The 54,898-nt window shown below is 68.8% G+C and carries 59 protein-coding genes (2 of these 59 running past the window's edge); 26 read left to right on the forward strand and 33 right to left on the reverse strand.

All coding sequences use genetic code 11. The features are described 5' to 3' along the window. The 4 genes in view from ACIRG5_RS02240 to ACIRG5_RS02255 are tightly spaced (each overlapping or abutting the next) and all read right to left on the reverse strand, a layout consistent with a single transcriptional unit that may run on beyond the window. Positions 1–1,158 carry the 5' portion of a beta-N-acetylhexosaminidase gene (locus ACIRG5_RS02240; RefSeq protein WP_402898839.1) on the reverse strand. Its footprint begins 246 nt before the window's first position, so 1,158 of the gene's 1,404 nt are visible here — the first part of the coding sequence; it begins with the start codon at positions 1,156–1,158; its stop codon lies off the left edge, out of view. Further along, positions 1,155–1,976 (reverse strand): carbohydrate ABC transporter permease, encoded by an 822-nt coding sequence (locus ACIRG5_RS02245; protein ID WP_402898842.1) that lies wholly within the window; start codon positions 1,974–1,976, stop codon positions 1,155–1,157. Before ACIRG5_RS02245 ends, ACIRG5_RS02240 begins: the two co-directional genes overlap by 4 nt. Then, complete coding sequence (locus ACIRG5_RS02250; RefSeq protein WP_402898844.1) at positions 1,973–2,917, reverse strand: carbohydrate ABC transporter permease; 945 nt, start codon at positions 2,915–2,917, stop codon at positions 1,973–1,975. The genes ACIRG5_RS02245 and ACIRG5_RS02250 overlap by 4 nt, the downstream gene beginning before the upstream one ends. Further along, entirely contained in the window at positions 2,914–4,152 is a 1,239-nt protein-coding gene (locus ACIRG5_RS02255) for an extracellular solute-binding protein (RefSeq protein WP_402898847.1), read from the reverse strand. Before ACIRG5_RS02255 ends, ACIRG5_RS02250 begins: the two co-directional genes overlap by 4 nt. A gap of 179 nt (positions 4,153–4,331) precedes the next feature. Here ACIRG5_RS02255 and ACIRG5_RS02260 point away from each other — a divergent pair, with 179 nt between their 5' ends. Both ACIRG5_RS02260 and ACIRG5_RS02265 read left to right on the forward strand, forming a co-directional pair. Further along, positions 4,332–5,096, forward strand: a complete 765-nt coding sequence (locus tag ACIRG5_RS02260) for a GntR family transcriptional regulator (protein ID WP_402898850.1) — start codon at positions 4,332–4,334, stop codon at positions 5,094–5,096. A gap of 32 nt (positions 5,097–5,128) precedes the next feature. Continuing rightward, positions 5,129–6,253, forward strand: a complete 1,125-nt coding sequence (locus ACIRG5_RS02265) for a hypothetical protein (protein ID WP_402898852.1) — start codon at positions 5,129–5,131, stop codon at positions 6,251–6,253. Here the strand turns inward: ACIRG5_RS02265 and ACIRG5_RS02270 are convergent. The 4 genes from ACIRG5_RS02270 to ACIRG5_RS02285 all read right to left on the reverse strand — a co-directional run bounded on the left by ACIRG5_RS02270 (position 6,246) and on the right by ACIRG5_RS02285 (position 12,397). Further along, positions 6,246–7,943, reverse strand: a complete 1,698-nt coding sequence (locus ACIRG5_RS02270) for a cation:proton antiporter (RefSeq protein WP_402898855.1) — start codon at positions 7,941–7,943, stop codon at positions 6,246–6,248. The two genes, ACIRG5_RS02265 and ACIRG5_RS02270, sit on opposite strands and share 8 nt — an antisense overlap. A 51-nt stretch (positions 7,944–7,994) precedes the next feature. Next, positions 7,995–9,608, reverse strand: a complete 1,614-nt coding sequence (locus ACIRG5_RS02275) for a purine-cytosine permease family protein (protein ID WP_402898858.1) — start codon at positions 9,606–9,608, stop codon at positions 7,995–7,997. A gap of 110 nt (positions 9,609–9,718) precedes the next feature. Continuing rightward, complete coding sequence (locus ACIRG5_RS02280; protein WP_402898861.1) at positions 9,719–11,689, reverse strand: WD40 repeat domain-containing serine/threonine protein kinase; 1,971 nt, start codon at positions 11,687–11,689, stop codon at positions 9,719–9,721. A 123-nt stretch (positions 11,690–11,812) separates the two neighbouring features. Beyond that, on the reverse strand, positions 11,813–12,397 hold the full coding sequence (locus ACIRG5_RS02285; protein WP_402898864.1) for a class I SAM-dependent methyltransferase: 585 nt from the start codon (positions 12,395–12,397) through the stop codon (positions 11,813–11,815). A 70-nt stretch (positions 12,398–12,467) separates the two neighbouring features. Between ACIRG5_RS02285 and ACIRG5_RS02290 the strand changes: the two genes are divergently transcribed. Both ACIRG5_RS02290 and ACIRG5_RS02295 read left to right on the forward strand, forming a co-directional pair. Then, positions 12,468–13,388, forward strand: a complete 921-nt coding sequence (locus ACIRG5_RS02290; RefSeq protein ID WP_402898867.1) for an AraC family transcriptional regulator — start codon at positions 12,468–12,470, stop codon at positions 13,386–13,388. 74 nt (positions 13,389–13,462) lie between these two features. Beyond that, a complete protein-coding gene (locus tag ACIRG5_RS02295; RefSeq protein WP_402898870.1) occupies positions 13,463–13,945 on the forward strand; it encodes a GtrA family protein in 483 nt (160 codons plus the stop codon). 1 nt (position 13,946) lies between these two features. On the opposite strand, the gene ACIRG5_RS02300 is transcribed toward ACIRG5_RS02295, so the two are convergent. Both ACIRG5_RS02300 and ACIRG5_RS02305 read right to left on the reverse strand, forming a co-directional pair. Beyond that, positions 13,947–14,192 (reverse strand): DUF2630 family protein, encoded by a 246-nt coding sequence (locus tag ACIRG5_RS02300; RefSeq protein ID WP_401028760.1) that lies wholly within the window; start codon positions 14,190–14,192, stop codon positions 13,947–13,949. Between the two features lie 41 nt (positions 14,193–14,233). Further along, positions 14,234–14,578 carry a VOC family protein gene (locus ACIRG5_RS02305; RefSeq protein WP_402898873.1) on the reverse strand — a complete coding sequence of 115 codons (345 nt, stop codon included), beginning with the start codon at positions 14,576–14,578 and terminating at the stop codon, positions 14,234–14,236. On the opposite strand from ACIRG5_RS02305, the gene ACIRG5_RS02310 reads away from it, so the two are divergent. Genes ACIRG5_RS02310 through ACIRG5_RS02320 form a run of 3 tightly spaced genes read left to right on the forward strand, consistent with a single transcriptional unit; the run spans position 14,487 to position 15,673 of the window. After that, a complete protein-coding gene (locus tag ACIRG5_RS02310; protein ID WP_402898876.1) occupies positions 14,487–14,849 on the forward strand; it encodes a DUF305 domain-containing protein in 363 nt (120 codons plus the stop codon). The genes ACIRG5_RS02305 and ACIRG5_RS02310 overlap by 92 nt on opposite strands. A 34-nt stretch (positions 14,850–14,883) precedes the next feature. Then, positions 14,884–15,279, forward strand: a complete 396-nt coding sequence (locus ACIRG5_RS02315) for a PRC-barrel domain containing protein (protein WP_402898878.1) — start codon at positions 14,884–14,886, stop codon at positions 15,277–15,279. A gap of 22 nt (positions 15,280–15,301) precedes the next feature. Continuing rightward, entirely contained in the window at positions 15,302–15,673 is a 372-nt protein-coding gene (locus ACIRG5_RS02320) for a VOC family protein (RefSeq protein WP_402898881.1), read from the forward strand. Here the strand turns inward: ACIRG5_RS02320 and ACIRG5_RS02325 are convergent. Further along, positions 15,670–16,032: an STAS domain-containing protein gene (locus ACIRG5_RS02325; protein WP_402898884.1), complete on the reverse strand. Its 363-nt coding sequence runs from the start codon at positions 16,030–16,032 to the stop codon at positions 15,670–15,672. The two genes, ACIRG5_RS02320 and ACIRG5_RS02325, sit on opposite strands and share 4 nt — an antisense overlap. Positions 16,033–16,144: 112 nt before the next feature. On the opposite strand from ACIRG5_RS02325, the gene ACIRG5_RS02330 reads away from it, so the two are divergent. Continuing rightward, a complete protein-coding gene (locus tag ACIRG5_RS02330; protein ID WP_402898887.1) occupies positions 16,145–17,065 on the forward strand; it encodes an anti-sigma factor RsbA family regulatory protein in 921 nt (306 codons plus the stop codon). On the opposite strand, the gene ACIRG5_RS02335 is transcribed toward ACIRG5_RS02330, so the two are convergent. Genes ACIRG5_RS02335 through ACIRG5_RS02350 form a run of 4 tightly spaced genes read right to left on the reverse strand, consistent with a single transcriptional unit; the run spans position 16,999 to position 18,584 of the window. Next, the gene (locus tag ACIRG5_RS02335; RefSeq protein ID WP_402898889.1) at positions 16,999–17,499 is read right to left on the reverse strand and encodes an MSMEG_6728 family protein; all 501 of its coding nucleotides are present in this window, start codon (positions 17,497–17,499) and stop codon (positions 16,999–17,001) included. The genes ACIRG5_RS02330 and ACIRG5_RS02335 overlap by 67 nt on opposite strands. 4 nt (positions 17,500–17,503) lie before the next feature. Further along, positions 17,504–17,941, reverse strand: coding sequence for a general stress protein (locus ACIRG5_RS02340; protein ID WP_402898892.1), 438 nt, complete (start codon positions 17,939–17,941; stop codon positions 17,504–17,506). 55 nt (positions 17,942–17,996) lie between these two features. Beyond that, a complete protein-coding gene (locus ACIRG5_RS02345) occupies positions 17,997–18,185 on the reverse strand; it encodes a DUF3072 domain-containing protein (protein WP_090064545.1) in 189 nt (62 codons plus the stop codon). Positions 18,186–18,242: 57 nt separating this feature from the next. Continuing rightward, positions 18,243–18,584, reverse strand: a complete 342-nt coding sequence (locus ACIRG5_RS02350) for a hypothetical protein (RefSeq protein ID WP_402898896.1) — start codon at positions 18,582–18,584, stop codon at positions 18,243–18,245. A 114-nt stretch (positions 18,585–18,698) separates the two neighbouring features. On the opposite strand from ACIRG5_RS02350, the gene ACIRG5_RS02355 reads away from it, so the two are divergent. Continuing rightward, complete coding sequence (locus ACIRG5_RS02355; protein WP_402898898.1) at positions 18,699–19,055, forward strand: DUF6401 family natural product biosynthesis protein; 357 nt, start codon at positions 18,699–18,701, stop codon at positions 19,053–19,055. 47 nt (positions 19,056–19,102) lie between these two features. Here ACIRG5_RS02355 and ACIRG5_RS02360 read toward each other — a convergent pair whose 3' ends face one another. The 4 genes from ACIRG5_RS02360 to tnpA form a co-directional block, all read right to left on the reverse strand. Continuing rightward, the gene (locus ACIRG5_RS02360) at positions 19,103–19,912 is read right to left on the reverse strand and encodes a hypothetical protein (protein ID WP_402898901.1); all 810 of its coding nucleotides are present in this window, start codon (positions 19,910–19,912) and stop codon (positions 19,103–19,105) included. Positions 19,913–19,992: 80 nt separating this feature from the next. Next, on the reverse strand, positions 19,993–20,169 hold the full coding sequence (locus ACIRG5_RS02365; RefSeq protein WP_177320336.1) for a hypothetical protein: 177 nt from the start codon (positions 20,167–20,169) through the stop codon (positions 19,993–19,995). Between the two features lie 124 nt (positions 20,170–20,293). Next, positions 20,294–22,072 (reverse strand): hypothetical protein, encoded by a 1,779-nt coding sequence (locus tag ACIRG5_RS02370; protein WP_402898904.1) that lies wholly within the window; start codon positions 22,070–22,072, stop codon positions 20,294–20,296. An 81-nt stretch (positions 22,073–22,153) separates the two neighbouring features. Further along, positions 22,154–22,531, reverse strand: a complete 378-nt coding sequence (gene tnpA / locus ACIRG5_RS02375) for an IS200/IS605 family transposase (RefSeq protein WP_402900852.1) — start codon at positions 22,529–22,531, stop codon at positions 22,154–22,156. Positions 22,532–22,605: 74 nt separating this feature from the next. On the opposite strand from tnpA, the gene ACIRG5_RS02380 reads away from it, so the two are divergent. The 7 genes from ACIRG5_RS02380 to ACIRG5_RS02410 all read left to right on the forward strand — a co-directional run bounded on the left by ACIRG5_RS02380 (position 22,606) and on the right by ACIRG5_RS02410 (position 30,424). Next, a complete protein-coding gene (locus ACIRG5_RS02380) occupies positions 22,606–23,793 on the forward strand; it encodes an RNA-guided endonuclease InsQ/TnpB family protein (protein WP_402898906.1) in 1,188 nt (395 codons plus the stop codon). A 210-nt stretch (positions 23,794–24,003) separates the two neighbouring features. Further along, a complete protein-coding gene (locus tag ACIRG5_RS02385) occupies positions 24,004–25,011 on the forward strand; it encodes a LacI family DNA-binding transcriptional regulator (RefSeq protein WP_402900855.1) in 1,008 nt (335 codons plus the stop codon). A gap of 14 nt (positions 25,012–25,025) precedes the next feature. Further along, positions 25,026–26,621: an FAD-dependent oxidoreductase gene (locus tag ACIRG5_RS02390; protein WP_402898909.1), complete on the forward strand. Its 1,596-nt coding sequence runs from the start codon at positions 25,026–25,028 to the stop codon at positions 26,619–26,621. A 15-nt stretch (positions 26,622–26,636) separates the two neighbouring features. Further along, on the forward strand, positions 26,637–27,830 hold the full coding sequence (locus ACIRG5_RS02395; RefSeq protein WP_402898912.1) for an ABC transporter substrate-binding protein: 1,194 nt from the start codon (positions 26,637–26,639) through the stop codon (positions 27,828–27,830). After that, positions 27,827–28,714, forward strand: coding sequence for a carbohydrate ABC transporter permease (locus ACIRG5_RS02400; RefSeq protein ID WP_402898915.1), 888 nt, complete (start codon positions 27,827–27,829; stop codon positions 28,712–28,714). Before ACIRG5_RS02395 ends, ACIRG5_RS02400 begins: the two co-directional genes overlap by 4 nt. After that, positions 28,704–29,537: a carbohydrate ABC transporter permease gene (locus ACIRG5_RS02405; protein WP_402898918.1), complete on the forward strand. Its 834-nt coding sequence runs from the start codon at positions 28,704–28,706 to the stop codon at positions 29,535–29,537. The genes ACIRG5_RS02400 and ACIRG5_RS02405 overlap by 11 nt, the downstream gene beginning before the upstream one ends. Continuing rightward, positions 29,534–30,424 carry an alpha/beta hydrolase gene (locus ACIRG5_RS02410; RefSeq protein WP_402898921.1) on the forward strand — a complete coding sequence of 297 codons (891 nt, stop codon included), beginning with the start codon at positions 29,534–29,536 and terminating at the stop codon, positions 30,422–30,424. Before ACIRG5_RS02405 ends, ACIRG5_RS02410 begins: the two co-directional genes overlap by 4 nt. A gap of 53 nt (positions 30,425–30,477) precedes the next feature. Here ACIRG5_RS02410 and ACIRG5_RS02415 read toward each other — a convergent pair whose 3' ends face one another. The 3 genes from ACIRG5_RS02415 to ACIRG5_RS02425 form a co-directional block, all read right to left on the reverse strand. After that, a complete protein-coding gene (locus ACIRG5_RS02415) occupies positions 30,478–31,542 on the reverse strand; it encodes a family 2 encapsulin nanocompartment cargo protein terpene cyclase (protein ID WP_402898924.1) in 1,065 nt (354 codons plus the stop codon). Further along, positions 31,542–32,396, reverse strand: a complete 855-nt coding sequence (locus ACIRG5_RS02420) for a geranyl diphosphate 2-C-methyltransferase (protein WP_402898927.1) — start codon at positions 32,394–32,396, stop codon at positions 31,542–31,544. The genes ACIRG5_RS02415 and ACIRG5_RS02420 overlap by 1 nt, the downstream gene beginning before the upstream one ends. Before the next feature lie 1,070 nt (positions 32,397–33,466). Next, positions 33,467–34,240 (reverse strand): ion transporter, encoded by a 774-nt coding sequence (locus tag ACIRG5_RS02425; protein WP_402900857.1) that lies wholly within the window; start codon positions 34,238–34,240, stop codon positions 33,467–33,469. Positions 34,241–34,371: 131 nt separating this feature from the next. Between ACIRG5_RS02425 and tnpB the strand changes: the two genes are divergently transcribed. After that, the gene (gene tnpB / locus ACIRG5_RS02430) at positions 34,372–35,733 is read left to right on the forward strand and encodes an IS607 family element RNA-guided endonuclease TnpB (RefSeq protein WP_402898930.1); all 1,362 of its coding nucleotides are present in this window, start codon (positions 34,372–34,374) and stop codon (positions 35,731–35,733) included. Between the two features lie 76 nt (positions 35,734–35,809). On the opposite strand, the gene zapE is transcribed toward tnpB, so the two are convergent. Then, entirely contained in the window at positions 35,810–36,754 is a 945-nt protein-coding gene (zapE, locus tag ACIRG5_RS02435) for a cell division protein ZapE (RefSeq protein WP_402898933.1), read from the reverse strand. Positions 36,755–36,780: 26 nt separating this feature from the next. On the opposite strand from zapE, the gene ACIRG5_RS02440 reads away from it, so the two are divergent. The 3 genes from ACIRG5_RS02440 to ACIRG5_RS02450 all read left to right on the forward strand — a co-directional run bounded on the left by ACIRG5_RS02440 (position 36,781) and on the right by ACIRG5_RS02450 (position 38,886). Further along, on the forward strand, positions 36,781–37,722 hold the full coding sequence (locus ACIRG5_RS02440; RefSeq protein ID WP_402898936.1) for a pirin family protein: 942 nt from the start codon (positions 36,781–36,783) through the stop codon (positions 37,720–37,722). Then, positions 37,719–38,177 (forward strand): hypothetical protein, encoded by a 459-nt coding sequence (locus ACIRG5_RS02445; RefSeq protein ID WP_402898938.1) that lies wholly within the window; start codon positions 37,719–37,721, stop codon positions 38,175–38,177. The genes ACIRG5_RS02440 and ACIRG5_RS02445 overlap by 4 nt, the downstream gene beginning before the upstream one ends. Positions 38,178–38,475: 298 nt before the next feature. Further along, complete coding sequence (locus ACIRG5_RS02450) at positions 38,476–38,886, forward strand: SsgA family sporulation/cell division regulator (RefSeq protein WP_402898941.1); 411 nt, start codon at positions 38,476–38,478, stop codon at positions 38,884–38,886. Here the strand turns inward: ACIRG5_RS02450 and ACIRG5_RS02455 are convergent. After that, positions 38,879–39,142 (reverse strand): hypothetical protein, encoded by a 264-nt coding sequence (locus ACIRG5_RS02455; RefSeq protein ID WP_402900914.1) that lies wholly within the window; start codon positions 39,140–39,142, stop codon positions 38,879–38,881. The two genes, ACIRG5_RS02450 and ACIRG5_RS02455, sit on opposite strands and share 8 nt — an antisense overlap. An 80-nt stretch (positions 39,143–39,222) precedes the next feature. Between ACIRG5_RS02455 and ACIRG5_RS02460 the strand changes: the two genes are divergently transcribed. Continuing rightward, positions 39,223–40,038, forward strand: a complete 816-nt coding sequence (locus ACIRG5_RS02460) for a helix-turn-helix domain-containing protein (RefSeq protein ID WP_402898944.1) — start codon at positions 39,223–39,225, stop codon at positions 40,036–40,038. On the opposite strand, the gene ACIRG5_RS02465 is transcribed toward ACIRG5_RS02460, so the two are convergent. From ACIRG5_RS02465 to ACIRG5_RS02485, 5 genes are read right to left on the reverse strand one after another with little or no spacing between them, the layout of a single operon-like run. After that, positions 40,032–40,964 carry a glycoside hydrolase family 6 protein gene (locus ACIRG5_RS02465; protein WP_402898947.1) on the reverse strand — a complete coding sequence of 311 codons (933 nt, stop codon included), beginning with the start codon at positions 40,962–40,964 and terminating at the stop codon, positions 40,032–40,034. The genes ACIRG5_RS02460 and ACIRG5_RS02465 overlap by 7 nt on opposite strands. A 58-nt stretch (positions 40,965–41,022) precedes the next feature. After that, positions 41,023–41,319, reverse strand: coding sequence for a hypothetical protein (locus ACIRG5_RS02470; protein ID WP_402898950.1), 297 nt, complete (start codon positions 41,317–41,319; stop codon positions 41,023–41,025). Between the two features lies 1 nt (position 41,320). Beyond that, complete coding sequence (locus ACIRG5_RS02475; protein WP_402898953.1) at positions 41,321–42,931, reverse strand: glycerol-3-phosphate dehydrogenase/oxidase; 1,611 nt, start codon at positions 42,929–42,931, stop codon at positions 41,321–41,323. A gap of 25 nt (positions 42,932–42,956) precedes the next feature. Beyond that, positions 42,957–44,474, reverse strand: a complete 1,518-nt coding sequence (gene glpK / locus ACIRG5_RS02480) for a glycerol kinase GlpK (protein ID WP_319974578.1) — start codon at positions 44,472–44,474, stop codon at positions 42,957–42,959. A gap of 28 nt (positions 44,475–44,502) precedes the next feature. Continuing rightward, positions 44,503–45,258, reverse strand: a complete 756-nt coding sequence (locus ACIRG5_RS02485) for an MIP/aquaporin family protein (RefSeq protein WP_402898956.1) — start codon at positions 45,256–45,258, stop codon at positions 44,503–44,505. A 242-nt stretch (positions 45,259–45,500) separates the two neighbouring features. Here ACIRG5_RS02485 and ACIRG5_RS02490 point away from each other — a divergent pair, with 242 nt between their 5' ends. Then, entirely contained in the window at positions 45,501–46,265 is a 765-nt protein-coding gene (locus tag ACIRG5_RS02490; RefSeq protein WP_402898959.1) for an IclR family transcriptional regulator, read from the forward strand. 25 nt (positions 46,266–46,290) lie between these two features. After that, positions 46,291–47,784, forward strand: a complete 1,494-nt coding sequence (glpK, locus tag ACIRG5_RS02495) for a glycerol kinase GlpK (RefSeq protein ID WP_402900860.1) — start codon at positions 46,291–46,293, stop codon at positions 47,782–47,784. On the opposite strand, the gene ACIRG5_RS02500 is transcribed toward glpK (ACIRG5_RS02495), so the two are convergent. Continuing rightward, entirely contained in the window at positions 47,781–49,157 is a 1,377-nt protein-coding gene (locus tag ACIRG5_RS02500; protein WP_402898962.1) for an aminopeptidase P family protein, read from the reverse strand. The two genes, glpK (ACIRG5_RS02495) and ACIRG5_RS02500, sit on opposite strands and share 4 nt — an antisense overlap. Positions 49,158–49,331: 174 nt before the next feature. On the opposite strand from ACIRG5_RS02500, the gene ACIRG5_RS02505 reads away from it, so the two are divergent. From ACIRG5_RS02505 to ACIRG5_RS02515, 3 genes are read left to right on the forward strand one after another with little or no spacing between them, the layout of a single operon-like run. Next, entirely contained in the window at positions 49,332–49,859 is a 528-nt protein-coding gene (locus tag ACIRG5_RS02505; RefSeq protein WP_402898965.1) for a hypothetical protein, read from the forward strand. After that, a complete protein-coding gene (locus ACIRG5_RS02510) occupies positions 49,844–50,755 on the forward strand; it encodes a hypothetical protein (RefSeq protein WP_402898969.1) in 912 nt (303 codons plus the stop codon). The genes ACIRG5_RS02505 and ACIRG5_RS02510 overlap by 16 nt, the downstream gene beginning before the upstream one ends. 21 nt (positions 50,756–50,776) lie before the next feature. Continuing rightward, positions 50,777–51,721 (forward strand): LysR family transcriptional regulator, encoded by a 945-nt coding sequence (locus tag ACIRG5_RS02515; protein ID WP_402898972.1) that lies wholly within the window; start codon positions 50,777–50,779, stop codon positions 51,719–51,721. Here the strand turns inward: ACIRG5_RS02515 and ACIRG5_RS02520 are convergent. From ACIRG5_RS02520 to ACIRG5_RS02530, 3 genes are all read right to left on the reverse strand, one after another. Continuing rightward, positions 51,705–53,042 carry a collagenase gene (locus tag ACIRG5_RS02520; protein WP_402898975.1) on the reverse strand — a complete coding sequence of 446 codons (1,338 nt, stop codon included), beginning with the start codon at positions 53,040–53,042 and terminating at the stop codon, positions 51,705–51,707. The genes ACIRG5_RS02515 and ACIRG5_RS02520 overlap by 17 nt on opposite strands. Before the next feature lie 104 nt (positions 53,043–53,146). After that, on the reverse strand, positions 53,147–54,724 hold the full coding sequence (locus ACIRG5_RS02525; RefSeq protein ID WP_402898978.1) for an MFS transporter: 1,578 nt from the start codon (positions 54,722–54,724) through the stop codon (positions 53,147–53,149). Between the two features lie 91 nt (positions 54,725–54,815). Beyond that, positions 54,816–54,898: the final stretch of a molybdopterin-dependent oxidoreductase gene (locus ACIRG5_RS02530; RefSeq protein WP_402898980.1), read on the reverse strand. The gene runs 280 nt beyond the window's last position; only the last 83 of its 363 coding nucleotides appear in the window; the start codon falls outside the window, past its right edge; the stop codon is at positions 54,816–54,818.

Below are 54,898 nucleotides of genomic sequence, written 5' to 3' on the forward strand. Positions count from 1 at the left end.
GTCGCGAGCGGTCACGACGTACCCGGGCTGGCCGGGTGGTTCGTGCGGGGCGTCCGACTGCGGGTAGTCGAGGTAGGTGGAGGTGTGCGGGGCCATCACGACGGGTTGGCCGCGCTCCAGCGCTTTGGCTGCCTGGGTTTCGTCCTTCCACGGCATGACGACGGATCGCGGGTCGCCCGTCGGTTCCCAGGCGGCCGGGACGCGGCCGCGGCCGAGCAGGTACTCGCTCGCCTGGCGGAGGAACCGGCCGTGCACGTCCTCCGGCAGCAGGCACTCGTCGCCGCCGAGGTGGACGTGCTCGCCGGGGAAGACCTCCAGCACCTCGGCCAGGACCTCGCGGACGAAGCCCATGGCGTGCAGGCCGAATGCCGCGTCGCTGATGCCCCAGCGGGTCCAGACGGGCAGCGGTTCCAGGGCGATGCCGAGGTCGGGATAGGCAGCCAATGCCGCACGGGCGTGGCCGGGCATCTCGATCTCCGGCATGACCCGGACGCCGCGCTCGGCGGCGAACGCCACCAGGCTCTCCAACTCGGCACGGGTGTAGGTGCCGCCGTGCGGGACGCCGTCGCCGTTCGTCTCGGTGCGCCAGCCGCCGATCGAGGTCAGCAACGGGTGGGCGGGCACCGGCATGCGCCAGCCCTGGTCGTCGGTGAGGTGCAGGTGCAGGACGTTGAGCTTGTGCAGGGCCATCAGGTCGATGAACCTGCGCAGCACGTGCACCGGCTGGAAGTGCCTGGCGACGTCGAGCATGAACCCGCGCCACGGCAGCCTGGGCACGTCGCGGATGTCGACTCCCGGAAGCACCCAGTCCACTTCGGACGCTCGGGACGGCTTCAGCGCCTCGACCGGCAGGAGTTGGCGGATCGTCTGGACTCCGTGCGTCAGGCCTTCTCTGGTGCCCGCGCGCAGCAGGACGCCGTGTTCGTTGACGGTCAGCGCGTAGCCCTCGGCGCCGAGTCCGACGAGCTTGGCGTCCAGCGCGATGACGATCTGGCCGTGGTCCGCGATCGGCAACGGGAGTCCGGTTGCGGGCCTGAGGAGCGAGCGCAGGAGCCTGGCCACGGGCTCGGCGCCGGGCGTGACGCGCACGCTCGTGCCGCAGTCGAGGGTGAACCCCTTGCCGCGCCGCACGATCCTGGTCGGGAGTGGAACGATCACCCCTTCACCGCCCCTCCGACGATGCCGGTGGTCACCCGGCCCTGCAACACGACGAAGATCAGCAGCACCGGCAGCATGAACAGCGTCGAGGCGGCCATCGTGGCTCCCCAGTCGGTGCCGAAGGTGTTGTTGAACGAGGACAGCCAGACCGGCAGCGTGCGGTCGTCCTGGTCCTTGATGATCAGCACGTTGGCGAAGGCGAACTCGTTCCACGCGGTGATGAACCCGAACAGCGACGTCGCCAGCAGACCCGGTGCGAGCAAGGGGAACACGACCTTGCGGAACGCCTGCCCGCGCGTGCACCCGTCGACCTGTGCCGCTTCTTCGAGGTCGACCGGGATGGCAGCGAGGAACCCGCGCAACGTCACGATGGTGAACGGCAGCGTCATCATGAAGTAGACCAGCGTGAGGATCCACAGCGTGTCGAGCATGCCGGTGTCCCTGGCGATCACGTAGATCGGGATGAGCAGCGCCTCCCACGGCGTCATCTGCGCGACGAACACCATCAGCACGAACGCCCTGCGGCCCTTCCACCGCAGCCGCGCGATCGCGAACGCCGCGAGCAGGGCCACCAGCAACGCCAGGACCACCGCGCCGCCCGCCACGAGAAGACTGTTGCGCCAGAACGAGAAGAACCCCTTCGCGGCGATCGCCGTGCCGAAGTGGTCGAACGTGATCGGGAGCGGCAGGAACGTCGGTGTCGCGCTCTGGATGTCCTTGGTGGGCTTGAAGGCGGTGAGCACCATCCAGTACACGGGGAAGACCGAGATCACGAAGACCGTCAACGCCGCCGTGGTCCGGGAGATCCGTCCGATCATGCGTCCCGCTCCTGCCGGTAGAGCTGGCGGAAGTACGCCAGCAGTGCGAGCACGAGCAACGCCACCATGAGCATCGAGACCGCCGCGCCCAGGTCGTAGCGCTGCAACGACTGCGCGACCTGGAACGCGTAGACCGGCAACGTCGTCGTGGCCCGGCCAGGACCGCCCTGGCTGATCACCCAGATCTGCACGAACGCCTTGACGACCCAGATCACCTCCAGGCACGTGATCAGGCCGAACATGGCGCGCAGCAGGGGGAACGTGATGGTCGAGAACACCCGCCACGCGCCGGCGCCGTCGATGCGCGCGGCCTCGTACAGCTCCTGCGGGACGGTGATCATCGCCGCGTACAGCGACAGCGCGGCGAACGGGATCGACTGCCACACGATCAGCGTGATGAGGATGCCGAACGTCGCCTCGCCGTCCGCGAACCAGGTGTAGTCGCGGTACTCCTCGAAGCCCAGCGCGACCAGCGCCCAGTTCACGACGCCGAGCCTGGACTGGAAGAGCCATTGGAACACCGTGGTCGCCGCGATGATCGGCGTCGCCCAGGTGAGCACGAGCCCGCCCATCACCAGCAGGCGCAGCCACCTCCCGAGCCTGACGAGCAGCAAGGCGACCAAAGTGGACAGAACCATGATGAGCACGACGTTGATCGCCGTGAACCAGAGCGTGCGCTTGACCACGCCCCAGAACTCTGGATCGGACAGCACCTTCACGTAGTTCGCGAGTCCGACGAACTTCGCGTCGCCGCGCACGAGCTGCGGCAGCCCGAACTCCTGCAGCGAGATGATCACGTTGCGAACCAACGGGTACACCAGCAGGTACGCGGTCGTGAGGAGAGTCGGCGCGATCAGCAGGTACGGCAGCACCGGGCGTTTGCGGCGCTTCGGGGCGGCCGGTGCGGTCTCCCGCACCGGCCTTTCGGCCAGGAGCGTCATTTGCCCGAGTTGAGCGCTTGGGTGATCACTTCGTCGGCGGTCTTGGCGGCTGTCGCGGGATCGGCGCCGGTCAGGACCGCGGTCTGGAACTCCTTGATCGGGTTGCGGGCCTCGACCGCCGCCCAGTTCGGCGAGTTCGGGGTGGCGTGCCCGTTGGCAGCGCCCTGCGCCATCGCCGCCGTGCCGGGGTCACCGCCCACGTCCTTGGCGAGCGACTTGCGGTTCGGCACGTAGTTCATCGCCTTCGCGAGCTCGACCTGCCACTTCTCGCCGGCGAGCGCCTTGACGACCTCGTACGCGCCGTCCTGCCTGCCCGACGCCATCGGGATGATGAGGTCGGAGCCGCCGGTGAACACCGCGCCGGGCTTGTCCGCGGTCTTGCCGGGGATCGGGAAGAAGCCGATCTTGCCTTCCAGCTCCGGGTTGGCCTTCGTGACGAGCTTCGCCGCGCCGGGCACCGCGATGAACTGCGCGACCTTGCCGCCCGCGACCACGTCCGTCTGCTGCGGCTTGGCCTCGTCGGAGTCCTTCGGCCCGTCGCCGAGCGCCTGGAGCTTCTTGTAGAAGTCCATGCCCGCCAACGCCTGCGGCGTGTTCAGCGAGCCGCTCCACCTGTCGCCGCTCTGCTTGGCGAGGTCGCCGCCCTCGTCCCAGACGAAGCCGGACAGCGTGTACCAGTTCTGGCCGGGCAGGTAGATCCCCTGCTGGTCGCCCTGGTCGAGCTTGGCCGTGGCGGTGAGCCACTCCTCGCGGGTCTTGGGCGGCGTGACCTGGGCGGCCTCGAACAGGTCCTTGCGGTAGATGACGACCCGGTTGGCCGCGTAGAACGGGACGCCGAACTGCTTGCCGTCCACCGCACCCGGTTCGCTCAGGCCGGGAATCCAGTCGTCGCCCTGAAGCTCGCTCTTCTTGGCGGACAGGTCCGTGACGCCCTTGCTGGCCACGTACTGGGCGACCTGGGTGTTGCCGACCTCGATCACGTCGGGCGGATCAGTGCTGGCCAGGGCACTGGTCACCTTCTGCGTGATGCCGTTCCACTCCTGAATCTGGATCAACAGGTCGAGATCGGCGTGATCACGTTCGAACTCGCTCTCGAACTTCGAAACGAACTCCTCGGTGGCCGTGTCCTTCATCAGCCACACGGTGATCTCCTGCTTCCCACCGCCGCCGCCCGCGGACGTACCGCAGGCCGACAACGTGAACGCCAGGACTAACAAGGCAGCGGAGCGCGACACGACTCACCTCTCGCTGGGATGTGACCAATTGGTCAGGTCCGATGGGAGTGGGTAGAAAGTGGCATAGACCACTTCTCAGGTCAATCCCCTGGTTGGACCCGTGGGAGCGCTCTCGATCTTCACCAGGCTGGTTACTTACCAGTGGTATGCCATACTGGCCGCCGACCGAGCGGAGGGGCATGGCCGAAGCGATCCTCAAGCGCGAGCAGGTCCGCGACTACCTGCTCGAGCTCATCGAGACCCACCCCGCGGGCGCCCCGATCCCCGCCGAACGCGTGCTGTGCCAGCAACTCTCGGTCTCGCGCCCCACCGTCCGCTCAGCCGTGGAGGAACTGGTCAACACCGGCCTGCTCGTGCGCCAGCACGGGCGGGGCACCTTCGTCGCGCGCGCCAAGATCACCCAGGAGATGGTCTCCGACACCGGATCCATGTCCCTGCCCCAGGCAGGCGGCGCGTGGTCGTCCCGGGTGCTCGAACACGCCCGCGTCCCGGCCGGTGCCCGAGTGGGCCGCCGCCTGCACCTCTCCCCCGCAGCCGAGATCCACTACATCGCCCGCCTGCGCCTGGTCGACGGCGAGCCGATGGCGTTGGAGTACCTGCACGTGCCTGCCCTGGTCGCACCCTCGTTGACGTTGCACGACATGGAGTCCGGCGACTTCTACGAACGGCTGCGCGAGCACGGCGTCCACGTTTCCGAGGCTGTGCAGTCGATCGAGCCCACGGTGGTCAACGAGTCCGAGGCTGCGCTGCTCGGAGTTCCCGAGCTGGCACCGGCTTTGTTGTTCGAGCGGCTGACCACCGATGCCGAAGGGCGGCAGGTGGAGTACGTGCACTCGATCTACCGGGGGGACCGGTATCGGATCGTGTCGCGGTTGACGCTCGGGGCTTCGCCGCGCAACACCGTGGACGTGGAGGCGAAGGTCGGCAACGACCTGTTCCAGTAACACCGGCCGGGCACGCTACGACGTGAGATCACGTGCAGGGTGCGAGAGTCGTCCGGGTAGTAGCGGCCACGTTGGCGGCCGTCGCGTTCGTAGCCGGGTTCGGCAACCTGGTCCCGTTGATCGACAACGAGCACACCAAGGCCGGGATCTACCTCGCCCTCAACAGCCACAAGTACGACGCACCCCTGCCCGCGCTGCGACTCATGGTGACCGCGACCAGTCTGAATCCGGCAGAGCGCCGGATTCAGGTCTCGCTGAAGCTGGTGTCGGTTCTTCGGACAGAGCGACCGGTGTTCGTCGACAAGAACGGCGAACCCGTCTCGCAGTTCGGCAAGCTGAGGCCGGAGTTCGCCGATGCCAAGCTGAACGTGGTGCTGCGCAACTCGTACATCGGTGAGACGACAGTGCAGTATCCGCTGTCGGATGTGGAGGACCCGACTTTCTCGCTGGACGCAGGCACAGTCACCGCCTCCATTCCTGCTGATGTGGACCCGACGCAGTTCCCCAACGACTCCTACACCCTGGAACTGAGCGCCGACGCCTCCACTCCTTCTGGGATCTCCGCGATACCTCCGCTGGCCGACGGCCAGCAGAACACCTCGCCCTCATCCAGACTTCCGGTCACCGTCGGCATCGCGCTCGATGAGCGGCTGGGGAGGTGGAACCTCGACACCGACAAGGCGGTGGCTGGGGAGATCGACACCAGTTCCGGCGGACGCGGCTACCTGGCACGCATCGAAGCCGAGTTCAGCAGAGGCTGGAGGTATTGGGCGTTCATCTACGCGGTGAGCCTGATGCCGGCGGTGATCGGGCTGAGCTTCTTCGTCCGGACCAGGCGCCGTGGTGTGAATGCCGGTGACAGCTCGGCGGCCATGGAACTGGCAGCCGCACTGCTCGCTCTCATCGCATTGCGCCAGGTCTTCGTACCCACCGACATCACCGGTCTCACCAGGCTCGACTTCGTTCTCGGAGTCCAGCTGCTCGCCGTGTGCTGGCTGATGGCGGTCACCTACGTAGCCGATCCCCCATCGCCGGCCGTTCCACCGCCGAATCCCGCCGAACCCGTTGCCGCACAGTCGAAACCCGAGCGACGCCGTCCCCGCAAGCGCCGCTTGGCCCCGCGGATACCCGACGGGGCCGTCCGCCGCGTCACATGAACCGGGCGCTCTGACTGTCCACGAAGGTCTGCGCGCGTTCCAGGGTGTGCGAGGCATAGGTTCCCCCGGCACGCGCGTCCAGCAGGGCGTTCTGCTGCGCGTCCGTCATCATCCGCTGCAGCTCGAAACGCTGGTGCAGCGACTTGTCCGGGTCCTGCTCCAGGAACTTCTTCTCGATGCCCTCGCTCATCGCGATCGTGCGTTCCAGCGTCTGCTCCAGCAGGCGCTCGTCGAACGGCTCACCGTTCTCCCTGCACAACGTCGAACTCTCCAGCAACGTCCGGCTCGCCGTCACCAGTTCGCCCGCCAGCCGGGCGTACTCGCGGCGTTCGTGGTCCTCGTCGTTGCCCCGGATGCCCAGCCACCTGATCACCAGCGGCAACGAGCCGCCCTGCACGACCAGGGTGAGGATCGCGACCGTGAAGGCGATCAGGATCAGCTCGTTGCGGAACGGCAGGTCCTCCGGCAGCGTCTGGGCGGCCGCCACCGTCACCACGCCGCGCATGCCCGACCAGGCGAGGACCGCGCCGCCGCGCCAGCTCAGGCCTTCGCTGGCGTAGAAGGCGACGTCGGCCTGTTTGCGTTGCAGCATGCGGACTCCGCGTTCGTACCGCTTCTCGTTGCCGGGCTCGGGGCCTCGAGCGAGGAAGCGGTCCAGAAAGGAGTCGAGCTTGCCGGTGAACGCGTCCGCGCGGCGTTGCTGGCGGCGGAGCATGGCGATGAGCGGGATCACGAACGTCCCTCGCAGCAAAACCAGCGCAACGGTGGCCAGCGCGCCGATCACCAGCGTCCGCGCCAGATCGTCGTCCGCCACGGTGGCGACGACCGACGTGAGTTCGAAGCCCACCAGCAGGAAGACGCCGTTCTCCAGGATGAGCTGGATCGTGCGCCAGTTGGTGCGTTCGGAGATGCGGTCGTGCGCGGTGAACCGCTTGGCGCTCTGGTGGCCGGTGATCAGACCGGCCACGACGACGGCGATCACGCCGGACGAGTGCACCTCCTCGGCCGGGATGAACGCCAGGAACGGGACGACGTACGAGATCGCGGTCGTGAGCACCGGCTGGCCCTGGATCTTCGACCGCGCCCACACCGACACGATGCCGACCGCGGCGCCGATCACCACGCCCACCGACACGGCGTACGCGAAGTCGCCCACCGCGCTGCCGAACGACACGCTGGCAGTGATCGCGACGATGGCCGTGCGCAGCAGCACGAGCGCGGTCGCGTCGTTGACCAGGCCTTCGCCCTCGAGGATCGTGACGAGCCTGGGCGGCAGGCCGAGCTTCTTGCCGATCGACGTGGCGGCGACCGCGTCCGGCGGGCTGATCACCGCGCCCAGGGCGAGCGCCGCCGCGAAGCCGATCTCGGGCAGCAGCCACCAGATCAGCAGCCCGGTGCCGAAGGCGGACACGGCCACGAGCAGCACCGACAACGCGCCGATGGTCGCGAAGTTGCGTCTGAAGTCGACCACCGGAACGTTCACCGCAGCCGAGTACAGGATCGGCGGCAGCACGATCACGAGAATCCACTCGGGCTCCACGACCAGGTGCGGTGCGCCGGGCAGTTGGCTGCAGCCCATGCCGACGAGCACGAGCAGCACAGGTGCGGCCACGCCCAGTTTGGGCGCGGCGTACGACACCACCACGATGATCAGCACGGCCGCGACGGCGAGCAAGGCCCATTCCTGCATGACGTGCAGTTTGTCTGATCGGAACGGACCTCGCCCGGGCAGGCACGCCGGTCAGGAAGCAGGAAGCACGTGGCGGCCGTCACGGTCGGTGCTCAGGCACAGCGAGCAGATCTCGCCGCCGAGAGCGCTGGCCGTCATGTCCGGTCGCTCGTACGACTCCGTGCACACCACGCACTCGTACCGCGTCCCGCTCGGGTTGCCGTCCTCGTCGAGCACCGGCTCCGCGATGCCGTCGTCCTTGCGGCGCAAGTAGAACCGGCCGCGCGTGAGCACCGCGAGCAACGGCGTCAGCACGATCGGGATGCCGACCGCCACCAACGGTGAGTAGGGCTGGATCGCCGCGCCGAACAGTCCGAAGTAGACCGAGATGGAGCAGATCGACGAGGCGAGGAACGACCCGACGCCCACCGGGTTGACCGCGAACAGCATGCCGCGGCGGAACTCCGGCTGCTTGGGCGACAGCTTCAGAAGGTACTTGTTGATCGCGATGTCCGCCGCGACCGTGACCACCCAGGCCATCGCGCAGTTCGAGTAGAAGCTCAGCAGGTTGTTGAGGAAGCTGAACATGTCCGCTTCCATCAGCACCAGCGCGATCACGAGGTTGACCAGCACGAACACCAGCCGTCCCGGATAGTGCTTCGTGACGCGGGTGAAGGAGTTCGTCCACGCCAGCGACCCCGAGTAGGCGTTGGTGACGTTGATCTTCACCTGGCTCAGCACCACGAGCACCAGCGCCAGCGGCACCACCAGCCACGCCGGCATGAACTGCTTGAACACCCCGGTGAACTGCTCGATCGGCTCCACCGCCGCGACCTTGCCGACCGCGTCGAGCACGTAGACCGCCATGAACGCGCCGATCGCCTGCTTCAGCGCCCCGAACACGACCCAGCCCGGTCCGGCCATGATCATCGACGTCCACCACGCCCGCCGGTTCTCCGCGGTGCGAGGCGGCATGAACCTCAGGTAGTCGATCTGCTCGCCGATCTGCCCCATCAACGACAGGCACACGCCCGCGCCGAGCATCACCGCCGCGGTGTTCACGCCGGTGTCCCCGTAGGCGAGCCAGCGGCTGACCGAGTCCGGGTCCGCGATCACCAGGTACAGCAGCGGCGCCACCATCAGCAGCAGCCACAACGGGTTCGTCCAGCTCTGCAGCTTCGCGAGCACCTTCATCCCGTAGATCACCAACGGGATGATCACCAACGTCGACGCGAGATACCCCAGCCACAGCGGCAGACCCAGCGCGTACCGCAGGCCCTGCGCCATGATCGAGCCTTCGAGCGCGAAGAAGATGAACGTGAAGCTCGCGAAGATCACGCTCGTGATGACGGAGCCGTAGTAGCCGAACCCTGATCCGCGCGTGATCAGGTCGAGGTCGATGTTGTACCGCGCCGCGTAGTACGCCAGCGGGAACCCGGTCACGAAGATGACGATCGCCGCGAACGCGATGGCCAGCAACGCGTTCCCGGTGCCGTGCGCGAGCCCGATGCCCGCGCCGATCGAGAAGTCCGCCATGTAGGCGATCCCGCCCAGCGCGGACGCCCCGACGACGGCGGGCGTCCAGCGCCGGTACGTCCGGGGTGCGAATCGAAGGGTGTAGTCCTCAAGCGTCTCTTTGGACGCCGCACGAACCGGCGCGGGCTCCACAACCTCGTCAAGGGTCATGGATCTCGACGCTAGGAACCGCGCGTTTCAGCCAGTCACGCCGCTTGTGACGTACCGATGACGCTGTGTTCACGCGCCATTGATGATCTCGTGACGTTCATGACGGAGCGTCAGAGCTTCCAGATCCGGACGGTCTTGTCGTCGCCGCCCGCCGCGATCCGCTTGCCGTCCGGGGAGAACGCGACCGCCTGGATCTGGCCACCCGCGCCGATCACCGTGGCGCGGACCTTCTTGGTCTCCACGTCCCACAGCTGGACGAAGTTGCCCTGACCCCAGGCGGCGACCGTGTCGCCGTCCGGGTGGTACAGCGCGCTCGCCAACGTGAGACCGTCGTCCGCGCGCGGGAACACCGCCTTGCTCTGCCCTGACTCCACGTCCCAGAGCTGCATGCTGTTCTTGCCGTCGCCGTCGATGACCGCCAGGGTCTTGCCGTCGGGCGAGAACGAGCCGCCGTCACCGGTCGAGTCGTTGATGGTCTTGACCGTCTTGCCGGTGGCCGGATCGACGATCTTGATCTCCTGGTACTTGGTGCCGGCGTAGGCGAGCAGCTTGCCGTCCGGGCTGAACGAGAGGTCGCTGCTGCCCTGGGCCTCGGTCAGGCCGATCTTGACGGTGCGGGCCGCGACGTCCCAGACCTGCAGGCGGCCGGTGTGGGTGATGCCGACGAGGGTCTTGCCGTCCGGGTGGAAGCGCAGGGTCTTCATGATCGATCGGCTCTGGTCCAGGCCGCCGATCATCGAGCGGTCGGAGATGTTCCACAGGTACGTGGTGAAGTCGCCGGTGCGGTTGCCGCCTGCGGCGAGGATCCTGCCGTCCGGACTGATCGCCACCGCGCACGCCGAGGCGCCGCCGGGGCCGTCCGGGTTCTGGACCGTGCCAATGAGCTTGCCGGTGGTGGTGTCCCACAGGCGGACCAGGGCGCCGCCGTCGCCGAGGCCGTCCTCGGCGCTGGCGAGGATCTTGCCGTCCGGGCTCCACGCGATCGACGAGACCGAGGCCTTGTGGTCGACGAGCTGGACGTGCTCGGTGAACTCCTCCGGGCGTCCCGGCTGGGTCTTCGAGGACGTCGTCGACTGCTCGGAGCCGCCCTCCTTGTCGGAGGCCGTCTTGGTGTCGTTGCTGGACGGCAGCAAGGCCGCCCCGCCGTCGTTGTTCCTCGTGCCGATCCACCACGCGGTGCCGCCTCCGATCAACGCGACCGCGCCGACACCGGCGAACAACGCGGTGCGTCTGCTGACACCGCCGGACTTCGCCACGACCGGCAGCACGACGGGCGCGCCCGCGAGCATCGCCAGCGCCTGGTCGACCGAGGCGCGGTCGGCGGGGTTCTTGCGCAGCAGCCCGCCCAGCAGCGACGCGAGGTGCCCTGCGCGCTGCGGGGGCGGCGGGTCCTGGGTGAGCAGCATCGACAGGGTCGTCATGAAGTCCCTGCCCTGGTACGGCGGCCGGCCTTCCACGGCGGCGTACAGGGTGGCGCCGAGCGACCACATGTCGGTCACCGGGGTGATCGGCGCGCCGGTGCCCTGCTCCGGCGCCATGTACGCGGGCGTGCCGACGATCGAGCCGTCGGTGGTCAGCGGGACGTCGCCGGTGAGCCGCGCGATGCCGAAGTCGGTGATGACGACCCGCTCGCCGGACAGCAACACGTTGGCGGGCTTGAGATCGCGGTGCACGATCCCGGCCTGGTGCGCCACCCGCAGCGCGCTCAGCATCGACGTGGCGATGTAGGCGACCTGGTCCGGGGGCAGCGCACCCCGGGCCTTGACGGCATCGGACAGCGAGCCGCCCCGGACGTACTCCATCACGATCATCGGGGTGCCGTTGTACTCGACGACGTCGTGCACGGTGACGATGCCGGGGTGGTTGAGCTGGCCGGCGAGCTGCGCCTCCCGCATGGCGCGCTGGCACAGCAACGCCCGCTGCTGCGGGTCGAGCCCGACCGGCAGCAGCAGCTCCTTGACGGCCACCTCACGGCCGATGACCTCGTCCCGGCCGAGCCACACCCGGCCCATGCCGCCGACGCCGATCACCTGAACGAGCCGGTAGCGCTGCGCCACCAGACTTCCCGTCGCATCTGTCACGGCGCGCAGCTTAGATGGGAGAACACGCTCCCACGACGGTAACCGGCAAGTTCGCTCACTGATGAACCTGTTGGCAGCGAAGAAACATCATGTGCGTTCAATCGGTCGACAATGGACCTGTCCCTAGTGGACTCTCGCGACCTCGATCCCGATCTCCCCGAACATCCGCAACTTCCGCGTCCTCGTCGGTTCCGTGGCGAACCCGGCCTCGCCGATCCCCTTCGCCGCGTGGCCGTGATGCGCGATGTCGGCGAGCACGAACAGCCCGCCCGGTCGCAGCACCCGGCGCACCTCGGCGAGCATCTCACCCTTCGAAGGCCCGTCGAGGTGGTGCAGCATCAGGCTGGAGAAGACGACGTCGAACGAGGCGTCCGGGAACGCCAGCTCCTGCGCGAACCCCCGGTCCAGCTTCGCCTCCAACCCGGCCCGCCGCAGCTTGCGCTCCGCCCGCGCCAGCATCTTCAGATCGGGGTCCACGCCGGCGAGCTCGACGTCGCGATGACGCTTTCCGGTGGAGCGCAACAGGTTTCCGGTGCCGCAGCCGACGTCGAGCACTCGTTGCCCGGCACTCAGAGCGGTCACCTCGACCATCTCCTGATGGATCGCGGACAAGCCGGACGCCCGGTGCAGCACGTCGTAGAACGGCAGCAGGTAGTGCTTGCCCATACCGGGCAGGTAGTCCCGCTCCTGGGACGATGTTTCGGCCATGCACTCATTCTGACTGGCCTCAGACCTGGATTTCTGTGCCGATCCACGGTTTGAGTGGGATGATTTGACGGTGCGCGCCATCCGAACACCCATGAAGGGCTCCGGGCCCGCGAAGTACGCTTGGCAACCCGCTCCCGGCGACCTGCCCGTCATGGCCCTGAGGCTCGGGCACGGCGCGGACTTCGACGGCTCGCACGAGGCCCACTCCCACGACTTCCCCGGCCTGGCCTACTTCGAGACGGCGGGCGGCGTGGTGCGGCACGGCCGTCAGGTCAGGCAGGTCGAGGCCGGCGACCTGTTCGTCATCGCGCCCGGCGACGTGATGGGCCAGGCCCGCAGCGACGACCTCCTCGGCGCACGGGGCTGGGGCGTCTTCTTCACCGCCGACGCGCTCGGCCCGGACACTCCCGGCGCGCACCTGGCGTGGCGCACGCACCCGCTGCTGTTCCCGTTCGTCCACGGCGGCGCGACGGGTGCGTTGCGGCTCAAGGTCCCCGTCGAGCACCGCGCCGAGTGGGCCGCCCGCGTGGAGGCGCTGCACGCGGAACTCGTGCGGCGCCAGGACGGCTACCGGGAAGCCGTGCCGGCACACCTGACGCTGCTGCTGGTCGGGGTGTCGCGGCTGGCCGCGGACGTCGTCGGCGACCTGCGCGAGAACGCCGAGCCGCTGCTGGCCGAGGTGTTCGACGTGATCGAGCGGCGCTACCCGGAACCGTTGTCGCTGCGCGAGGTCGCCGCCGCGGTCCGCATCTCCCCCGGCCACCTGACCTCGACCGTGCGCAAGCGGACCGGGCGCACGGTGCAGGAGTGGATCACCGAACGCCGGATGGTCCAGGCACGAAGGCTGCTGGCCGGGACGGACCTGCCGGTCGGCGACATCGGGCGGGAGGTGGGCATCCCGGACGCCGGCTACTTCGCGCGGACGTTCGGCAAGGTGCACGGGATGAGCCCCACGCGTTGGCGGCGGTTCAACCACCTGAACGCCCGCTGAACTCCTGTGGACGCCCTGTCGATCAAGGGCCGTTTCGCCGCTTTCGTCCCTCCCGGCCGTGGCACTGTCGTGCCATGACCGGCACCACCCTGAACAACGGCAGAGACCTCGGCGCGAGGTTCCACGACCGGATGGAAGTCGTGGTGAGGTGGCTGCCGTTCGGGCTCTCCCGGGTCGTCGCGCCGAGCTTCCTCGGGTTCGCCGTGATCAACGGGTTCACGTTCGGCGTCGACCTGCTGCTGCTCACGCTGTTCCGCACCGGACTCGGCCTGCCCGTGCCGATCGCGTTCACGATCGCCTACGTGCTCGCGTTCGGTCTGAGCTTCGTGCTCAACCGGGCGCTGAACTTCCGCTCGCACGCGCCGGTCGGCCCGCAGGCGGGTCTGTACGCCGTCGCGATCGGACTCAACTACCTGGCGTTCATCCTCGGAGTCGGCAGCGCGCTGACCGGGATCGGCCTGCAGTACCACCTGTCCCGCATCGTCGCCGGCGCGTGCGAGGCCGCGTTCATGTACAGCGTGATGCGCTGGATCATCTTCCGCGACACCAGGGACTGACCTACTGCAGGTAGCCCTCGACCTCGCCGACCGTGCGAGCGGGGACGTCCTCCGCGTCGCCACCGAGCGAGCGGGCGGACCGGCGCCGCCGCAGCAGGTCCCAGCACTGGTCGAGGGCTTCTTCGAGCGACCGCAGCCGGGCGTGCTCCTCGTCCGTGGAGATCTCCCCGGACGCGAGCTGCTGACGCAACTCGTGCTCCTCGTCGACCAGTTCGTTGATGCGGCCCAGCACGTTCTCGTCGCTCATCTCGCCGACTCTACGACGAACTGCCGGCAGGTGCGCGTCTCCTACGGCAGCGCGGCCAGCGACAGGCTGTTGCCGTCCGGATCGAGCACCTCGACGTGCCGGACGCCGTTGGAGTACGTCTCGACGGGCTCGTGGCCGACGCCAGAGGCCGCGAGCCTGGCCAGCGCCTCGTCGAACTCGCTCCCCGCCACCCCGAACGTGATCATCGAGCCGCCCACGCGTGCCGACCGCACGTCGCGGGCATCGAGCACGACGTACGCGTTCTCCCCGACCTGCCAGAGGTGTTCCTCGCCGATGACCTCGTCCGCCCCACGGCCGAAGAACACCTCGTACCACTCCAGCGAACTGGCCAGGTCGTTCACACACATCACGCTGTGCAGATCCACGCGGTCCACCCTTCCGATCGTCTTGGAAGGGTGGACCGGTCGCGCGACGAGAACTCATCGGTGTCAGCTGCTGCGAGATTGTTCGCGCTGCGCGGAGTTCGACCGGCGCCTGCTCGACGTCATGATCGCCCACCAGGACGACGCCGTCCAGATGGCGCGGTGGGAGGCGGGCAGCGGCGCCGACCGGGAGGTGAAGGATCTCGCGGACCGGATCGACAGGTCCCGCACCGCGCAGATCGGCATGATGAAGAAGTTCCTCGACAGGACGTAGCGGGGTACCCCGTGCCGGACTGAAGGAGGCCGACATGCAACCCGTCCCGTTCATGCCGTGGGTGTGGCGCGATCCGTCGTGGGCCAACGAGCCGGACCAGGACCTCGCGGATCGCCCCGACACCGGACTGATCGGCTACGACGTCGAGGCGACCGACGGCGGCATCGGCAAGATCGACCAGGACAACGCCAAGGTGCCGCACGACTGTCTGATGGTCGACACCGGACCGTGGATCTTCGGCCACCGGGTCGTGCTCCCGGTCGGCACGGTGCGGCACGTGGACCACGAGGAACGCAAGGTCTACATCGACCGCACCAAGGAGCAGATCAAGAACGCGCCGGAGTACGACCCGGACGACCACGAGGGCTATCGCAGTCGCACCGACGACTACTACGCCGAGAGCTATCGCCTGATGCCGCCGATGCTCTAGCAGCGGCAATAGGCTGGCGCGCATGACATCTGTGTTGCAGAACGTGGCGATCGACTGCGCGAACGCCTACGAGCTGGCGTTGTTCTGGAGCAAGGTCACCGGTCGCCCGATGCACCCCGACGACGGGCCGGGCGACCGGGAGACCGAGGTGCTGCTGGCCGAGGGCCCGGTGCTCTTCTTCAACGAGGTGCCCGAGCCCAAGACCGCCAAGAACCGCCTGCACCTGTGCCTGCGCCCGGAGACCTCGCGGGACGAGGAGGTCGAACGGCTGCTGGGCCTCGGCGCGACGCTCGTCGGCGATCACCGCAACCCCGACGGGACCGGCTGGGCGATCCTGGCCGACCCCGAGGGCAACGAGTTCTGCGTGCTGCGCAGCGAGTCCGAGCGCGCCTAGGCCGGCGCCATCGCCTCCAGCACGCTGGACCGCACGCCCAGCACGCTCATCAGTTCCAGCGCCTGCAACGGCCGCAACACCGCGGCGGTGTTCGCGACGATCACGAGCGCACTGCCGCGGCGCAGGCAGAGGTCCTGGTGGTCGAGCAGCAGGCCGACGCCCTGGGCGCCGAGGAACCGCACGCCGCTGAGGTCCAGCACGACGGACGCGGGTGGGGTGACCATCCGGACGGCCTCGCCGAGACAGTCGGCCAGGTTCTGGGCGGTCGAGACGTCGATCTCGCCGGCGACGCGTACGAGAACGGTGTCGCCCACTCTCTCGCGGGTGGAGCGGAAGGGAACTTGAACGTTGGGGAGCACGCGGCAACCTCCAGTAGGGACGGCACGAACCACCGTCGCAGGGGCTGGCTGCTCAACCCAACTGGAACGGTATCGCAGTTCACGGCCTTCAGCGCGCGTAGCATCAGTTCTCGTGACCGGTTTCTTCCACGAGACCGCCTTTTACGGCTCAGACGACGACTTCCTCGCGCACGCCGTGCCGTTCCTCGAGAACGGCCTGCGCGCCGGTGAGCCGTCTGTGGTGGCGTGCACCGAGCAGAACACCGCTCTGCTGCTCGGAGCGCTCGGCCGCGGCGCCTCGGTGACGTACATGCCGAGCGCGGACCAGTACGCCCGGCCGTCCGAGGCCATCGCCAGCTACCGGGAGCTGTTCGCGGAGCACACCTCGTCCGGCGCACAGCAGATGCGTGTGGTCGGCGACGTGCCGCATCCCGGCATGGGCGCGCCGTGGGACTGGTGGGCCCGTTACGAGGCCGCCGTGAACCTGGCCTACGCCGAGTTCCCCGTGTGGGGCCTGTGCCCGTACGACACCAGGACGACGCCCCCCGAGGTGCTGGCCGACGTGGTCCGCACGCACCCCAACATCTCCACCGCACCCGGCACGCACGAGCCGAACCCCGGCTACCGCGAAGGTCTCGCGGTATCGGTGCAGGTCCCGGACGTGCTGGAACAACGCGCACCGCTGGTCGAGCTCGTCGACCCGACCGCCCGCTGCGTGCGCGAGGCCGTGGGGACGGCGATCGGCGCGATGGGCCTGACCGAGGACGACGCGCACGACGTGGTCTACGCGGCCAGCGAGATCGTCACGAACGGCCTGACGCACGGCGTCGCGCCGGTCCGGTTCCGGTTGTGGTCGGACGACTCGCGCGTGGTGGTGACGGTGACCGATCAGGGCACCGGCCCGACCGACCCGCTGGCAGGTCTGATGCCGACCGCCGAGACCCTGTCCGCCGGACTCGGGCTGTGGATCCTGCACCGCACGTGCGACTACGTGTCGATGTGCCGGGACGACGACGGGTTCACGGTGCGGGTGAGCATCGGCGGCCAGACGTAGGGCAGGTCGTCGGGCACGTCGGGGAAGAACCGGCGGTAGTGCGCGGGAAACTTGCGCACCAGGGCCGAGCGGTGGCTGCGGTGGAAGTCCTCGTCGCCCAGCCAGCCGGGCAGGTCACCGGCCTCGGCCAGTTCCCGCTGGGTGCGCACCACCACGACGTTCCTGGCATGCGCCAGGTCCGACCGCATCATCTCTTCGCGCGTGTCGCGCAACCCCAGCTCACGCCACGCCGCGCAGACCTCCAGGCCGTACCGCACGAGCGCTTCCTCGTGGCCGGCCCACATCTTCACCGCCGGGTGGTGGCGCCAGCCGTAGCCGGGCACCACCAGCCCGCGCTGGACCTGGATCGTCTCGACGCGCTGCTTGCCGAGCCTGCTCCGGTCCAGCACGCGGGCCGACTCGGCGAAGTCCGGGTACGGCAGGAAGGTCTGCATCAGCTCAGAGCACGTACTTCGCCGCCCGCGCGGCCTGCTCCTTGTCGACGTGCACCTCGTACCGCCGCGCCTGCAGCGTCATGACGCTCGCGAAGTCACGACGTCCGCGCGTGGTCCAGTGCGCCACGAACCCGAAGACCGCGCCCCAGAAGGCACCGACCACGAGGCTGATGAACACGAACCAGGCCCAGGTCTGGCCGGCGGTGAACAGGCCGAAGAGCAGGCCGATGAACACACCGAACCAGGCGCCGCTGGCCGCGCCCGTCACCGCGGCGCGGCCTCGCGTCATGCGCCCGGTCACCTGCTCGACCGTCCGGACACCGTCACCGATGATCCGCACGCTCTCCACCGGGAAGCCGTCGTCGGACATCCGGTCCACCAGCCGCTGGGCGTCGAGGTAGTCCGGGTAGCTCGCCAGCAGGGAAGACTCGGTCTGGGTCACTTCGTGCTTGATGTCCACGTCATCCGGTTACCCGCGGGCACGGTGTCCAACACGATCAACTTCCCCGGCCGGTCTTCTCCTGGAGCCGGTCGATGAGCTGCGACGCCTCCACCTTGGTGAGTTCGGCCGGCACCTCCTCGCCCGCTTCCTGGGCGAGGGTGTGCAGGTACGACTCCTGCGGACCGGTCATCGGCTCGTCACCGGTCGTCCAGTCCTGCGGGTCCTTCTCCGGCGTGCGGTTCACCGCGATCCCCTTCCACTCGAACGTGCGTTCGAGGTACCCAGGGCGTCACGGGTCCAATCACCGGTGGAGGACGACATCACCAGGAGCCGAGGGAGCCGGTACGGCCGTCGCGCGCAACGCACGGCCGAGCAGGCGGTGGGCGACGGTCAGCAGCGTCCGGGCTTCCATCCGCTCGCCGTAGCGCAGGTGCTCGCTCGCGGCTTCGACATATCCCATGAGCTGCGGCGACACCGTGGCGTGCGCGGCGGAGCACGCTACCAGCGCCTCCTTGAGCCCTCTGCGGGCCTCGTCTTCGTCAATGCCCGCCAACGCGGTGCAGACCGCGTTGTCCAGCTTCTCCAGAGCGGTCGCGCACTGCTGCCGCGACGACGGTTCGTCGAGTTCGGTGGTCATGGTCATCGCCTGCCTTCACAGCCGGATATTCCGCGCCGACTGCTTGACGCGCACGCGCCCGTGTACCCGGCTCGAGCGCCGTCAAACCGCCGCTTCACCGGGCGCGGCTACGGTGTCGGGATGCGTGGGACCTGGCGCGAGAAGAACGCGCGACAGTGGATCTCCGACCTCTCCGACCGGATCGGTGCGGCCGGGTGGGCGACGCTCGCCCTCACTCCCGCTCTCGCCGCCGAGGTCGACCAGCACGGCGCCGCGGTGCGCGACATCCTCCTGCTCGGCGTCGAAGGCGCCGGCACGGTGGGCGCGGTCGTGCTCCTCGCCGCGTACGGACGAGGTCTGCTCGACAACGCGCTCGAATCGGACTGGACGCCCACGTCGTGGCTCGGCGTCCGCCTCATGGCCGTCTGTCAGCTCGCGCACCTGCACGGCGCGATGCCGTTGACCGACGACGTGTCCGCGCTTCCGAAGCTCACATGAGAAACGAGGCGCACCCCAGACGGGTGCGCCTCGTCGATGCTCCTCGTTCAGCGGTCTTCCGGCCTCCGCTCGCCGAGCACCGGGTCCTCCGGTCGCGCGGCGGTCGGCACCGGCGCCGTGACGGGCTCGGCCGGAGCGGAGGTGCCGGTGCGCACGGCGTCCTCACGCCCGCGCTGGTACGCCTCCGCCTGAGCCTGGGCCTGCGGCAGTTCCTGCTCCGCGCGCCCCAGCCAGCCTTCCCACCGCTGCTGCATCGGCCTCACCAGGCCGCCGCCCACACCGACGACGAGGATGCCGCCGACCGTGGCGAGCACCGCGATCAGGACCGGCGTGGTGACCGTGGTGGCGACGCCGATCTGGTTCAGCGCGGCGATGATGCCCAGCGCCCAGATGAAGATCGACGCGACGTTGGCGAGGACGCGGCCGTAGGACAGACCACCCAGCGCGCCGCCGATGAAGTCCTTGACGGCACTGGCGACCGCGCCCGCCACGACGACGATGATGATCGCGACCGCGGCCTTCGGCAGCCACGACACGATGCCGGTCAGCAGTTCGGAGACGGGGTTCGGGCCCCAGACGCCGAACGCGATCTGCAGCGTGATCAGCAACAACGCGTAGTACACGAGCTTCGCGAGCAGATCAGAGGCGTCGTACTTGCTGTTCGCGAGCATCTGGTGGATGCCTCCGCGCTCCACGAGCCGGTCGAACCCGACGCGTTCGAGCCCCTTGTCGACGAGCTTCGCCACCGTCTTGGCGACGAACCAGCCGATCAGCAGGATCAACAGGAACGCCGCGAGCTTGGGCACGAACGTGGCCACGGCGCGCCAGGCGTCGGTCAGCCCTTGTCCGAAGTCCATGTCGAACTCCCTTCGCACGGGCGCCCGACCGGGTCACCCGCACCTGGCAGTACCCGGTGCGGGCTCCCTTCACACAGATTTCACACGACCTGCCGCAGCTCGCGATCGCAGGCGATCAGGTGTTCCCACGTTCGGCCGCGCTGACTCGGCGGTGCCGAACCGTCTGCGGTGCAGATCGGGTACACCAGACCGAACGGGACGGGTTGATCGAACTCGTCTCCGGTGTGGACGTCGACCAGATGACGCACGTGTGCCATCGCGACCACTCCTTCGCATGGATTGCGGAGCCAGCGGGTTTGGGATCAACGAATACCCCGTGAGCTGCGCGAACATGCCTGTTACCACTGCGACATAAGGGTGAACCATTCCGTCCTCAGTGGACTAACGCGCCGTGATCGTGAGAGTGAACGCGCCGTCGTGCGGGATGGTGAGGATCTCCATGCGACGGCCGGGATAGGTGATCGTGGACGCCGGCCGCAGCCGCGGATCCAACGACCGCGCCCAGTCGAACCGGATCACGGTCCGGCCGCGGGTGAGCGTGAGGCCACGCGAGTCGAGCGCCACCGTGTCGGAATCCCTTACCACCAAAGGGATCTGTTCGGTCGCGGCGGACTGGGCGCGCACCGACCGCACGATCCGATCGCCCACCGTCACCTCGGTCACCACCGAGCCGGACGGCGTGCGGTAGCGGAACCGGTACGGCTCGCCGCCGAGGAACTCCGCCTGCTGCGGGCCGTTCGAGTCCGGCGCCTGGCCCGGGAACACAGTGGCCCAGCACGCGTGGTTGTTGTTGTTCATCGACTGCACCAGCGTGCCCGCCACTGGGTGCCACAAGAACGTCAACCCGGTGCGCGCCAACGAGGTCGCGCGGCGAGCACCGAAGTAGCCGCCGACATACCACCGTGGACGCCGCACGAACAGGAAGTCCTGCCCCTGATCGCTCCGCCGCTCGGTGAAGTGCGCACGGTGGTACGGCAACCGCGCGATCGCGGCCGTCCGCTCGGCACGGCTCGGGTAGCGCTCGCCGTAGATGGCGTGAGCGAGGATGCGCGGTGAAGTGTCGGGCTTGACCAACGCGGGCACCGGGGCCGAGGAGGCCGCCCACGCGGCCCGTGCGGCGGCCAGGTCCTCACGGCTGGACACGAACGCGGCGAGGTTCGGCACCTCCGACACGAACTGGGCGTTGAGCGCGGTCCGTTCGGGATCGGGCCGCACGTCGGCGTAGAACTTCGAGGACGTGCGCGAGTTCGTGGCGATGTTCGCGAACCAGCCGGAGCCGTCCGGTTCGCGGAGCAGGTTGTAGCCGAGCCAGTCGGTGTACCTGCGGGCCATGGTGACGAGGTTCGGGTCGCCGGACTGCCGCCACGCGTCGGCCAGTTCGGGCAGCATGACCTCGAAGTTGTAGTTGGTGTCCGCGCCCGACTCCTCGTAGAAGAACCCGGCGGGGCTCTGACCGACAGTGGTCAGCCGCCGGAACGCCTCGGTCAGCCGCTGTCGCAGCACGGGATCGGGGTCCTGCCTCAGCGCGAGCGCCGAGCCCGCGAGCCCGGAGGTGGTCTGGTTGGCCCAGGTGAGCGGCGACTGCCAGACCGTGCCGTTCGACGGGTCGAGGAACCAGGTCATGGCCCTGCGCAGCGCGGCGGTGATCTGGGCCTGCCGGGACGGCAGCGTCCCGGCCCGCTTGAGCAACGCGTTCGTCTTGCTCAGGTAGCCCATGGCGAACCCGGTCGCCGCGAGCGAGTGCTGGTCCGCCGAGTACTCCGGCCACGACCCGTCAGCGTGCTGCAGCCCGAGGTAGTGGCCGAGCCCGGCGTCCAGCGCGGCGAGCACGGTCGAGTTGCCGCGGTACGGGTTCCACGAACGGGACTGCGTCGCGAACCACGCCAGCGTGTAGACGTGCTCCTGAACACGGGCGTTGTACGAGACGTTGGGGCTGCGCCACCAGCCACCGCCGAAGAAGCCGCTGGAGTTCATGTCGGCGACCATCGGCGAGACGAGCATCAGGTACTGCGCGAACCGCTGTTCGTCCGGCGCGAAGGCGCGGCGGTCCGGGGTGACGGGCGGGGGCGCGGGCAAGGCGTGCGCCGGCGTGGGCAGGGTGGCGAGCAGTCCGATCGCGGTGGCACCGGTGATCAGGCTGCGTCGGCTGAATGCGTTCACCTGAACTCCAATCGGCGGAAGCCTGGTTGTGTACGGACAGGAGGAGCTGATCCCGGCTTGTCCGGCCCGCGCAGCGGGCCGTCAGTCGGGACGTTTCTGCTGTTCGATGCACTCCTTGATGATGGGCAAGGGGGCACCACCGCACGATGCGGCGAAGTAGGAGGGCGACCAGAAGTGCTGCCCCCACAGGTGTCGGCGGATGTGCGCGGAGAATTCCTGCCGCAGGCGCCGGGAGGAGACGCCTTTGAGGCTGTCGACCAGTGTGGACGGGGCCAGGCTGGGCGGGTGGTGCACGAGCAGGTGCGCGTGGTCGGTCTCGCCGTTGAGCTCGCGCAGTTCCGCGTCCAGGCCGGCGCATACGTCCCGCATGATCTCCTCGCAGCGGCGCAGGATCTGATCGGTGAACGCGCCACGCCGGTGCTTTGTGACGAAGACCGGGTGGACGTGAAGGTTGGGGATGACACTGTGTCCCCTGCGTACGTCGGGGTCGGGTTCCCATCGTGGTGACGCAGGCCAACGCTATGGTGATCAGCGTGAAGCAGGCGGTGCAGGTGCGGTTGCTGCCGTCGGCCGAGCAGGCGTCGGCGCTGGCCGATACCTTGCGCGCCTGCAACATGGCCGCGTCGTGGCTGTCCGAGCGGATGCACACCGACCAGGTGTTCCGGAAGTTCGACGTGCAGAGATGCTTCTACGCCGAACTGCGGGAACGGTTCGGGCTGGCCGCGCAGCCGGCGATCCGGGTGATCGGCAAGACAGTGGACGCCTATACGACACTGCGGGCCAATCTCAGGGCAGGCAGCTACGGGCCGCCTGGGTCGGACCGGCATCGCAAGGTCGAGGGCACCCCGATCAGGTTCCGTCCGCAGGCGGGGCAGCCGTTCGACGCCCGTTGTCTGTCCTGGCAGTTCGGTGACGCGGGCCGCGACGGGACAGTGTCGATCTGGACCGCCGCCGGTCGGCTTCGCGGTGTGCGGATCGTGGGAAACCCCAGGCATCTCTTCCTGCTGCGTTCCCGATCGGTGATCGGGGAGACCGATCTGCTGCACCGGGACGGGGTGTGGCTGCTGCACGCCGTTGTCGACAGTCCCGAGGCCGCCCGGCGGGAACCGGTGAACGGGTTTCTCGGGGTCGACCTGGGCATCGTGAACATCGCGACCACCTCTGACGGTGACCGGTTCTGCGGGTCGCGCCTGAACCGCTACCGCAAGCGCCAGAAACGAATCCGGAAACGGTTGCAGGCCAAGAAGACCTCCTCCGCGCGACGGCTGCTCAAAAAACGCCGCCGCAAGGAGGCGCGGTTCGCGGCCGACGTGAATCACCGGATCAGCAAGAACATCGTGGCCGAGGCTGAACGCACCGGACGAGGGATCGCCGTCGAGGAACTGACGGGAATCCGTGTCCGGGTACGGCTTCGCAAGCCCCAACGGGCCACGCTGCACTCCTGGGCGTTCGCCCAGCTCGGCCAGTTCCTGACCTACAAGGCCCAGCGGGCCGGTGTGATGGTGGTGCAGGTCGATCCGGCCTACACCTCGCAGACCTGCCACGCCTGCGGGCACGTCGACAAACGCAACCGCCGCAGCCAGGCGGTGTTCCAGTGCGGCCGGTGTGACTTCGTTGGGCACGCCGACCACAACGCAGCACACAACATCGCGGCACGCGGTGTCGTGTGCCGGGGCGAAGTCATGCGCCCAGACGCAGCGCCCATCCTGGCAGCCGGCTAGGACGGCAGCAGCAAGCCTGAAAACCGCCGCCCGCGGCGGCTGGCAAGCTCGTTCCTTCAGGGACGAGTTCATGACGGGCCTACCTCCTTGGCGGAGGACCCTCGCGCGGCGAGGCGCGGCCCGTCAAGATGCTAATTCGAATTATTACAGGGTTGACGGCGGGACGGGTGCTGACGCAGACTCCCTGCCAATTCGAATTGGCAGGTGCTCATGGCCAAGCGGCTCACCCAGCAGGACATCGCGCGGATGGCAGGCGTCAGCCAGGCCACGGTGTCGCTGGTGCTCAACAACCGGACCGACGGCGGTGTCCGCATCGCGCCGGAGACCCGCGCACGCGTCCTGGAGGTCATCCGCAGAACGGGCTACGTCGCGAACCCCATCGCGCGCCGGCTGCACGACCAGCGCAACCGGATCCTCGGCGTCTTCACCTACGAGGCGGTGTTCCCGAGCACCCGTGCGGATTTCTACCAGCCGTTCCTCGAAGGGATCGAGGAACAGGCCGAGGTGGCCGGCTGCGACCTGCTGCTGTTCACCAGCGCCAAGGCGGCGGAGGGGAAGCGGCGGATCTTCAGCGACAACAGCAGGATCCGGCTCGCCGACGGTTGCGTGCTGCTCGGCCGTTCGATCGACCGCGACGACCTCGCGCAGCTCGTGACGGAGGCCGTCCCGTTCGTCTCGATCGGCCGGCGTGACGACGCGGGCGGTCCGGTGCCGCACATCGGTGCCGACTACCCCGCGGCCGTGCGGAACCTCGTGGACCGTTCGGTCGCCCTGGGCCACCGCAAGTTCGCGTACGTCGGTGCCGGAACGGGTGCGGAGTCGTCGGCCGACAGGCTGCGCGGGTTCAAACAAGCCGTTGCAGCACACGGCGTCGAGGGCACGCACGTGCAGTTCGCCGGACTGCGCCAGCTGCTCGACGCGGGCATCACGGCCGTGCTCGCCGAGGAGGTCTCCGACGGCGCCGCACTCGTGCTCGCCGCCCGCGAGCGCGGCCTGTCGGTCCCCGGCGACCTCTCCGTGCTCATGCTCGGCGCCGCGACCCGTCCGGCACCGGACGACGTCCAGCTCACCGGATTCCGCATCCCCCGGCGCGAGATGGGCCGCCGGGCGGTGCAGGCGCTGACCGAGGTGCTCGAACACGGCACCACCCCGCAGGAGCTGCTGGCCTGCGAGTTCGTCGAAGGCACCACCCTGGGCCCGTGCAGGGCCCAGGGTTGATCAGGAGGAACCTGTTGCCGCACAACACAGATGTCGTCGTCGTGGGCGGCGGACTGGGCGGGGTCGCCGCCGCGCTCGCGCTGCTGCGCGCCGGTCGCCGGGTCGTGCTGACCGAGGAGTTCGAGTGGCTCGGCGGACAGCTCACCAGCCAGGCCGTGCCGCCGGACGAGCACAGCTGGGTCGAGCGCTTCGGCGTCACCGCCTCGTATCGCGCGCTGCGTGACGGCATCCGCGACTACTACCGCCGCCACTACCCGCTGACTCCGCGGGCACGGGCGTGGCGTGAGCTCAACCCCGGTGCGGGCAACGTGAGCAGGCTCTGCCACGAGCCCCGCGTGGCCGTCGCCGTGATCGACGAGATGCTCGCGCCGTATCGGGGCAGCGGCAGGCTGACGGTCCTCCAGCCCGCCAGGCCGGTCTCCGCGCGCACCGACGGCGACCGGATCGTGTCGGTCACCGTCGAGCACAACGGCTCCGAGATCGAACTCGCCGCGCCGTACGTCCTCGACGCCACCGAGACCGGCGAGCTGCTCCCGTTGTCCGGCACCGAGTACGTGACGGGCTTCGAGTCCACTCTGGACACCGGCGAGCCCAGCGCACCGGAGACGGCGCAACCGGCGAACATGCAGGCGATGTCGGTGTGCTTCGCGATCGACCACGTCGACGGCGACCACACGATCGACAAGCCGGCGCGCTACGACTTCTGGCGCGAGTACCAGCCGGACTACTGGGGCGACCGCATGTTGTCGTTCCGCTCCCCCGACCCGCGCACGCTGACCATCGCCGAGCGCACCTTCACCCCGAACCCGGACGACGACCCGCTCTCGGTCCTGTCCGACCAGCGACTGAGCGCCGGCGACAGCAACCTGTGGACGTTCCGCCGCATCGCCGCCCGCCGCAACTTCGTCGACGGCGCCTACGACAGCGACATCTGCCTGGTCAACTGGCCGATGATCGACTACTTCGAGTCGCCGGTGATCGACGTGCCGGACGCGGACGAGCACGTCGCGGCGGCGCGGGAGCTCTCGAAGTCGGTCCTGTACTGGCTGCAGACCGAGGCACCGCGCCAGGACGGCGGAACGGGCTTCCCCGGCCTGCGGCTGCGCGGCGACGTCACCGGAAGCGCGGACGGCCTGGCCCAGGCGCCGTACATCCGCGAGTCGCGGCGGATGAGGACCGAGTACACGATCGTCGAGCAGGACCTCTCACTCGCCGTGCGCGGCGACAAGGGCGCGGTGCAGCACGCCGACGCCGTGGGTGTCGGCATGTACCGCATCGACCTGCACCCCTCGACCGGCGGCGACAACTACCTCGACGTCGCCAGCTGCCCGTTCGAGATCCCGCTCGGCGCGCTCATCCCCCAGCGCGTGGAGAACCTGCTCCCGGCGGGCAAGAACATCGGCACCACCCACATCACCAACGGTTCCCACCGGCTGCACCCGGTCGAGTGGAACGTCGGCGAGGTCGCGGGCGCGCTCGCGGACTTCTGCCTGGCGCACCGAGTCACCCCTCGCGCGGTGCGCAACACCCCCGGCCTGCTCGCGGACTTCCAGCACCGGCTGGAACGCGACGGGGTCGAGCTCCGCTGGCCGGACGTGTCCGGCTACTAGTACTGGGAGACAACGATGTCCCGCCTGACAGCTCTGATCGTCGCCGCACTGCTCGCCCTCACCGCCTGCAGCGGATCCGCCGCGCAGTCCGGTCCCAAGTCGCTGCGCATGACCGTGTGGACCGCCAACGAGGCGCATCTCAAGCTGCTCAACGAGATCGCGTCCGAGTACAAGGCCTCGCACCCGGACGTCACCGAGATCAAGTTCGACTCGATCCCGGCCGACGGCTACACCACCACGCTCACCACCCAGATCGCCGGCGGCAACGCGCCGGACCTGGCGTGGATCCTGGAGGAGTCGGCACCGGACTTCGTCTCCTCCGGCGCGCTCGCGCCGATCAGGGGCAAGGTCGAGAAGGCCGACGAACTCGTGCCCTCGGCCACCAAGCTCTGGGAGAAGGACGGCGAGCTCTACGCCTATCCGTTCTCCACCTCGCCGTTCGGTCTGTTCGTCAACACCGACCTGGTCAAGGACCTGCCGAAGACCTGGGATCAGGCGGTCGCGGCGTCGGCGGGCAAGAACCTGGTGCTGCCGGACTTCAAGTACCAGAACTGGGCGGTGCTCTCGGCGATCTGGCGCGGCTGGGGCGCGAACGCGTGGAGCGAGGACGGCAGGTCGTGCGGCTTCTCCAGCCAGGAGATGAAGGACGCCATGACGTTCGTCCACAAGGCGATCTTCACGGACAAGGCGATCCCCGGCCCCGGCACGACGGTGGACTTCTTCGCGGGTGATGCGGCCATGGCCGTCAGCCAGATCTCGCGGGCGGGTGCGTTGAAGGACGCCAAGTTCGGCTGGACGCTGCTGCCGTTGCCGCAGGGCCCGAAGGGTGACTACGCGGTGATCGGCCAGGCCGGCGTCGGCGTGCTGAAGCGCTCGAAGAACGCCGACGCCGCCGCGGACTTCCTCGGCTTCTTCACCAACTCGGCCAACTCGGCCAAGCTCGCCCAGTTCTTCCCACCGGTCCGCCAGTCGCTGCTCAACGCGGAGACCCTGGCCAAGAGCAACCCGCTGATCAAGCCGGAGCAGCTGCAGTCGGTCGTGATCGACGGCATCGGCAAGGGCGTGGTGAAGCCGAGCCACCAGGGCCAGGAGGAGCTGAACCAGACGATCCGCGCGGCGCTCGACCCGTTGTGGAAGCCGGACGCGAACGTCGGCCAGGTGCTCGACGGCGTGTGCGCGAAGATCAAGCCGCTGCTGGAGCGCCAGTGACGTTCTGGACGTATCGCAGGCGCGACAACCTGGTCGGCTACCTGTTCGTCGCGCCTGCTCTGCTCGGCAGCCTCGCGTTCGTGCTCATCCCGCTGGGGCTGGTCGCCTGGTACAGCCTCAACGAGTGGAACGTGCTCGGCGGGACGTTCGAGTTCATCGGCGGCGAGAACTACAAGCAGCTCCTCGCCGACGAGAAGCTGCGCGAGTCGCTCGTCGCCACGGCCTGGTTCGCCGCCGGCCTGGTGGTCCTGAACCTGTCGCTGGCCCTGCTGCTCGCGGTGCTGCTCAACCAGAAACTGCGCGGCACCACGCTGTTCCGGACGTTGTTCTTCTCACCAGTGCTGGTGTCGCTGGTGGCGTGGACGCTGGTCTGGCAGCTCATGCTGCAGCCGGACGGCAGCGTGAACGGGCTGCTGGGCGTGTTCGGCGTCGACGGACCGAACTGGCTGCGGGGCGAGACCACCGCGATGGTGTCGGTGGTCGTCGTGCAGGTGATCAAGAACGTCGGGCTGAACATGGTGCTGTTCCTCGCGGCGCTGCAAGGGGTCCCGGCGCCGCTGTACGAGGCCGCGAAGATCGACGGCGCGGGCGCGTGGAGGCGGTTCCGGAGCATCACGATCCCGTTGATCAGTCCGACGATCCTGCTCACGTCGATCATCACGATCGTCGGCTCGTTGCAGGTGTTCGCGCAGATCGCGGTGCTCACCCAGGGCGGTCCCGGCACGTCCACGACCGTGTTGATCTACTACCTGTACCAGCAGGCGTTCCAGTTCCACCACTTCGGCTACGGCGCGACGATCTCGGTGCTGTTGTTCGTCATCGTCGCCGCTCTGACGTTGCTGCAGTGGCGGATGCGCCGGAAGTGGGTGCTCCATGAGTCGTAACGTCTCCAAGCGGAACGTCGCGCTCTACGGGTTGTTGTGCGTGCTGTGCGTGCCGTTCGTGTTCCCGACGTGGTGGATGGTCACCTCGTCGATGAAGCCGATCAGCGAGATCTTCTCCGAGTCGCTGCTGCCGTCGGAGTGGACGTTCTCCACGTACTCCACGGTGTTCCGGATGCAGCCGTTCGGGCAGCAGTACTGGAACAGCCTCTACATCGCGGTGATCGTCACGGTCGGCACGATGGCCGTCGCGGCGCTCGCGGGCTACGCGTTCGCGCGCATCCGGTTCCCCGGCCAGAACGCGCTGTTCGTGGTGGTGCTGACCGGCCTGCTCATCCCGAGCGAGGTGACGATCGTCCCGCTGTTCCAGCTCTTCCAGTCGCTCGGGCTGACGAACACGCACTGGCCGTTGATCATCGTGCCGATCTTCGGGGCGCCGTGCGTGCTGGCGATCTTCATCATGCGCCAGTTCTTCATCGCGCTGCCGCCGGAGCTGGAGGAGGCCGCCCGCATGGACGGCCTGGGTCGCGCCGGGATCTTCTACCGGATCGCGCTGCCGCTGTCCCGGCCGGCGCTGGGCGCGGTCGCGATCTTCACGTTCCTGCACTCGTGGAACCTCTACCTGGAACCGATCGTGTACCTGTCCACACCGGACATGTTCACGCTGCCGCAGGCGCTGACCCAGTTCGTCGACATCTACGGCGGTCCGATGTTCAACGTCCAGCTGGCCGCCGCGACGATGACGGCCGTGCCGATCCTGGTGGTGTTCGTGCTGGCACAACGGCAGTTCATCGAGGGTCTCGCGCACACGGGCGTGAAGGGATGATCGATCCGGAGCTCGCGGCGGCGATCGACCTCTCCCGGCCACCGCTGACGGCGGACGGGATCGCGGCGAGGCGGGCCGCCAACCGGGTCGTCACCGACGCCGAACTGACTCGGGACGGCTCGGTCACGTTCACCGAGGAGGACGCGGACGGTGTGCCCGTGCTCGTGTTGCGTCCCGCCGGGATTCCGGAGGGCCCGCCGATCCTGCACGTGCACGGCGGTGGCATGGTCGCGGGCACCCGCCGCTCCGACCTGCACGTGCTGGCGGAGTGGGTGTCGGAACTCGGCGTCACGCTGTTCTCCCCCGAGTACCGCCTGGCGCCCGAGAACCCGCATCCGGCACCCGTGCAGGACTGCTACCGGACGCTGACGTGGATGGAGCGCAACGGTTTCACCTCTCCGGTCGTCGCGGGCACGTCCGCAGGCGGTGGGCTGGCGGCGGCGGTGACGCTCCTGGCCCGCGACCACAGCGGCCCTGCCGTCCGCGGCCAGCTGTTGATCCACCCGATGCTCGACGACAGGTGCGAAACCCCGTCCAGCCACCAGTTCCTCGACGGCACGATCTGGGTCCGCTCGTCGAACATCACCGGCTGGACGGCGTTGCTGGGTGACGCGCGGGGCGGGCCGGACGTGTCGCCGTTCGCCGCTCCGGCGCGTGCCACCGATCTCTCCGGGCTGCCACCGACCTACGTCGACGTCGGCTCGGTGGACGTGTTCCGCGACGAGGCCGTCGACTACGCGTCCCGGATCTGGCAGGCCGGCGGGGACGCCGAGCTGCACGTGTGGCCCGGTGGCTGCCACGGCTTCGACCAGCTCGCGCCGGAGGCCGCCCTGTCGCGGCGCGCCCGAGCCACGCGCATGGCGTGGCTGAGCAGGGTGATCGGCTGAGGTCCTCGCGGCGGTGGGGAGGGAGAGTCACCGCACGCGAGGAGGTCCTGTGGCTACCGGTAACGAGGATGTGTGGTGTGCCATTCGAAGCCGCCGCCCATCCAGGCCTTGGTGCCCTTCAGGAACCGGTGCAGCTCCACCGACGGCACCGCGAGCAACGCCTTGTGCCCGGCCTCGAAATCGCGCACCAGCTGGTTGTGCAGCTCCACGGTCCGTGCGGTGGCCTCGGCGATCGAGCACTCCCGGTCGGCGGCGATCTGCAGCACCATGTTGCAGACCGGCTGCTCGTCGGCGGCGTCCTTCTCCACCGACACCAGGTCGTTCACCATGACCGACGCCGTGCCCGCGGCCGTGAGCAACTGCCGCACGCGCGGGTCGTAGTACAGCGGCGCGGGCAGTTCGTAGCCTCCGACGGCGTCGATCAGCGTCATCGACGTGTAGAAGGTGTCGTGCTGCCGGGTCGCGAGGTACTGCCACGCGGGCGGGTAGTTGCCGGTGTGCCGCCACGCCGCGTAGGCGCCCCACGACACGAACATCGCGAACGTCGAGTAGCAGACTCGTTGCACCACGGTCGCTGTGGTGCGGGACGTCAGGTGCGCGATGCCCGAACGCAGGCCGACGAGCACCGGGTCGGCGGCGAGCGTCTCCTCCAGTTCGGCGGTGAACTCGGCGGCGGGCGCGACCGGGTCCATCGCGGCCATCGCCAGCGCCAGGCGCGGCGGCAACTCGGCCGGGATCGCGCCCATCTCGGTGCTGTCGGCGTACAGGTCGTCGGCGGCCCACCACGCCGCGTTCAGCTTCGCCGCGATCAGCAGCTGGTCGACGTCGTCGGTGTCCACGTGGGTCAGCACCGCGAGCCGGCCGAACATGCCGCCCAGGAACCGTTCCGGCTCCTCGAAACCGCACTCCCCCGCCCACGCGACGAGGCGTTCGTCCACGGCGGCCGCCAGCACGGCGTCCTCGCGTTCGAGCACCGGCACGTACAGCGGTGGCGCGGTGCCGTCACCCCACGGACGTTCGGCATAACCGGGTTCGGGCGGCAGGGCGACGGCCTCGGGCCGCCCGAGCCGGGCAGCAGAAGTGCCCAGCCCGGACGGCCCGGTGAGGAGATCCCTCATCAGATGCGGTCCGCGACGATCAACAGGTAGTGGAACGACCCTTCCTTGTATGCGGTGAGGAACGGGTCCTCGACTCCGGTCGCGACCGACGACTTGGCGCGCAGCTCCCAGTACGGGATGGTGTCCGGCGTCAGGTCGACCACGCTGATCGGCACGAAACCGTTGTCCGCCAACGCCCTGAAGTACTCGCTGCGCGGGTGGATGTTGCAGATGTAGTGCTGGTCGATCTGGCTGACCGCCCGCGAACGGCCGCCCGTCAGGTCGTTGTAGCAGCCGGTGATGCAGACGTACCGGCCGCCGGGCGCGATCAGCCGCGCGAACTCGCCGTAGAGCTGCTGGAGGTCCACGTACATCGTGGTCTCGTTGGTCCAGATGCCGTTGAACGAGCCGGTCTCGAAGCCGGTGTCGAGCATGTTCTTGAAGTGGAAGCGGACCTGGTCCGCGACATCGCGTTCCACGGCCTGGTCGTTGGCGAACGCCACCTGCTGTTCGGAGATGCTGACGCCGTCGACCAGGGCGCCGAACCGGGCGTTGGCCATGAAGCTCGTGCCGCCGCGGCCGGAACCGCCGTCCATCAGGTGGCCGCGCACGGGAACGTCGCCGAACGCGTCCAGCAGCACCTCGGCCTGGGCGGTCTCCAGCCGGTGCATCTCGGCGATGATCGCCTGGTCGCGCACCGCGAGCGGCGCCTCCAGCACCGCGGGGTCGTACTGGCCGAGCCCATAGTGGTGGTGGTAGAGACCGTCCACCTCACCGAGCTTGATGTTGACCGGGTCCTTCTCCCTGTTCCAGTAGTCCGCGACGGAACGCTGGTAGTCGGTGCGCAGAACCGGCTTCACAGTGGGGCTCGCCATGGTCTGGGTGGCTCCTGTTCGTTGGAACGCTGACTGCCGAACAGGAACTGACCTTTGCAGCTGACGGCCCAGCGAGCGATACGCCGTTCAGGCCTGGTTCGGACACGAACGGGTGGGTCGGTGACCAACCGAATGACAGCAGGCGCAGGATTCCACGCCGCCTGGCAGAAATCCCGGTGCAGCGCCCGCGAGACCTCATCCGGCGCCTCCGGGATGTGGCCGGCCCGATCGACTCACACCGTGCGCAGGACGGATGAGGAGGGCGTGCACTTCCGGCGTTCCTCCGCGGACGGCGTGATCAGGAATTCGACGATCACGGACGCCGACGTCGTGACGAAGGACTACGGCGAGGGCGTGTACATCGGCTCCGCGAACTCGAACTGGAAGTGCCACGGCAACTCCGGCGGCGTCGACAGGTCCGACCGCGTGCAGGTGCTGAACACGTTCAACGGCACGGGGATCTCCGGCGCCAACTCCGCCGACTCGTGGATCGACGTGAAGGGCTTCGACTACCGGATCGAGAACAACACCGGCACCTTCGCCTCGCCCGGCACGTTCGCGAACGGCTACGAGACGCACAACCCGAGCACCACGCCCGCGTTCGGCAACGTGTGGCGTGGCAACAAGTCCGACCTCGGCAACGTCGGCGACTACGCGGTGTACGTGTCGTCCACGTCGAAGTGCAGGCCGACCCGAATGTCGTGCACGCCTCGAACACGGCCACCAGGGCCAGGAAGGGCGTGTCGAACATCCCGGTCACCCCGTAGAAGGCGGGGGGTTGCAGGGGTCCCGATCGGTGTACGGCGGCGTCGCCGATCGGGACCCCTGGCTATGCCTAGGCGCTTGGCCAGAAGTTGTGTTGGCCTACTCGCCCTGATGGCGTCTGCAAGTACCACCAACTCGAGATCAACAGGCACTTTTCTACTACCAACAGGTCTCTCAGGCCCCAGAGCCCGGGCGGGCGACGAACGCAGGTTGGGTGTAGTTGACGACGGTTCGATCAAGAGTCGGTGGTACTTGCAGACGCCTACGAGCCACTGAGGTTTCGGACAAGACTTCTGACCAGGCTGTCAGGCGTTCTGACGCATCGACCGCACTTCTTCCCTGAGCGCGCGAACCTCCATCAGCAGGAGGTCGTCGTGGCCCGCGGAACGGGGTGCGGGAACGGTCACCTCGTCCTGCATCGCGCTGCACACGACCGCGATGAACAGGTTGAGCATCGTGAACGTGCCGACCATCAGGTAGATCAGGAAGAAGATCCACGCGTAGGGCTTCTGCACCATCAGGTCGCGCATGACGTCCGACCAGCCGTCGCCCGTGGTGATCTGGAACAGCGTCAGCAACGTCGGGCCCAGACCGGTGAAGCGCGGGTCGCCGGTGTCGCCGAACAGGTTGCTCGCGATCACGCCGCCGATGTAGACGAGCAGCACCAGCAGGCCCGACAACGACACCAGGCCGGGAATCGACCGCACTAGCGCCGTGACGACCCGGCGCATGCTCGGCACCATCGCCACGAGCCGCAGCGCGCGCAGGATCCGGAGACTGCGCAGCACGGACAGCGGCCCTGCGGCCGGGATCAGCGCGATGCCCACGATGATGAAGTCGAAGACGTTCCACGGGTCTTTGAAGAACTTCCAGCCGAACGCGTACAGCCTCGCCCCGAGCTCCAGCGTGAAGATCACCAGCGCCAGGCGGTCGATCATCGTCAGCAGCGGGCCGAAGTCCGCGTGCAGAACGGTGGAGGTCTCCGCTCCCAGCGTGGCGGCGTTGACCACGATCACGCCGATGATGAACATCTGGAACCGGTTGCTCTCCACGAGCTGGCCGGTCCGGGCACGCGCCATCTTCACTTGCTGCTCCTACTACAGGGGTTGTAACTGTTTGGTGGAACGTGAACAAACGCGGAGTTGTGTGAGTTTTCGTGGAGCGGGGCCAGAGCGGTGTTGTCGGTGTCGGCCGCTACGGTGCCGGTGAAATGGTCACGGTGATCCAGGCGTATCGGTTCGCGCTCGATCCGACCGCGGGGCTGCATTCGGCTCTGCGGTCGCATTGTGGTGCGCAGCGGTACGCGTTCAACTGGGGCTTGGCGCGAATCAGGGTGAACCTGGACCAGCGTGCCGCCGAGAAGACCTACGACATTCCCGAGGATCAGCTCACCCCGCCGGTGTCGTGGTCGGCTTACAGCCTGCGCAAGGGCTGGAACCAGGGCAAGGACGAGGTCGCGCCGTGGTGGGCCGAGAACTCGAAGGAGGCCTATTCGTCCGGCTTGGCCAACCTCGCGGCCGCGCTCGGTAACTGGGTCGGCTCCACAAGCGGGAAGCGGCGCGGCCAAGGGGTTCGGTTCCCCCGGTTCAAGGGCCGCCGGTCCGGGTTGTCGTGCCGGTTCACCACCGGCGCGTTCGGCCTCGCCGACGACCGGCGGCACGTGAAACTGCCCCGTATCGGTGTGGTGCGCACCCACGAGTCGACCCGAAAGCTCGCCCGGCACGTCGAGCGTGGTACAGCGCGCATCCGCTCTGCGACCGTCTCCTTCCGGGCCGGCCGGTGGTTCGTGGCGTTCTCCGTGGAGATCACCCGCGCCGATCCCGTGCCCACCCGGCCGGAGAGCGTGGTGGGTGTGGACCTGGGCGTGAAGTCCCTGGCCGTGCTGTCGACCGGCGAGATCATCCCGAACCCGCGGCATCTGGAGACCGCTCAGCGGGAGTTGCGTCGCCTGCAACGCCAAGCCGCGCGCCGCACCGGCCCGGACCGGCGCACCCGCCGGGAACCCTCCGCCCGATGGCGCAAGACCCAGGCGCGCATCACGCGGCTGCACGCCGCGATCACCAACGTCCGGCGCGACGGGCTGCACACGCTGTCCACCCGGCTCGTGCGCACCCACGGAACGGTCGTGATCGAGGACCTGAACGTGGCCGACATGACCCGCAACCGCAGGCTTGCCCGGCACATCGCCGGTGTCGGCATGGCCGAGTTGCGCCGCCAGATCGAGTACAAGGCCACATGGGCGGGCGTGCACGTGCATGTCGCCGACCGGTGGTATCCCTCCTCCAAGACGTGTTCGGCCTGTGGCGCGGTGAAAGCCAAACTGCGCCTGGGCGAACGCGTGTACCGCTGCGACGCGTGCGGTCTGGTCCTGGACCGTGATCTCAACGCCGCGTGCAACCTCGCCGCGCTCGTGCGCTGCGAGACGTCCTCCCCGAGTTGCGGGGCGACGGTAAACGAGCCCGCTGGAAACCTGCGTAAGACCCGCGCTGCGCGGGCGACGGGTACTGCCACGGGAAGACCCGCACAGACCAGTACGGGTCAACGCCGACGCCGCAAGGCGACGGCTGTCTGAACACAGTGGACTCACACTCGCTCACAATTCAGGCAACGGTTGTGCTACCTATCGGCGGTGGAGGCGACCCAACTGTTCACCCGGTCGTGTTGATCAGCTCCAGCCTGCTGGCGGTGCGGGCGAGGTCGCGCGTGTCGCCGCCGACGATCTCCCCGAGCGCGTGGTCGCTCACGAGCGTCAGCCGGACGTCCTTGTCCACCAACACGTCCACGACGTTCGCGAACCGCTGCCTGGTCTCCCGACCGCGGGTGCCCAACCGTGGGACGTCCGTGATCACCCAGTCGTCGAAGCGGTCCGCGAGCACCAGGTAGTCCTGCGTCGAGGTCGGTTTCTCGCACAGGTCGCCGAAGTCGAACCAGATCCTGGCGCCTTCGGTGCCCAGCGCGGTGATCGCGCGGCCGTTGACGTCGAGGACGACCGGCGTGTCCGGCAGGGTCGCGGTCCTGGTGATCTCGCCGGTCTCGAACCGCGACCGCGGCGCGGTGTGCAGGTACCGGTAGTCGGTGGCGCCGTCGAGCTCCACCGCGTCCATCAGTTCCTTGATCAGCGCGATGCCGGGCAGGAAGTGGTCGTGGTAGAGCGGGTTCGGCAGCAGGCCGTCCGGCGGGTAGTTGGAGGTGGCGATGATCATCACGTTCCGCGCTTGGAGCTGCTCCAACAACCGCGTCATCAGCATCGCGTCGCCGACGTCGTGCACGTGCAGCTCGTCGAACGCCAACACCTTCGTACGCCCGATCAGCTCCTTCACCGCCCTGGCGACGGCACCGCGCTCGTGCAGCCGTTCGGAGATCCTCCGGTGCAGCTCCTGGAAGAACGCGTGGAAGTGCACGCGTTTCTTGGGCTCCGGCAGCACCTCGAACAGCGCGTCCGCCAGGAAGCTCTTCCCCCGGCCGACCGGCCCGTGCAGGTAGACACCTCTGCGCTGCGATTGGAGCTCCTCCAACCGCGCGATGACCCGGAGCTGTGCGTCGTCGAGCTCGTACCCGCTGCCCGACACGTGCGCGCGAAGATCCACTGCCACCCCCGCGCCAGCTTACGATCGACCCCGTGAGCAATGTCGAGGCCGAGCCCGCAGAAGTGACGTGCACCTCCTCCCCTGGCGACGTGGAAGTCCTGACCCCGCGCGACGTCCCCCTGGGCGGCCCGCGAGCGATGTCGGTCCGCCGGACGCTCCCCCAGAAACAACGGTCTCTGATCGGCGCGTGGTGCTTCTGCGACCACTACGGCCCGGACGACGTCAGCATGGACGTGGCCCCGCATCCCCACACGGGCCTGCAGACCGTCAGCTGGCTGTTCACCGGCGAGATCGAGCACCGCGACAGCCACGGCGTCCACGCCTTCGTACGCCCCGGCGAACTCAACCTGATGACCGGCGGTCGCGGCATCGCGCACTCCGAGGTGTCCACCGCCGCGTCCTCCGTGCTCCACGGCGTGCAGCTCTGGCTGGCCCTGCCCGACGCCCACCGCGACGCGACGCGCGACTTCCAGCACTACGCCCCGCCGACCGTTGCCGCTGATGGTGCCGCTGTGCGCGTGTTCCTCGGCTCGCTGGCCGGGTCGACGTCGCCGGTGCGCACCTTCACCCCGCTGCTCGGCGCCGAGATCGTGCTGCCCGCCGATGCGTCGCTGACGTTGGACGTGGCGCCGTCGTTCGAGCACGGCGTCCTGCTCGACACCGGTGACGTGACGCTGGGTGCGACCGCGCTGTCTCCCGGGTCGCTCGGATACGTCGGCACCGGGCGCTCGACGCTGACTCTCTCGTCGGTTGACGGTGCGCGGGTCGTGCTGCTGGGCGGGGAGCCGTTCGGTGAGGAGATCGTCATGTGGTGGAACTTCGTCGGGCGCACGCACGACGAGATCGCCGGGTTCCGAGAGGAGTGGCAGGCGGAGACGGACCGGTTCGGGCGGGTCGAGGGCTATCCCGGTGATCGCCTGCCGGCGCCGCCGCTGCCGGGCGGGCGGTTGCGGCCGCGCGGCAACCCGGCATGACCGCCACCGACGACGACGCACGGCAGGCCGCCGTGACCGCACTGGTCCGGCTGGCCGCCAGTCCTCATTATCAGGACAGGGCCGACGCGGGCCGCGGTCTGGCGAGTTTCGCCGACGTGTCCGCGGCCCGCCCGGTGCTGCTGAAGCTGGTGCTCGACCCCGCAAACACGTTCGTCACCCAGGAGACGGCCGAGGCGCTGTTCCGCCGTGGCGACGCTCTGGGGTTCGCCGTCGTGAGCGCCGCAGTCGCGGCCGCCGACGACGAGCACGCCGATCACCTCGACGCCGCCCTGCACGCTGTGCTCGGCGTGTTCGAGCGCGAACGGGACGCCGCTGTGCGGATCTGTCGCGAGCTGGCGCAGGACCCGGCTCAGCCCGTCGAGGTGCGGGACGGAGCGGCGGCGCTCGTCGCCGACCTCACCGCCCTGCGGCCATCACTTTCCGTGCTGAATTAACTACGGAAAGCACTTCCACATTTAAGTCGAATTTAAGGTAACGAGCTTCCCCGTCTCAGCATCCGGGCCTTCCCCTACCGCATCCAGCGCGTCCCAACTGGTGATTTCTTCCACAGATGACCGAACCCCACCAGCACAAAGAACACAAAACCGCAGGTCAGAACAGTCAAACAGCCTCGTCTCACCTGGTGAACCGAGGCGGTTGTCAAAAGTCATACTTCGGGACCATTGAAAATCACGTTCTGATCGCTTTTCCTGATTGAGGCATCCACGGAGGCTGCTGTACGTCTTAGGGGGCATGACGAACGTGACACGAGTGGGCGCCGAGTCCGTCTTCGCCTTCATCGCCCCCTCCGGGCGCCCCTTGCCCGTCGAGGTCGAGCTGGGCTACCGCGCCGACGACCCGCACGCCGTGACCATGACGTTCCGCATGGGACGCCAGGAGACCGTGTGGCTCGTGAGCCGCGACCTGCTCGCCGACGGACTGATCACCACCAGTGGTGCCGGCGACGTGACGCTACGCCCCCACAACTCCACGACGGCCGTTCTTGAGCTGCGGTCCGACGTGTCGCACGCGGTGTTCCACGTGCAGTCGTCGGAGATGCAGGAGTTCCTGAACTCCACCTACGACGTGGTCGCCCCCGGTCACGAGAACGACCACTTCGACTTCGAGGCCGAGCTCCGCAAGCTGCTCGACCCGACTAGCTGACGCCGTTGCGAATCGCGGTCGTGTAGGCCGCGCCGGAACCGTGTTCGCTCCACAGGCCGGGGTCCACCGTCATGCTGAGCGCGCGGCTCCAGGTCGCCGGGTTGTTGCCCGCGCCGCCCGCGTAGCCCTGCAGGTACGCGCGGTCGACCAGTGAGCCGAGGTTCGACTTGAGGCTCGCCCAGAACGACTGGTTCGTGTACGGCGCGAACGTGAACTTCGAGTACCCGAGACCCGCCGCCATCCGTGCGAAGGCCACCACAGCGAGGCGCTCAAGAGCGCGTTTTCACCCGAACGAGCCCGTGGCATGGAGTTGTTCCAACCCATACGTTCGAGGTCGTGACCGTGACGACTTCCACCGCGTACAGCAGGGACATGGGCGACGAACTTCGCCGGCTCAGGCAGAGGTTCACCGGCTTGAGGGGCCGCGCGATGGCGCTGCAGCTCGGCTGGGATCCGAGCAAGGTCTCCAACCTCGAGCACGGCAAGATCAAGGGCACCGACATCGACCTCGCGCAGTACCTCACCGTGTGCGGCAAGGACATCGACTACTTCGAGGACTTCCTCCGCCGCTACCACAACGCCTTCGACCCGTACCTCGCGCAGGAGCCGGACAGCCTGCGCACCCTCGAAATGACGGAGGCGATGGCGACCGGCATCACCGCCTACGACGTGCTGACCGTCAACAGCCTGCTGCGGACGCCGAAGTACGCGCGTGCCGTGCAGGCCGCGACCGGGCAACCGATCGAAGACCTCGACAGGCAGGCGGTCATGCGCCGCCCCAACGGCCCCAAGTGCGTCTTCTACCTGCACGAACTGGCGTTGCGGATGCGGCTCGGCGACGACGAGGTGATGGAGGAGCAGTTCGTGTGGCTGCTGGCGAACTCCTCCGTCGTCCGCATCGTGCCCGAGGAGGCGGCGTCGGCCGCGTTCCAGTCGGCGTGCACGCTCTTCGAGTTCGAGAAGGCGTCGCCGCTCGTCCACGTGGAATCCGGCCTGGCCAGGGTCTTCGCCCAGGGCGAGGCGGCCGTCGAGCGGAGCCGGAAGCTCTTCGACCTGCTCGAGGACGTCGCCCTGGACGAGAACCAGTCACGGCGCAAGCTCGCGGAGTACCGCGGGCCCACACCACTGCGCACGCTGGCCCGGACTCAGTAGCCGTACACCAGGTCGAACGCGAGCTGCGGGTCGAACTTGCCGGCGTCGACGCCCGGCGCCTTGCCGCAACGCCCGTCCGAGTCGCCGGGAACCTTGACCCACAACAACATCTCCGCGCCGCCACCGGTGCGGGCGGGCGTGCCGAGCTTGCGCCCGCCGGGGTTGCACCACTCGCCGTTGTGGCCGTTGCCGTTGCGGCTGGTGTCGATCACGTACGGCTTGGTGTAGCCGGGAAGCGCGCCGCTGACCGAGTTGCCGTACGCCGTCGAGGCCGCGGTGGTGTGGTAGTTGGACACGTTGATCGAGAAGCCGCGCACGTTGCGCACGCCCGCCGAGTCCAGCCGGGTGGCCATGGTCGCGGCCGGCACCCACTGCGCGTTGCCGGCGTCGAGGTACGCCCACGTGTTGGGCGCCTTGGCCTTGAACTGCTCGGTGGCGTACCTGATCATCGCCGTCCGTTCGGCGATCTTCGCGCTGTCCATGCAGTTGAAGTCCGCCAGCGAGTCCGGCTCGATCACGACCACGGCCGGGCGCGTGCCGATGGCCGAGGCGAAGGAGGAGATCCAGGTCCGGTAGGCCTCCGGCGTGCCGGCACCGCCTCCGGAGTGGCCGCCGCACGCGTCGCGGCCGGGGATGTTGTAGGCGACCAGGACGGGCAGCTTGGTGCCGGTCCTGGTCACGTGGGCCGACACCGAGGTCTTGACGTCGCCGCTCCAGGCACCGAACCAGCGGGCGATCGGCTTGGTCGAGATGTTCGCCTTGATCGCGGCCTGGCGGCCGTCGCCCGCGTGGTCGCGCACCCACACGGCGGGGTTGGAGTCAGGGTCGACGTAGAAGCCGTCAGTCATGCCGACGGGGCTGGCGGCGTGCGCGGCCGGGGCGGTCGCCACGACGGCCAGCAGGGCCAGCGCGAGTGCTCTGATCATGTCCAGCACACTCGCGCCCCGCGCCTAAGCGGCGGTAAGTCCGGGTTGAAACAGCACCTCAGGGCGCGAGATGTCCGGCTTGCAGCGGCAGCAACGGCGAGACGACGCGAGCGAACGGGCCGCTCTGCACGACACCACCCGCGGGTCCGGTGAACGGCGCGGCGGGATCCAGCGAGTCCGGCATCCGGGCCCACACGGCCCACCGCTCGTCCCACGCCTGGATCACGTCGAGTTGCCCGCCGGGAAGGAACCGGGCCAGGTGCACCCCTGCGACCTGCCCGGTGTTCCCGAGCAGCGGGAGCAGCCGGAAGCCGCCTTCCCGCCGCAACCTCTCGATCAGCTCCGCGCTGTCCATCTCATCTCGCCGCCAACTCCGTGCTAGCCCGATAAGACTCAACCGCAGCATCACGTTCGTCTGAGGACCAGCCCAGCGGACCGGCGATCAGATCCGCCACCTCGCCCGCGACCGAAGCACCGAAGTCCAGGTGCTCCATGGCGATCCGCGTCCGCCGTGCGAGAACGTCCTCCAGCCCCAGCGCGCCCTCGTGCGTGACGGCGTACACGATCTCCGCCGCCAGGTACCCCGCCACCGGCGTGGCCAGCGAGGAGTCCTGCGCGATCAACGCCAGCACGTCGGACACGGCCGAGCCGTACCGGCGCAGCAGACGCTCCACAGTGGACGTGGGCAGGCCGGACTCCGCAGCGACTCGAGCCCGGTCCGCCCACAGCTCTTGGTAACCGACGGCGCCGCACAACGGCAGCCGGGCGGTCAACGAAGGCGCCACCGCACGCCCCAGACCGGAAACCGCGGCGTTCACGACGTCGGCGGCCATCACGCGGTAGGTCGTGTACTTGCCACCGGCGATCACGAAGAACCCCGGCTCGGGCTCGGCGACGGCGTGCTCACGGGAGAGCTTCGAGGTGTCGCTGGAGGCCCCGGCGAGCAACGGCCGCAGACCCGCATACGTGCCAACGACGTCGTCCACGGTCAGCGGAGACCGCAGCACGGCGTTGACGTGGTCCAAGATGTAGGAGACGTCTTCGGAAGTAGCGGTGACGTCCTCAGGTGAACCGGAGTAAGGCGTGTCGGTGGTGCCGATGATCCAGTAGGCACCCCACGGGATCACGAACAGCACCGACTTCTCGGTCTGCGTGATCAGCCCGCCGTCCAGCTGGATCTTCGACCGCTCCACCAGCACGTGCACGCCCTTGGACATCCGCACGTGGAACGGCGGTGTGCCGGGCGACATCGAGTTCAGCGAATCGGTCCACACCCCGGTGGCGCTGATGACCCGCCGGGCCCGCACCACGTGCGTCACGCCGGACAGCTCATCGCGCACCGAAGCACCGGAAACCCGGCCGTCGACACGCAGAAGAGAAGTCACGCGAGCCCGCGACACCACCGTCGCGCCGTGCTGGGCGGCCGTGCGGACCAGCGTCGACACCAGCCTGGCGTCGTCCATCTGCGCGTCGTAGTACCGAATGGCGCCGGCGAAGGCGTCGGAGTCCAGCGACGGACCCACAGCCGCCATCTTGCGGCGGGAGAGGTGCCGGTGCATCGGCACGGCCCCGGCGCCGCCGATCGAGTCGTACAACATCACGCCCGCGCCGACGTAGGCGCGTTCCCACTGCTTCTTCAACGGGAAGAGGAACGGCACCGGCCGCACCAGGTGCGGTGCGAGCCGGCGCAGCAACAGGCCGCGTTCCTTCAGAGCTTCCCGGACCAGCTTGAACTCCAGCTGCTCCAGGTACCGCAGCCCGCCGTGGACGAGCTTGCTGGACCGGCTCGACGTGCCCGCCGCCCAGTCGTCGGCCTCGACCAGCGCGACGGAGAGGCCGCGGGACGCCGCGTCGAGCGCAGCTCCCGCACCGACCACACCACCTCCGACGACGAGGACGTCGAACTCCGTGCTGCCCAACGTCTCCAGAGACCGAGCACGCCGAGCCGGATCCAGCCTTGCGAACAACTTCTTCAGCTCCTAAAGAAAGAAGTCAGCGAACGTCGGCGTCGACCCAGTCGAACGACTTGGTGACGGCCTTCTTCCAGTTGCGGTACTCGCGCTCGCGCTCGTCGGAGTCGAGTTCCGGCGTCCAGCGCTTGTCCTCGGCCCAGTTGGCGCGCAGCTCGTCGAGCCCCGACCAGTAGCCGACGGCCAGACCGGCGGCGTACGCGGCACCGAGAGCGGTCGTCTCGGCGACGACCGGACGCACCACCGGCACGTCCAGAACGTCGGCCTGGAACTGCATCAGCAGCTCGTTGGCGACCATGCCGCCGTCGACCTTCAGCTCGGTCAGCGGCACACCGGAGTCGGCGTTCATCGCGTCCAGCACCTCGCGGGTCTGGAACGCCGTCGCCTCCAGCACGGCCCGCGCCAGATGACCCTTGTTGACGAACCGGGTCAGGCCGACGACCGCGCCGCGCGCGTCCGCCCGCCAGTACGGCGCGAACAGACCGGAGAACGCCGGCACGAAGTACGCGCCACCGTTGTCCTCCACCGTCTTCGCCAGCGTCTCGATCTCCGCGGCGGAGCCGATGATGCCGAGGTTGTCGCGCAGCCACTGCACCAGCGAGCCGGTGACGGCGATGGAGCCTTCCAGCGCGTAGACGGGAGCCTCGTCGCCGATCTTGTAGCAGACGGTCGTGAGCAGACCGTTCTTCGAGGCGACCTTCTCGGTGCCGGTGTTGAGCAACATGAAGTTGCCGGTGCCGTAGGTGTTCTTCGCGGTGCCCGGCTCGTAGCAGACCTGGCCGAACGTCGCGGCCTGCTGGTCGCCGAGGATGCCCGCGATCGGCACGCCCTTCAGCACACCGCCGGGGCCGCCGGTGCCGTAGACCTCCGAGGAGGAACGGATCTCCGGCAGCATGGACAGCGGAATGCCCATGTCGGAGGCGATCTCCGCGTCCCACTGCAGCGTGTCGAGGTCCATCAGCATGGTCCGCGACGCGTTGGTGACGTCGGTGGCGTGCACGCCACCGTTGGGGCCGCCGGTGAGGTTCCACAGCGTCCACGTGTCGGTGTTGCCGAACAGCAGGTCGCCGGCCTCGGCACGCTCACGGGCGCCCTCGACGTTGTCGAGGATCCAGCGGATCTTGGGGCCGGAGAAGTAGGTCGCGAGCGGCAGGCCGACCTTCGCCTTGTAGCGGTCGGCACCGCCGCCGAGAGCGCCGAGCTCCTCGACGATCGCCTGGGTGCGGGTGTCCTGCCAGACGATGGCGTTGTAGACCGGCTCGCCGGTGTTCTTGTCCCACACCACCGCGGTCTCGCGCTGGTTGGTGATGCCCACGGCGGCGAGGTCACCGGTGTTCAGGTCGGCCGTGGACAGCGCCTGGCCGATCACGAACCGGGTGTTCTCGGAGATCTCCACCGGGTTGTGCTCGACCCAGCCGGCGCGCGGGAAGATCTGCTCGTGCTCCTTCTGGCCCACGGCGACGATGGAGCCGCTGTGGTCGAAGATGATCGCCCGCGTGCTGGTCGTGCCCTGGTCGACGGCGAGAACGTACTGCGACATCGAAGAAGTCCTTTCCGGATGGTCAGCGTCAGAACGCGAGCGAAGCGATCACACCGGCGAGCGCGCCACCGATGAGCGGGCCGACGACCGGCACCCAGGAGTAGCTCCAGTCGGAGTCCTTCTTGCCCACGGCCTCACCGTCAGTGCCCTTGTAGGACAACGGAAGCAGCGCGTGCGCGATGCGCGGGCCGAGGTCGCGGGCCGGGTTGATCGCGTAGCCGGTCGGACCACCGAGGGAGGCACCGATACCGACGACCAGCAGTGCGGCGGCCAGCGGGCCGATCTGGGTCGGCGTCTTGCCGAACGCGAGGATCACGAAGACCAGGACGAACGTGCCGATGATCTCGCACACGAGGTTCCAGGCGTAGCTGCGGATCGCCGGGCCGGTCGAGAAGACGGCGAGCTTGAGGCCCTCGTCGGGGGTCTCGTCGAAGTGCGGCTTGTAGGCGAGCCAGGCGAGCACGGCACCGAGGAACGCACCGAGCACCTCGCCCGCGAAGTAGATGATCGTCGAGCCGAAGCTGACCGGAACACCAGGGGCGTACTCGGCCGCACCACTGGTGAGAATGCCCACCGTCACCGCGGGATTGAGGTGCGCGCCCGACTTGTAGGCGACGTACACACCGGCGAAGACACCGAGTCCCCAGCCGAAGTTGATCAACAGCCAACCGCCGTCGAAACCCTTCGACTTGGCGAGCAGCACGTTGGCCACCACGCCCGCACCCAGCAACAGCAGGACGCCCGTACCGAGCACCTCGCTGAGGAACACTGACCCGAGACCCACGCTGGCCTCCCATTCGTCTTTGAACGGCTGATCACCACGTGGTGATTGAGGCGGAACGTATGACTGCCTGAACGGCTGTTCAACAGGTGCGGTTCGACAATGTCGACACCTGCGACCCACGAAGGTGTGACCGACCGGTCACGCTGCGCGCAGACAAGGCGTTTCAGGCCCGTGTCCAGGCGTGATGCCCACCCCAGCCGTTCGACATTGCCGACACGGGTCGTCTCAATTACGTTTCACGCGTGCCGGGACCCATTCAGTCGATCGAACGCGCCGCCGCCGTGCTGCGGCTGCTCGCGCGTGGCTCCGGCCATCACGGTCTCACGGAGATAGCCGACTCGCTCGGTCTCGCGCGGGGCACCGCGCACGGGATTCTCCGTACGCTGCAACGGGTCGAGTTCGTCGAACAGGACCAGGCGACGGGCCGCTACCGGCTCGGCGCGGCCCTCCTGCACCTGGGAACGTCCTACCTCGACGCCAACGAACTGCGTTCTCGATCGATCAACTGGGCCGACACGCTCGCCGCGCGAAGCAGCCAGGAGGTCAGGATCGGCATGCACCACGACGGCGCCGTGCTCGTCGTGCACCACGTGTTCCGGCCCGATGACTCTGTGCAAACACTCGGCATCGGCGCGATGCTGCCGTTGCACGCCACCGCGCTCGGCAAGGTGCTGCTGGCCTACGACCCGGACCTGTCGGCGGCCGCACGCCGGCGGGAGCTGACGTCGTTGACGCGCAGGACGATCACGCGCACGCAGATGCTGGAGCGGGTGCTGACCGAGGTGCGCGGGCAGGGCTGGGCCGGCGAGGCCGAGGAGTACATGCCGGGCGAGGCGAGCATCGCCGCGCCCATCCGCATCCCCGGCGGCCTGGTGATCGGCGCGATCGGAATTTCGGGCGCGGCGGACCGGCTGTGCGACTCGGCAGGCCGTCCGCGTGCGACGCTGGTGCGTCAGGTCGTGCAGGCCGCGGAATCCGTCACCACTTCGCTTGTCGACGAGAACTGAGGGGCTCGCCGTGCAACGGTTCGTAATGGCGATCGACCAGGGGACGACGTCGACGCGCTGCATCGTGTTCGACCAGAACGCCCGCCTCGTCGCGGTCGCCCAGCGCGAGCACCGTCAGTACCACCCGCGGCCCGGCTGGGTCGAGCAGGACGCCGTGGAGATCTGGCGCAACGTCGACCGGATCGTGCCGCAGGCGTTGCGGCAGGCGGGAATCACCGCCGACCAGGTCGTCGCGATGGGCATCACGAACCAGCGCGAGACGTTCGTGCTGTGGGACCGGCACACCGGTGTCCCGATCGGGCGCGCGATCGTCTGGGAGGACATCCGGACCGAGGAACTCGTCACCGAACTCGGGAAGAAACCGGGCCTCGAGGAGGTCCGCGACCGGTGCGGCCTGCCGCTGGCGACCTACTTCTCGGCGCCGTCGCTGCGGTGGATGCTCGACAACGTGGCCGGGCTGCGCGCGAAGGCCGAACGCGGCGACGTCCTGTTCGGCACCATGGACACCTGGCTGATCTGGAACCTCACCGGCGGCGTGAACGGCGGCCTGCACGTCACGGACGTCACCAACGCGTCGCGGACGATGCTGATGAACCTCTCGACGCGGCAATGGGATCCGATGCTGCTGGAGTTCTTCGGCGTGCCGCACGAGATCCTGCCGGAGATCCGCCCGTCGACGGAGATCAGCGGCGTCACGACTCGCGTGGTGCCGGGCATCAAGATCACGGCGGCACTGGGCGACCAGCACGCGGCGCTGTTCGGGCAGACCTGTTTCGAGAAGGGCTCGATCAAGGGCACGTACGGCACCGGCGGATTCCTGTTGATGAACACGGGAAGCGAGCTGGTGCGCTCGAAGCACGGACTGCTGACGACGATCGGCTACCAGATCGGCGGCGAACCGGCGTACGCGCTGGAGGGCTCGATCGCCGTCGCCGGGTCGCTGGTGCAGTGGTTCCGCGACAACCTCGGGCTGATCCACTCCGCGCCGGAGATCGAGACGCTGGCGCGCACGGTGAAGGACAACGGCGGCTGCTACATCGTGCCGGCGTTCTCCGGGTTGTTCGCGCCGCACTGGCTCTCGCAGGCGCGCGGGCTCGTCGTCGGGCTCACCTCGTACATCAACAAGGGCCACCTGGCGCGGGCCGTGCTGGAGGCGACCGGCTGGCAGACGCGGGAGGTCGTCGACGCGATGAACGCCGACCTCGGCGTGCCGACGCCGGTGCTGAAGGTGGACGGCGGGATGACCGCCGACCACCTGCTCATGCAGTTCATCTCGGACGTGCTGGACATCCCCGTGCAACGGCCGCTGGTCGCGGAGACGGTGTCACTGGGCGCCGCCTACGCGGCCGGGCTGGCCGCCGGGTACTGGCCGGACCTGGAGGGGCTGCGGCGCAACTGGCACCTGGCCGCGCGGTGGAACCCGGCGATGGACGCCCGGCACCGCGAGAACGAGTACGCGAACTGGAAGCGGGCCGTGGAACTCACGTTCGCCTGGGCCCGCTCCACTCCGTCCAATTAGGAACGCTGCTTGCGCACCCACGCGGCGACGTCGTCCGCGTCGATCGGCAACGAGTCCGAGAGGACGTCGGCGCCGGTCGACGTGACGACCAGGTCGTCCTCGATGCGGACGCCGATGCCGCGCAGCTCCGGCGGCAGCGTCTCGTCGTTGGGGTGGAAGTACAGGCCGGGCTCGACGGTCAGCGCCATGCCGCGTTCCAGGATGCCCTGCTGGTAGGTCTCCTGGCGGGCGTCGGCGCAGTCGTGCACGTCGAGGCCGAGGAAGTGGCCGGTGCCGCAGACGATGTAGCGCCGGTGGTGCTGCCCGGACGGGTCCAGCGCCTTGTCGACGCTGACCGGCAGCAGGCCCCAGTCGTGCAGGCCCTCGGCGAGCACGCGCATGGCGGTGTGGTGGAAGGCGCTGTAGTCGTTGCCGGGCCGCACTTCCGCGAGCGCGGCGACGTGCGACTTCAGCACGAGGTCGTACACCTTGCGCTGCGGCTCGCTGAACTCGCCGCTCACCGGGAACGTGCGGGTGACGTCGGCGGTGTAGAGGGAGTTCATCTCGACGCCGGCGTCGAGCAGCAGCAGGTCGGAGTCGTTCACGCGGCCGTCGCAGCGCGTCCAGTGCAGCACCGGGGCGTGCGGGCCGGCGGCGACGATCGAGGTGTAGCCGGGGCCCTTGCCCTCGGTGCGGGCACGACGGTCGAACGTGCCCTGCAGCCAGCGCTCTCCCCCGCCGCGCACGGCCTGGCCGAGCTCCATGGCGACGTCGGCGAAACCCTTGACGCTGGCGTCGACGGCCTGGCGGAGCTGGTCGATCTCCCAGTCGTCCTTGATCCGGCGCAGTTCGGAGAGGACGGTGCGCAGCTCGTCGCTGTGCGAGCCGGTCAGCGCGTCGAGCAACGGGTCGAGGCCCTTGGCGACGAGCGTCTCGGGGTGACGGCCGCGCAGAGCGTTCGCGAGGTCCTCGATCGGGCGGGCCGTGATGCCGAGCGCCGCGCCCCACTCCTTCGGGCCGGCGGCCGCGCCGATCCAGAACGGGCTGCGGTCGGCGTCGCCGAAGAAGTCGACGCTGTGGGTCTCCGACGGCACCGGCACGAACAGCGTGGCGTCGTCGTCGGTGAGCACCAGCACGGCGCCCTCGACCTGGCAGCCGGTCAGCCACACGAAGTCGCTGTCGGCGCGGAACTCGTGGAACGTGTCGTTGGACCGCACGTGCGCACGTCCGGCGGCCAGCGCGATCCGCTTGCCGGGCAGTGCCGCGGTGAGCCTGGCGCGGTGAGCCGCTGCCGCCTCCGCCGTGCCGTCCGGGAGGTCGACGGAGCTGTCCCACTCGCCCCAGCCGTCGCGGATGTACGTGCGGAAACCGTCCGCGTCCACCAGTTTCGCCATGTCACGGCGTGTCCGAGCCAATTCGGGTCCTTCCAGAGTTGTCCTTCCTTCCACCCTCCCCTCTGTCGGAGGCGCCCCGCCAATCCCAGTTGGCCATAGCTTCGGGCTATGGAACGCGGTGGGGTGTATCCACCAGATGGCGGCGGGCCTCTGTCTGCAAAGGAGGCATCCGCCATGAACCGCCGAACCGTCATCTGTCTCCTGGCCGCGGCCACGCTCGCCGCCTGCGGCCGGCCACCCTCGCCAAGCAGTCCCCGGCCGGCGCCGAACACCGAGGTCACGACCACCTCGACCACCGACGTGACCACCACGACCGGCGCCGCTCCGCCACCTGTGACCACGACGACGACCGCCCAGCCGAAACTTCCGCCGCCACCGCCCCGCACCACGACGATGACGAAGCCGCCGCCACCGCCGCCCAAACCTCCGGACCGCTGGGTGCTCCCCTCCGGTCTGCGCACGTCCATCGAGCAGCAGGACGGGCAGTTCTTCCCCGAGGTCTGGGCAAGGTTCGAGAAGGACCTGGTGAAGTCGTGTCCCCACGGGGCGCCGTGCGTCGGCCCCACCAAAGTGATCGCTCCGCCCGGCGATGACACGCGGGACTGCTACATCGTCGATGGCGGCATCTCGGTGCCCGACCCCCTGTACGAGGGCGGCACGATCACGTTCAGGATCACCAACGACCTGTGTTCCGGGCGCTGACCGTGCGCCCGGCTCCTGCCAGGCAGAAGGACGAGGCACCGTCCAAGGGGTTGCGGGTCTTCGGTTCCCTGCTCGCACCGACCACTGTGCTGACCGCGCTGCTGTTCTACTTCGGCACCCGGCACGCGACGTACTTCTGCCAGTGGTTCGGCGTGCACTACTCCGTGCTCGGCCTGTCCGCGCCGGACTACCTGATCCGCAGTTCGGACGGCATGTTCGTGCCGCTCACCGTGCTGGCGGCCGCGGGTCTCGCGACGTTGTGGGGCTACCGGTTCCTGCACTCGGCACTGGCACCGAGGACGTGGCGCGCCCTGACCCGGCGCGCCGTCCCGGTGCTGGTGTCGCTGGGCCTCGTGCTCCTGCTGCTCGGGCTGACCGGCCTCGCGGTGCCCTCGCTGCTCTACGCCGTGCCCGGTCTGCCCGGGGTGTGCGTGGCGTTGGGCGTGATCCTGTTCCCCGCGGCCGAACACCTGCACACGACCAGTTCGGGCAAGCGCGTCGCCGGCGTCGTGCCGGTGATCCAGTGGACGTTCACGTTCGTGCTCGCGAGCATCGGGCTGTTCTGGGCGGTCACCGACTACTCGGCGGCCGTCGGGGAGGCCAGGGGCTACGAGTACGAGACGAAGCTCGGCAGCATGCAGCGGACGGTCGTGTTCAGCGCCAAGGACATCGGGATCCGCGGGCCGGACGTCACCATGACCGCGTGCACCACGCCGGACCCGGCGTACCGGTTCCGCTACGACGGGCTGGTCATGATCCTGCAGTCGAGCAGCCAGAGCGTGCTGCTGCCGACGGGCTGGAACCGCCGCGACGGCGTGGCGATCGTGCTGCCCCGCTCCGGCGACACCCGCCTGGAGTTCGAACGGGCCGAAGCCCAGCGCGACCGCTCCTGCTGATCGCGCGTATAGCCTGGCCCTATGGAACTGGAGATCCGGCACCTGAGGGCGATCTGCGCCATCGGTGACGCGGGCAGTCTCTCCCGCGCGGCGACGCAGCTCGGCATCTCCCAGCCGTCGCTCACCACCCTGCTGCAACGGGTCGAGCGCATGGTGGGCGGCACGCTCTTCGACCGCGGCCGCTCCGGCGCCGTGCCCACCCCGCTGGGCGCGCAGATGCTGCAACGGGCCAGGTTGCTGCTGGTGGAGCTGGAGGCGTTCGGCTCGGACACGGCCGGTCGCGGTGGAACCGTCCGGTTCGGATCCGTGCACATGGAGTGCGTGGCCGCCCTGTACTCCCGGCTGGAACAGGTGCTGGACGACGTCACGCTGGTGGTCGATCCCTCGTCGACGGGCCTCGCGCTGGCGCTCGCGAACGGGCATCTGGACGCGGCGGTGATCGCCGTCGACGAGGAGGGTGACCTGGGGTTGCCGCGCGGGGTGGCGCAACGGGTCGTCGTGCCGTGGGTGCCGGTGTACATCGCCGTTCCCGCAGGTCATCGACTGGCCGAGCGCACCGAGGTGGAGCTCGCCGACCTGGCCGGTGAGGCGTGGATCGGGCCGCCGGGCGCCGAGGACGGGTCGCTGACGGCGTTGCGGGCGGCCTGCCGGGCGGCGGGGTTCGTGCCGCGGGTCCGGTTCGAGGTGCCGAGCGGCGCGGGCCGTCAGCTGATCGCGGCGGGCAAGGCCGTGCAGCTGGTCGAGCCGACGTCGCAGGGTGGCCCGGGGGTGGCGGTGCGACCGCTCGCGGGGGCGCCGATGCGGATGCGGCTGGTGTTCGCGTGGCGGCGGGAGCGGCTGACCTGGAGTCAGGCCAGCCGCGTGTTCGCCGAGGTGCTGGGCGCCTACTCGGATCAGGCGCTCGCGAGTCCGGTGTTCCGGCCGTGGTGGGAGGAGCGCGGCACGGCTCTCACTTCAGCGAAGTGAGCCAGCCGTACCAGTCGGAGTCGTAGCGGTTGCCGATCACCCGCGTGAGGTGGTCGCGCGCACCCGCCCAGTCCCCCACGCGGTAGTCCGCGAGCACCGCCGCGACATCAGCCGGGTGCTTCTCCACGAGGTATCTGACCGCCAGATAACCCCAGTTGTAGACCCGCTTGGTGTCGTGGTCGTAGGTCGTGCCGAAGAGCGTGCTCAACGCGTAGGTCTGTTTCTTCGCCTCCGCCAGCGCGTCGGTGTAGACCTCGGCGCGGTAGCTGTAGGAGAGGTACTCGGCGAAACCCTCGATCCACCACACGGTCGGCGTGGTCACGTTCTCCTCGAAGTCGCCGTGCATGTCGAACCGGCCGTCGAGGTAGTGGGTGTACTCGTGGTTGAGGTTCCAGATCGCGAACGTGGGCAGCCAGTCGGCCTCGTGCGCGATGAACCGCGCCTGGTTCAGCGCCGGGTCGCCTTCGAGGTACATGCCGCCGTTGTTGGTGGAGATGTCGAACAGCACCCCGGCGTACGTCCGGTAGTCGTTGCTGGTGTTGAAGACGACGACTTCCAGTGCCGTGTTCTGGTCACCGGCAACGGGTCCCGGATCGCGCACGACGCGGTGGAAGGCCGCGTCCTGGCCGGCGAGCGACGCGCAGGTCTGGCGGAGCTGCGTGCGCGTCAGTTGCTGGGCGCGGATCTTCAGCGTGGCACTGCAGGTGTGCCGGACGGTGAGCACGCGGCGGTCGATCTTCGTGCGGAAGTCGCAGGTGTTGTAGCGGCGGCAGTTCGCCTTGTCGTACCAGTCGACCATCTCCGCGACACCCACCCACATCGGGGCGAGGCGGCCGACGACGTCCCCGCGTGACGCCATGTCCGCGAGCAACGGCCGTACGCGTGGTGCGATGTCGTTGTGCTGCAGGAACCTGCCCAGTTCGCGGGTCGCGTTCTGAACGAGGTACTGGCGGTCGGTGCCGAAGAGGTCCAGGTGCCCCACCACGAACCGGTGCAGCGCCCGCAGCACCTCCGGGTCGGCCCGCACCGCCGTCAGGAACTCCGGATAGCTGTGGCCGTAGTAGAGCAGGAGCATGCCGGCGTGCACGGCCGCGTCGTCCGCGCTGGTGTAGTTGTCGAGCACGCGGGTCAACGCACGCAGTTCGGCCGGATAGTCCGTCACCGCCGCGTAGATCGTCGATTCCGGCGCGGGGTGAAGGACGTTCCTGGTGGTCTCGGGCGGGAGCAGCGGGCTGTTCGGGGTGCCGGGTGCGGCGGCCTGAGCTGTGGCAGGGGCCAGCAGCCCGGCTAACAGCGCCAGGACGAGCGCGAGTGATCTCATTGGGTCCTCCGCAGGGATTTGAGGTGTCCCAGAGCGTCACATCGCCCGCCGGCCCGCGATCATCCCTTTCGCTCATAGCGCGCTGCTATGGGTCGTCCCGACGTCTAGTCCGGCTTCGTCGGTTCGGCGAACAGCAGGTGCCGCACGTGCGCCGGTCCCTTGGCCAGCGCGCGTGCGGTCTCCTGGTTCTGCTGGTCCACGACGGTGCCGCGCTCGACGTGCTGGCGCAGGTGTTCCTGCCAGGTCGCCACGGTGAAGGTCTCCAGGAACGTCTCGGGCTGCTCGGTGTCGCGGAAGAGGCCCCACATCGTGGCGCCGGTGCGCCGACGGGCCCTGCCGACGCGCTGCATGGCGTCGATGAACGCCTCCTCGTTCTCCCGCGCCACCGGCCACTCCACCGTGACGAGCACCGGGCCCGCGTCGGTGTCGGTGATCTCCGGCGGTTCCTCCCAGTAGGTCGCCGGGCTGACGTCGAGCGGCCGGTCGTGCAGCGGCAACCACTTCGTCGCCCCGGCGGCCAACAGGACCATCGCCACCGCGGGCACGATCATGGCGACCTTGAGGCTGTACGCGTCCGCGATCACGCCCCACACGACCGCGCCGAGCGCCTGGCCGCCCATCAGGATCAGCTGGTAGTAGGCCAGCGCCCGCGCGCGTGTCCACGCCGGCAGCAGCACCTGCGCGAGTGCGTTGAACGTCGACAGCGTGGCGATCCAGCAGGCGCCCGTCAGCAACATCGCGACGATCACCACCACGAAGCTCTGCGTCAGCACAGCCGTGCTGGTCGCGGCCGCGTAGACGAACGTCGCGAGCAGCACCATCCGGTTCTTGCTCATGCGCTGCAACAACTTCGGCACCACGAACGCGCCGCCGATCGCCCCCGCCCCCACACTGCCGAGCAACACGCCGTACCCGCTGGCGTCGAGTCGCAAGGGCCCGCGGGCGATCGCCGGCAGCAGCGCCCACAACCCGCTGCCGAACACGATGAACAACGTCAGCCGCGTGAGCACGCGCCGGAACAACGGCGAACTGGCCACGTACCGTGCACCGGTCCGCATGGCGGTCGCGATGTGCTCGGTCCCGAGTGGGCGGTGATCCGACGGCCGCTTCCACCGCGAGAGCACGATCAGCACGCCGACGAAGCTCACCGTGTTGAACGCGAACGTCGCCTCCGACCCGGCCAGCGCGATCAGCAACCCGCCCAGCGCCGGCCCGATCGCGCGTCCGACGTTCATGTTGACGCCGTTGAGCAGCGCGGCCTGCGGAATCTCCTCGCGCGACACCAGTTCCGGCTGAATCGCCTGGAACGACGGCATCGACAACGCCTGCCCGATCGCCATGAGCGCCAGCAATCCCAGGAGGCTGGCCGGCGTCGCCTTGTCCGTGCCCGCCAGCACCATCAACCCGCCCGCGCCCGCGAGCATCAACGCCTGCCCGGAGATCAGCACCTGCCGCCGGTCCAGGATGTCGCCGAGCGCCCCGGAGGGCACGACCAGCAGGAACACCGGCAGCGTCGTGGCGGTCTGAACGAGCGCGACCTGCAGGGCGCTGCCGCCCAGGTCGCCCATGAGCCACTGGGCGCCGACCGTCTGCGCCCACGTGCCGATGTTGGAGGCGAACTGGGCGAGCCACAGCGCACGGAACGCGCTGCGGCGCAGGGGCGCCCACGGGGAGACGGTCACTGCCCGATCTTCACACCTGAGGGTGGGCCTTGCCGAGCACGGCCGGAGGCATGATTTCGGCCAACACTGAAGATATTGAGGTAACGAACGGTCAAGCCACCGTCACCGGATGCCGGACCACGGCCCCGAACAGGTAGCCCTGTGTGTTGCAGGGCGACTCGTCCGGCTGCCCGT

Source organism: Lentzea sp. NPDC102401, from assembly GCF_044765805.1.
Classification (GTDB): Bacteria; Actinomycetota; Actinomycetes; order Mycobacteriales; family Pseudonocardiaceae; genus Lentzea; species Lentzea sokolovensis.

Excerpts from the sequence above, each read along its gene's own strand:
- ACIRG5_RS02395 (WP_402898912.1), top strand. The coding sequence starts at position 26,637 with ATGTCCCGCCTGACAGCTCTGATCGTCGCCGCACTGCTCGCCCTCACC.
- glpK (WP_402900860.1), top strand. The coding sequence starts at position 46,291 with ATGGCGATCGACCAGGGGACGACGTCGACGCGCTGCATCGTGTTCGAC.
- ACIRG5_RS02405 (WP_402898918.1), top strand. The coding sequence starts at position 28,704 with ATGAGTCGTAACGTCTCCAAGCGGAACGTCGCGCTCTACGGGTTGTTG.
- ACIRG5_RS02520 (WP_402898975.1), bottom strand. The coding sequence starts at position 53,042 with ATGAGATCACTCGCGCTCGTCCTGGCGCTGTTAGCCGGGCTGCTGGCC.
- ACIRG5_RS02320 (WP_402898881.1), top strand. The coding sequence starts at position 15,302 with ATGACATCTGTGTTGCAGAACGTGGCGATCGACTGCGCGAACGCCTAC.
- ACIRG5_RS02350 (WP_402898896.1), bottom strand. The coding sequence starts at position 18,584 with ATGACCATGACCACCGAACTCGACGAACCGTCGTCGCGGCAGCAGTGC.
- ACIRG5_RS02275 (WP_402898858.1), bottom strand. The coding sequence starts at position 9,608 with ATGACCCTTGACGAGGTTGTGGAGCCCGCGCCGGTTCGTGCGGCGTCC.
- ACIRG5_RS02300 (WP_401028760.1), bottom strand. The coding sequence starts at position 14,192 with ATGAGCGACGAGAACGTGCTGGGCCGCATCAACGAACTGGTCGACGAG.
- ACIRG5_RS02270 (WP_402898855.1), bottom strand. The coding sequence starts at position 7,943 with ATGCAGGAATGGGCCTTGCTCGCCGTCGCGGCCGTGCTGATCATCGTG.
- ACIRG5_RS02450 (WP_402898941.1), top strand. The coding sequence starts at position 38,476 with ATGACGAACGTGACACGAGTGGGCGCCGAGTCCGTCTTCGCCTTCATC.
- ACIRG5_RS02355 (WP_402898898.1), top strand. The coding sequence starts at position 18,699 with ATGCGTGGGACCTGGCGCGAGAAGAACGCGCGACAGTGGATCTCCGAC.
- ACIRG5_RS02465 (WP_402898947.1), bottom strand. The coding sequence starts at position 40,964 with ATGATCAGAGCACTCGCGCTGGCCCTGCTGGCCGTCGTGGCGACCGCC.
- ACIRG5_RS02445 (WP_402898938.1), top strand. The coding sequence starts at position 37,719 with ATGACCGCCACCGACGACGACGCACGGCAGGCCGCCGTGACCGCACTG.
- ACIRG5_RS02295 (WP_402898870.1), top strand. The coding sequence starts at position 13,463 with ATGACCGGCACCACCCTGAACAACGGCAGAGACCTCGGCGCGAGGTTC.
- ACIRG5_RS02500 (WP_402898962.1), bottom strand. The coding sequence starts at position 49,157 with ATGGCGAAACTGGTGGACGCGGACGGTTTCCGCACGTACATCCGCGAC.
- ACIRG5_RS02385 (WP_402900855.1), top strand. The coding sequence starts at position 24,004 with ATGGCCAAGCGGCTCACCCAGCAGGACATCGCGCGGATGGCAGGCGTC.
- ACIRG5_RS02360 (WP_402898901.1), bottom strand. The coding sequence starts at position 19,912 with ATGGACTTCGGACAAGGGCTGACCGACGCCTGGCGCGCCGTGGCCACG.
- ACIRG5_RS02335 (WP_402898889.1), bottom strand. The coding sequence starts at position 17,499 with ATGCAGACCTTCCTGCCGTACCCGGACTTCGCCGAGTCGGCCCGCGTG.
- ACIRG5_RS02315 (WP_402898878.1), top strand. The coding sequence starts at position 14,884 with ATGCAACCCGTCCCGTTCATGCCGTGGGTGTGGCGCGATCCGTCGTGG.
- ACIRG5_RS02410 (WP_402898921.1), top strand. The coding sequence starts at position 29,534 with ATGATCGATCCGGAGCTCGCGGCGGCGATCGACCTCTCCCGGCCACCG.
- ACIRG5_RS02505 (WP_402898965.1), top strand. The coding sequence starts at position 49,332 with ATGAACCGCCGAACCGTCATCTGTCTCCTGGCCGCGGCCACGCTCGCC.
- ACIRG5_RS02365 (WP_177320336.1), bottom strand. The coding sequence starts at position 20,169 with ATGGCACACGTGCGTCATCTGGTCGACGTCCACACCGGAGACGAGTTC.
- ACIRG5_RS02250 (WP_402898844.1), bottom strand. The coding sequence starts at position 2,917 with ATGACGCTCCTGGCCGAAAGGCCGGTGCGGGAGACCGCACCGGCCGCC.
- ACIRG5_RS02260 (WP_402898850.1), top strand. The coding sequence starts at position 4,332 with ATGGCCGAAGCGATCCTCAAGCGCGAGCAGGTCCGCGACTACCTGCTC.
- ACIRG5_RS02245 (WP_402898842.1), bottom strand. The coding sequence starts at position 1,976 with ATGATCGGACGGATCTCCCGGACCACGGCGGCGTTGACGGTCTTCGTG.
- ACIRG5_RS02285 (WP_402898864.1), bottom strand. The coding sequence starts at position 12,397 with ATGGCCGAAACATCGTCCCAGGAGCGGGACTACCTGCCCGGTATGGGC.
- ACIRG5_RS02420 (WP_402898927.1), bottom strand. The coding sequence starts at position 32,396 with ATGGCGAGCCCCACTGTGAAGCCGGTTCTGCGCACCGACTACCAGCGT.
- tnpB (WP_402898930.1), top strand. The coding sequence starts at position 34,372 with ATGGTCACGGTGATCCAGGCGTATCGGTTCGCGCTCGATCCGACCGCG.
- ACIRG5_RS02515 (WP_402898972.1), top strand. The coding sequence starts at position 50,777 with ATGGAACTGGAGATCCGGCACCTGAGGGCGATCTGCGCCATCGGTGAC.
- ACIRG5_RS02415 (WP_402898924.1), bottom strand. The coding sequence starts at position 31,542 with ATGAGGGATCTCCTCACCGGGCCGTCCGGGCTGGGCACTTCTGCTGCC.
- ACIRG5_RS02470 (WP_402898950.1), bottom strand. The coding sequence starts at position 41,319 with ATGGACAGCGCGGAGCTGATCGAGAGGTTGCGGCGGGAAGGCGGCTTC.
- glpK (WP_319974578.1), bottom strand. The coding sequence starts at position 44,474 with ATGTCGCAGTACGTTCTCGCCGTCGACCAGGGCACGACCAGCACGCGG.
- ACIRG5_RS02310 (WP_402898876.1), top strand. The coding sequence starts at position 14,487 with ATGACCTCGTCCGCCCCACGGCCGAAGAACACCTCGTACCACTCCAGC.
- ACIRG5_RS02425 (WP_402900857.1), bottom strand. The coding sequence starts at position 34,240 with ATGGCGCGTGCCCGGACCGGCCAGCTCGTGGAGAGCAACCGGTTCCAG.